Source organism: Streptomyces sp. NPDC048644, assembly GCF_043199105.1.
GTDB lineage: Bacteria > Actinomycetota > Actinomycetes > Streptomycetales > Streptomycetaceae > Streptomyces.
Genome location: NZ_JBICVO010000015.1, coordinates 1 through 57,671 on the forward strand (window position 1 = coordinate 1; position 57,671 = coordinate 57,671).

At 72.7% G+C, this 57,671-nt stretch carries 41 protein-coding genes; 28 read left to right on the forward strand and 13 right to left on the reverse strand.

Annotated elements, in window-relative coordinates; all coding sequences use genetic code 11:
* Positions 1 to 140: 140 nt before the first annotated feature.
* Together ACGFNI_RS27730 and ACGFNI_RS27735 are read right to left on the reverse strand one after the other, a co-directional pair.
* Complete coding sequence (locus ACGFNI_RS27730; RefSeq protein ID WP_393687396.1) at positions 141 to 587, reverse strand: DUF3017 domain-containing protein; 447 nt, start codon at positions 585 to 587, stop codon at positions 141 to 143.
* A gap of 1 nt (position 588) precedes the next feature.
* Positions 589 to 1,443 (reverse strand): bifunctional methylenetetrahydrofolate dehydrogenase/methenyltetrahydrofolate cyclohydrolase, encoded by an 855-nt coding sequence (locus ACGFNI_RS27735; RefSeq protein WP_393687397.1) that lies wholly within the window; start codon positions 1,441 to 1,443, stop codon positions 589 to 591.
* A gap of 245 nt (positions 1,444 to 1,688) precedes the next feature.
* Between ACGFNI_RS27735 and ACGFNI_RS27740 the strand changes: the two genes are divergently transcribed.
* The 5 genes from ACGFNI_RS27740 (at position 1,689) to ACGFNI_RS27760 (ending at position 6,367) form a co-directional block, all read left to right on the forward strand.
* A complete protein-coding gene (locus tag ACGFNI_RS27740; RefSeq protein ID WP_393687398.1) occupies positions 1,689 to 2,465 on the forward strand; it encodes an RDD family protein in 777 nt (258 codons plus the stop codon).
* Between the two features lie 156 nt (positions 2,466 to 2,621).
* Positions 2,622 to 3,182: a hypothetical protein gene (locus ACGFNI_RS27745; RefSeq protein WP_393687399.1), complete on the forward strand. Its 561-nt coding sequence runs from the start codon at positions 2,622 to 2,624 to the stop codon at positions 3,180 to 3,182.
* Positions 3,183 to 3,365: 183 nt separating this feature from the next.
* Positions 3,366 to 4,124 (forward strand): FHA domain-containing protein, encoded by a 759-nt coding sequence (locus ACGFNI_RS27750; RefSeq protein ID WP_393687400.1) that lies wholly within the window; start codon positions 3,366 to 3,368, stop codon positions 4,122 to 4,124.
* Positions 4,121 to 5,680 carry a protein kinase gene (locus ACGFNI_RS27755; RefSeq protein ID WP_393687401.1) on the forward strand — a complete coding sequence of 520 codons (1,560 nt, stop codon included), beginning with the start codon at positions 4,121 to 4,123 and terminating at the stop codon, positions 5,678 to 5,680. The genes ACGFNI_RS27750 and ACGFNI_RS27755 overlap by 4 nt, the downstream gene beginning before the upstream one ends.
* A 123-nt stretch (positions 5,681 to 5,803) precedes the next feature.
* On the forward strand, positions 5,804 to 6,367 hold the full coding sequence (locus ACGFNI_RS27760; protein ID WP_393687402.1) for a peptidase inhibitor family I36 protein: 564 nt from the start codon (positions 5,804 to 5,806) through the stop codon (positions 6,365 to 6,367).
* A 96-nt stretch (positions 6,368 to 6,463) separates the two neighbouring features.
* Here the strand turns inward: ACGFNI_RS27760 and purH are convergent, their stop codons facing one another.
* Both purH and purN read right to left on the reverse strand, forming a co-directional pair.
* A complete protein-coding gene (gene purH / locus ACGFNI_RS27765) occupies positions 6,464 to 8,035 on the reverse strand; it encodes a bifunctional phosphoribosylaminoimidazolecarboxamide formyltransferase/IMP cyclohydrolase (protein ID WP_393687403.1) in 1,572 nt (523 codons plus the stop codon).
* Positions 8,032 to 8,682 carry a phosphoribosylglycinamide formyltransferase gene (purN, locus tag ACGFNI_RS27770; RefSeq protein ID WP_393687404.1) on the reverse strand — a complete coding sequence of 217 codons (651 nt, stop codon included), beginning with the start codon at positions 8,680 to 8,682 and terminating at the stop codon, positions 8,032 to 8,034. The genes purH and purN overlap by 4 nt, the downstream gene beginning before the upstream one ends.
* Positions 8,683 to 9,017: 335 nt before the next feature.
* Between purN and ACGFNI_RS27775 the strand changes: the two genes are divergently transcribed.
* The gene (locus ACGFNI_RS27775) at positions 9,018 to 10,064 is read left to right on the forward strand and encodes a hypothetical protein (protein ID WP_393687405.1); all 1,047 of its coding nucleotides are present in this window, start codon (positions 9,018 to 9,020) and stop codon (positions 10,062 to 10,064) included.
* Positions 10,065 to 10,125: 61 nt separating this feature from the next.
* On the opposite strand, the gene ACGFNI_RS27780 is transcribed toward ACGFNI_RS27775, so the two are convergent.
* Positions 10,126 to 12,171: a DUF6350 family protein gene (locus ACGFNI_RS27780; protein WP_393687406.1), complete on the reverse strand. Its 2,046-nt coding sequence runs from the start codon at positions 12,169 to 12,171 to the stop codon at positions 10,126 to 10,128.
* A gap of 143 nt (positions 12,172 to 12,314) precedes the next feature.
* On the opposite strand from ACGFNI_RS27780, the gene ACGFNI_RS27785 reads away from it, so the two are divergent.
* A complete protein-coding gene (locus tag ACGFNI_RS27785; RefSeq protein ID WP_393687407.1) occupies positions 12,315 to 13,643 on the forward strand; it encodes an RNA polymerase sigma factor in 1,329 nt (442 codons plus the stop codon).
* Positions 13,644 to 13,799: 156 nt separating this feature from the next.
* Here ACGFNI_RS27785 and sucD read toward each other — a convergent pair whose 3' ends face one another.
* Positions 13,800 to 14,684, reverse strand: a complete 885-nt coding sequence (gene sucD, locus ACGFNI_RS27790) for a succinate--CoA ligase subunit alpha (protein ID WP_393687408.1) — start codon at positions 14,682 to 14,684, stop codon at positions 13,800 to 13,802.
* A gap of 20 nt (positions 14,685 to 14,704) precedes the next feature.
* Positions 14,705 to 15,883 (reverse strand): ADP-forming succinate--CoA ligase subunit beta, encoded by a 1,179-nt coding sequence (gene sucC / locus ACGFNI_RS27795; protein WP_393687409.1) that lies wholly within the window; start codon positions 15,881 to 15,883, stop codon positions 14,705 to 14,707.
* Between the two features lie 817 nt (positions 15,884 to 16,700).
* On the opposite strand from sucC, the gene ACGFNI_RS27800 reads away from it, so the two are divergent.
* From ACGFNI_RS27800 to ACGFNI_RS27895, 20 genes are all read left to right on the forward strand, one after another.
* Complete coding sequence (locus tag ACGFNI_RS27800; protein WP_393687410.1) at positions 16,701 to 18,605, forward strand: phage tail sheath family protein; 1,905 nt, start codon at positions 16,701 to 16,703, stop codon at positions 18,603 to 18,605.
* Between the two features lie 42 nt (positions 18,606 to 18,647).
* Entirely contained in the window at positions 18,648 to 19,172 is a 525-nt protein-coding gene (locus ACGFNI_RS27805) for a phage tail protein (protein ID WP_393687411.1), read from the forward strand.
* Between the two features lie 29 nt (positions 19,173 to 19,201).
* On the forward strand, positions 19,202 to 19,993 hold the full coding sequence (locus tag ACGFNI_RS27810; RefSeq protein ID WP_393687412.1) for a hypothetical protein: 792 nt from the start codon (positions 19,202 to 19,204) through the stop codon (positions 19,991 to 19,993).
* Complete coding sequence (locus tag ACGFNI_RS27815) at positions 19,986 to 20,744, forward strand: hypothetical protein (RefSeq protein ID WP_393687413.1); 759 nt, start codon at positions 19,986 to 19,988, stop codon at positions 20,742 to 20,744. Before ACGFNI_RS27810 ends, ACGFNI_RS27815 begins: the two co-directional genes overlap by 8 nt.
* 4 nt (positions 20,745 to 20,748) lie before the next feature.
* Positions 20,749 to 21,825, forward strand: coding sequence for a DUF4255 domain-containing protein (locus ACGFNI_RS27820; RefSeq protein ID WP_393687414.1), 1,077 nt, complete (start codon positions 20,749 to 20,751; stop codon positions 21,823 to 21,825).
* Between the two features lie 5 nt (positions 21,826 to 21,830).
* Positions 21,831 to 23,855, forward strand: a complete 2,025-nt coding sequence (locus ACGFNI_RS27825) for an ATP-binding protein (protein WP_393687415.1) — start codon at positions 21,831 to 21,833, stop codon at positions 23,853 to 23,855.
* On the forward strand, positions 23,855 to 24,232 hold the full coding sequence (locus ACGFNI_RS27830) for a hypothetical protein (RefSeq protein WP_393687416.1): 378 nt from the start codon (positions 23,855 to 23,857) through the stop codon (positions 24,230 to 24,232). The genes ACGFNI_RS27825 and ACGFNI_RS27830 overlap by 1 nt, the downstream gene beginning before the upstream one ends.
* Positions 24,229 to 30,846, forward strand: coding sequence for a DUF4157 domain-containing protein (locus tag ACGFNI_RS27835; protein WP_393687417.1), 6,618 nt, complete (start codon positions 24,229 to 24,231; stop codon positions 30,844 to 30,846). Before ACGFNI_RS27830 ends, ACGFNI_RS27835 begins: the two co-directional genes overlap by 4 nt.
* A gap of 13 nt (positions 30,847 to 30,859) precedes the next feature.
* Positions 30,860 to 31,618 carry a hypothetical protein gene (locus ACGFNI_RS27840; protein WP_393687418.1) on the forward strand — a complete coding sequence of 253 codons (759 nt, stop codon included), beginning with the start codon at positions 30,860 to 30,862 and terminating at the stop codon, positions 31,616 to 31,618.
* 71 nt (positions 31,619 to 31,689) lie between these two features.
* A complete protein-coding gene (locus ACGFNI_RS27845) occupies positions 31,690 to 32,376 on the forward strand; it encodes a hypothetical protein (protein ID WP_393687419.1) in 687 nt (228 codons plus the stop codon).
* A 5-nt stretch (positions 32,377 to 32,381) separates the two neighbouring features.
* On the forward strand, positions 32,382 to 32,759 hold the full coding sequence (locus ACGFNI_RS27850) for a hypothetical protein (protein ID WP_393687420.1): 378 nt from the start codon (positions 32,382 to 32,384) through the stop codon (positions 32,757 to 32,759).
* Positions 32,752 to 33,891, forward strand: a complete 1,140-nt coding sequence (locus ACGFNI_RS27855; protein WP_393687421.1) for a hypothetical protein — start codon at positions 32,752 to 32,754, stop codon at positions 33,889 to 33,891. The genes ACGFNI_RS27850 and ACGFNI_RS27855 overlap by 8 nt, the downstream gene beginning before the upstream one ends.
* A gap of 65 nt (positions 33,892 to 33,956) precedes the next feature.
* Complete coding sequence (locus ACGFNI_RS27860) at positions 33,957 to 34,490, forward strand: phage baseplate assembly protein V (protein ID WP_393687422.1); 534 nt, start codon at positions 33,957 to 33,959, stop codon at positions 34,488 to 34,490.
* Positions 34,491 to 34,573: 83 nt separating this feature from the next.
* Entirely contained in the window at positions 34,574 to 34,882 is a 309-nt protein-coding gene (locus ACGFNI_RS27865) for a hypothetical protein (protein WP_393687423.1), read from the forward strand.
* Positions 34,879 to 35,265, forward strand: coding sequence for a GPW/gp25 family protein (locus tag ACGFNI_RS27870; RefSeq protein ID WP_393687424.1), 387 nt, complete (start codon positions 34,879 to 34,881; stop codon positions 35,263 to 35,265). Before ACGFNI_RS27865 ends, ACGFNI_RS27870 begins: the two co-directional genes overlap by 4 nt.
* Complete coding sequence (locus ACGFNI_RS27875) at positions 35,262 to 38,474, forward strand: putative baseplate assembly protein (RefSeq protein WP_393687425.1); 3,213 nt, start codon at positions 35,262 to 35,264, stop codon at positions 38,472 to 38,474. The genes ACGFNI_RS27870 and ACGFNI_RS27875 overlap by 4 nt, the downstream gene beginning before the upstream one ends.
* Positions 38,471 to 42,328 (forward strand): putative baseplate assembly protein, encoded by a 3,858-nt coding sequence (locus tag ACGFNI_RS27880; protein WP_393687426.1) that lies wholly within the window; start codon positions 38,471 to 38,473, stop codon positions 42,326 to 42,328. The genes ACGFNI_RS27875 and ACGFNI_RS27880 overlap by 4 nt, the downstream gene beginning before the upstream one ends.
* Positions 42,325 to 44,517, forward strand: a complete 2,193-nt coding sequence (locus ACGFNI_RS27885) for a hypothetical protein (RefSeq protein WP_393687427.1) — start codon at positions 42,325 to 42,327, stop codon at positions 44,515 to 44,517. Before ACGFNI_RS27880 ends, ACGFNI_RS27885 begins: the two co-directional genes overlap by 4 nt.
* 88 nt (positions 44,518 to 44,605) lie before the next feature.
* Complete coding sequence (locus ACGFNI_RS27890) at positions 44,606 to 46,201, forward strand: DUF6519 domain-containing protein (protein WP_393687428.1); 1,596 nt, start codon at positions 44,606 to 44,608, stop codon at positions 46,199 to 46,201.
* Positions 46,201 to 47,115 (forward strand): peptidoglycan-binding protein, encoded by a 915-nt coding sequence (locus tag ACGFNI_RS27895; RefSeq protein ID WP_393687429.1) that lies wholly within the window; start codon positions 46,201 to 46,203, stop codon positions 47,113 to 47,115. Before ACGFNI_RS27890 ends, ACGFNI_RS27895 begins: the two co-directional genes overlap by 1 nt.
* A gap of 259 nt (positions 47,116 to 47,374) precedes the next feature.
* Here ACGFNI_RS27895 and ACGFNI_RS27900 read toward each other — a convergent pair whose 3' ends face one another.
* The 6 genes from ACGFNI_RS27900 to ACGFNI_RS27925 form a co-directional block, all read right to left on the reverse strand.
* Positions 47,375 to 48,547 (reverse strand): hypothetical protein, encoded by a 1,173-nt coding sequence (locus tag ACGFNI_RS27900; RefSeq protein ID WP_393687430.1) that lies wholly within the window; start codon positions 48,545 to 48,547, stop codon positions 47,375 to 47,377.
* Between the two features lie 93 nt (positions 48,548 to 48,640).
* A complete protein-coding gene (locus tag ACGFNI_RS27905) occupies positions 48,641 to 49,657 on the reverse strand; it encodes a hypothetical protein (RefSeq protein ID WP_393687431.1) in 1,017 nt (338 codons plus the stop codon).
* A gap of 456 nt (positions 49,658 to 50,113) precedes the next feature.
* Positions 50,114 to 50,632 carry a hypothetical protein gene (locus tag ACGFNI_RS27910; protein ID WP_393687432.1) on the reverse strand — a complete coding sequence of 173 codons (519 nt, stop codon included), beginning with the start codon at positions 50,630 to 50,632 and terminating at the stop codon, positions 50,114 to 50,116.
* Positions 50,633 to 51,088: 456 nt separating this feature from the next.
* Entirely contained in the window at positions 51,089 to 52,216 is a 1,128-nt protein-coding gene (locus tag ACGFNI_RS27915) for a VWA domain-containing protein (protein WP_393687561.1), read from the reverse strand.
* Between the two features lie 170 nt (positions 52,217 to 52,386).
* The gene (locus ACGFNI_RS27920) at positions 52,387 to 55,014 is read right to left on the reverse strand and encodes a DUF5682 family protein (RefSeq protein ID WP_393687433.1); all 2,628 of its coding nucleotides are present in this window, start codon (positions 55,012 to 55,014) and stop codon (positions 52,387 to 52,389) included.
* Positions 55,011 to 56,144 carry an AAA family ATPase gene (locus ACGFNI_RS27925; RefSeq protein ID WP_393687434.1) on the reverse strand — a complete coding sequence of 378 codons (1,134 nt, stop codon included), beginning with the start codon at positions 56,142 to 56,144 and terminating at the stop codon, positions 55,011 to 55,013. Before ACGFNI_RS27925 ends, ACGFNI_RS27920 begins: the two co-directional genes overlap by 4 nt.
* Positions 56,145 to 56,312: 168 nt before the next feature.
* On the opposite strand from ACGFNI_RS27925, the gene ACGFNI_RS27930 reads away from it, so the two are divergent.
* Entirely contained in the window at positions 56,313 to 57,662 is a 1,350-nt protein-coding gene (locus ACGFNI_RS27930; RefSeq protein ID WP_393687435.1) for an SWIM zinc finger family protein, read from the forward strand.
* The last annotated feature ends 9 nt before the right edge of the window (positions 57,663 to 57,671 follow it).

Genomic DNA, 57,671 nt, shown 5'->3' on the forward strand with positions numbered 1-57,671 from the left:
CCCCCCCCCCCCCCCCCCCCCCCCCCCCCCCCCCCCCCCCCCCCCCCCCCCCCCCCCCCCCCCCCCCCCCCCCCCCACCCCACCCCCACACACCAGCGAACCCACCGCGCCACCGGGCACCCGCCACCGGGCACCCCACTTCACGCCCCCGAAGAATCCCCCCGAACCGTGAAGTGCACCACATCCTCCAAAAACGGAACATGCACCCAGGGCTTCGGCTGCACCATCAACGCCAACAGCACAATCACCACCCCCAGCCCCCCATACGTCACCAAATCCGTGAACCGGGACCGCACCGCCAGCATCCCCACCGACGGCAACGCCCACCGCAACGCCGCCGCCCCCAACAGGGAAAGCCCGATCAGGATCGCCCCGATCCGGGTCACGTCGAACGCCACCAGCAGCAGCCCCACGGCCACCCCGCCCATGACGCTCAGCAGCGGCCACTGCCTGGCCGGCGCCGGAAACCCGCCCGGCGCCGCCCTGCCCCCGCCCTGCGGCCGAGCGGTGTCCCGCGTCAGCTGCGGAAAGCGGCGAGTGGCCCGCTGCGGCTCGGACGCTCCGTCGGCCTGCGCCTCGGCACCCACGTCAGCCGACCGACCGCTCGGCCGCCTCGACGACGTTGACCAGCAGCTGGGCGCGGGTCATCGGCCCGACACCGCCCGGGTTCGGGGCGACCCAGCCGGCGACATCGGCGACCCCGGGGTGCACGTCCCCGACGATCTTGCCGTTCTCGTCCCGGCTGACACCCACGTCGAGCACGGCGGCGCCCGGCTTCACGTCCTCGGGCTTGATGATGTGCGGCACACCCGCCGCGGCGACGATGATGTCCGCCTGCTTGAGCTGCGCGGACAGGTCACGGGTGCCGGTGTGGCACTGGGTGACCGTGGCGTTCTCCGACTTCCGGGTCAGCACCAGCGGCATCGGCCGGCCGATGGTGATCCCGCGGCCGACCACGACCACGTGCGCGCCGTTGATCTCGACGTCATGGCGGCGCAGCAGCTGCACGATGCCGTACGGGGTGCAGGGCAGCGGCCCGGTCTCGTTGAGCACGAGCTTGCCCAGGCTCATCGGGTGCAGGCCGTCGGCGTCCTTGTCCGGGTCCATGAGGGCGAGCACGCGGTTGGTGTCGATGCCCTTGGGGAGCGGGAGTTGGACGATGTAGCCGGTGCACTCGGGGTTGTCGTTCAGCTCCCGTACGACCGCCTCGATCTCCTCCTGCGTGGCGGTCTCCGGCAGTTCGCGCTGGAGGGAGGCGATGCCCACCTGGGCGCAGTCGCGGTGCTTGCCGTTGACGTACCAGCGGCTGCCGGGGTCGTCACCGACCAGTACGGTGCCGAGACCGGGCTGGACGCCCTTGGCCTTCAGCGCCTCCACGCGGACGGTCAGTTCGGACTTGATCGCGGCTGCGGTGGCCTTGCCATCGAGAATCTGGGCGCTCATACCCCCCATCTTCCCGGATGGGGGCGGTCGCGTTCCAATCCGGGCGCGGGCGGGCCCCGCATCACGGAATGGTTCATTGCACTTGCACAACACCTTCCCGCCCTGACTGGACAACGTTCACACGCAGCTAGAAGGATTGTCGCTCAGTGCCGCAGGCATCATCGGGGGCGGGCCAAGTGAAACTTGTATTCCTCCGAAGTCGCGCCCGCGTCGTCCCCCACTGACCCAACGGAGGAAATCACCACATGAGTTTCGGCGACCCCAACAACCCGTACGGCCAGCAGCCCCCGCAGGCCCCGCCGCAGGCGCCGTACGGCCAGCAGCCGCCGGTGCCCCCGCAGGGCGGCCAGCCCGGCTACGGCTACCCCCAGCAGGGCCCGCCGCAGGCTCCGCCGCAGCAGCCCTACGGCTACCCGCAGCAGCAGGCGCCCGGCGCCCCGCAGCAGCCGTACGGCTACCCGCAGCAGCAGATGCCCGGCTACCCGGGTCAGCCCGGCATGCCCGGCATGGGAATGCCGACCGGCTACGCGGGCTGGGGCTCCCGGGTGGGCGCCTTCCTCATCGACGGCCTGATCGTCGGCCTGATCCCGCTGGTGCTCTACATCGTCGCGTTCGCCGTCGCCGGCTCGTCGGGCCCGGTCACCCCGGACTACTCCGGCTGTGCGCTCGACGACACCCAGTGCCGCCTGGACGCGATCGACGCGGCGTCGTCCAGCACCTTCCCGGCGATCTCCTTCATCCTGATCGCGCTGGCCGGCCTGCTGGCCTTCGCCGCGGGCATCTTCATCCTGGTGAAGGAAGGCAGCACCGGCCAGACCCCGGGCAAGAAGGCCCTCAGCATCCGCACCGTGCGCGAGGCCACCGGTCAGCCGCTCGGCTTCGGCATGGCCTTCGTCCGCCGCCTGGCCCACTTCCTGGACAGCATCGCCTGCTACATCGGCTACCTGTGGCCGCTGTGGGACGACAAGGGCCAGACCTTCGCCGACAAGGCCGTCGGCTCGGTGGTCGTCAAGACCCAGTGACCCCGACCCGGGTCACATCGACCTGAACCGCCGGCGAAGGCCCCCTCGCACCTGCGCGATCGGGGGCCTTCGCGGCACCGTGCGGGATCCCGGCCGGCCTCCCGCACCGCATTTCCGCACCGCTCTTCCGCTCAAGACGCCCGAAGGACACTGCTCGTGAGTTATCCGAACCAGAATCCCTACGGTCCGCCTCCGGGCCAGCAGCCCGGTTACGGCTACCCGCAGCAGCAGCCGGCGCCCGCGCCGTACGGCCCCTACCCGGGTGGCGGCGGCATGCCGCCCGCCGGGCCGTACCTGAGCAGGATGCCGGGCGGGGTGAAGGCGGCGCGCGTGATGCTGTTCGTGCTCGCCGGTCTGAACCTGATCGGGCTCGTAGGGGCCGTCGCGGGTCTCGGCGGCGTCAGCAAGGCGGCGCGCAACGCGTCGCCGTACCAGAGCCACGACACGGCGACCGCGCTGAACGTCGGCAAGGGCCTGCTCATCGCGCTGATCGTGCTCATCGTGATCTTCACGGTGGTGGCGGTCACGCTGGCGCTCCAGTTCGGCAACGGCGGCGGCGGCGTCCGCATCGGCACCATCGTCTTCGGTGTCGCCAACACCCTGGCCAGTTTCCTGGTCTTCCCCCTCGGTCTGGTGCACACCGTGCTCGGCATCCTGGTCATAGCCTTCGCCTCGAAGGACGACGGCAACGCCTGGTTCAACAGGCCGCGTTACTGACCCCGGCGGCTCCGGCCCGCCACCCCCGCAAGGCCCTCTCGCCCGCACGGCGAGGGGGCCTTCGCCGTACGCGGGCCGTCCTCACGCCCCGTAACAGCCGTACCCCAATTTCCCGCTACGGGCTGATTTCGATCATTCTCCGCCGCTACCCTTCCCATGGTTTTCTCGGGGGAAGGAACGACCATGCACAGCATCATCGTGGTGCCCGCGCACTGCTCAGGACCCGTCGACCAGATCCGCCTGGGTCCGGGCGAATCCCTCACGTTCGGCCGCGGCCCCGGCGCCCGCCCGGCCGCGCCACACCCCCCGAGGCACCTGACCATCGCGCACGACGGCGTCTCCCGTACGGCGGGCGAGATCACCGCGACGGGGACGTACTGGACGCTGAGCAACCACAGCGCCCGGCAGACGTACGTGGTGGAGAACCCCGAAGGCGCGGGCGAGCACATCAAGATCGCTCCGGGCCGGGTCGACGCGCCGGTCCCCTTCGAGTTCTCCCGCGTGGTGCTCCCGGCATCCGGCGACCTGCTCAGCTTCGACATCTGGGCCCCGCGCCACGACTACGCACAGCCGGAGCAGGACGGCCCGCCCGGCGGCGAACTCACCGCGCCCGCCTTCCCGATGGACCGCACCAAGCGGTACTTCCTGGTGCTGGCCGCGCTCTGCGAACCGCGGCTGCGCGGCACCCCGCACGCACCGCTGCCGACCGTCGAGCAGGTCATCGCGCGGCTGCGCCCGGTGTGGCCGGCCGCGGCCCGCGCCGCCGTCCAGTGGAACATCGACTACCTCGCCGTCAAACTCCGCATCAAGCAGCCACCGGAGGCGGCCGACGGCGGCCCGCGGCTCAACGGCAAGAAGGAGAGCCTGGTCTCCCTCGCGCTCCGCTTCGACCTGGTCGGCGAGGACGACCTGGACGTACTGGACCGGCGGACGGCGGCATGACGGCCGGGGCCAGGCCCACCGTTCCGGTGCCGGCGGGCTACCGTATCGGCCGCTGGACGGTCGGCGAACCGCTCGCGTCCGGCGCGTTCGGCAGCGTCTACGCCGCGCACACCAGCGCCCCCGCCGACGGCCTGCCCGCGGACGCCGCCCTGAAGATCCTGCCCACCGGCACCCGCACCCCGCGCCAGCTGCGTCACCTCCAGGAGATGGCACGCCGCGAGCTGGACATCCACCGCAGGCTCCAACGCCCCCGCCTCATCCGGATGTTCGAGGCCCTGACCGTCGACGACCCCGGACGGCCCGCCCTCGACGGCGCCACCGTCCTCGTCCTGGAGCGCGCCGAAGGCTCCGTCGGCGACCTGCTCAGGCGCTCGCCGCCGGGACCTGTCGCCGCCGCGCCCGCCCTGCTCGCGCAGATCTGCGAGGGCCTCGCCCAGCTCCACCACGCCGGGTGGGTGCACGGCGACCTCACGCCGGGCAACGTGCTGCTGATGCCGCCCGGCAGCGCGGAAGGCAGACGCGGCGACGTGTCCGTACGCCTCGGCGACTTCAACCTCGCGGCCGAGATGAACGGCACCCACGCCTACGCGCCGGCCTTCGCCACCCCCGACTACACCCCGCCCGAACTCCTCTGGTCGGAGATCTCCGACCACGGCAGGCAGATCCGCCCCACCGCCGACATCTGGGCGTTCGGCGTCCTGGCCCACCTCCTGCTGACCGGCTCGCTGCCGCTGCCCGGCGGCAGCCCCGCCGCCCGCCGCGACAGCCTGCTGCGCTACGCGCGCGGCCAGGACGCGTTACGCCTGTCAGGACAACTCCCCGAAGCCTGGCGGCAGATCGTCACCGACTGCCTGGCCCGCACCCACGAGGAACGTGCCGCACACGACGCCACCGCACTCCTCGCGCGGGTCGAAGCGGCTGCGGGCACCGGCCGCTCACCGCGGCTCCCCCGCCTCCGGCCGCGCCGCATCCGCCGCCGGACCTGGGCGGCCACCGCCACCGCCGCGGCGCTCCTCGCGGCCGGCGGCACCTACGCCCTCCGCGAGCAGCCGCCCGACCCGGCCGCGTACGGCGCGAGCGAACTGCGGACGGACCGCGGCGTGCCGGTCGCCTACCGCAAGCTGATCGTGGACGCGGCGCACCACTGCGAGAGCCGGGACATCACCCCGGCGCTGATCGCCGCCCTCCTGAAGACCGAGTCGAACTTCGACCCTGACCTGTCCGACCCGGACAAGGACGAGTACGGCATCGCCCGTTGGACCCCGCACGTGCTCTATTACTGGATCCCGGGAGAGAAGCGTCCGGCGGGCGGCGAGCGGGCGATGCAGCCGCCCTTCCCGCCCCAGGAATCCATCCCCGCGGCCGGCCGCTATCTCTGCGACATCTCCCGCAGCCTGTCCCCCGACGTCAAGGGCGCCCGCCCGGCGGCCATCGCGGCCTCCTACCGCACCTCGGTCCAGAAGGTGAACCTCGCCCGCGGCATCCGTCCCCAACTCCGGCCCTACGTACAGCGGTTCACCGCGCACCTCAAGGAGTACACCCCACCGGCGGCCTGACGACCCTCAGAGGTACGAGGTTCCCGGGTGCGAACGGCGCCGGGATGGTGTGGGAGTGCCATCACGGGGGTGGCGCAACGGGATCGCACCGCCCATCCGTTCGGTGCGAAAGGGGAACACGTCATGCGCAAGATCCTCACAGCCGTGGCCGGCGCCGCACTCGCCGGCGGCATCGCCGTCACCGGAATCGCCCAGACCGCACAGGCCACGCCGGCCGCCTCGCACGGCGTGCTGGCCAGCTACCAGGGCCGCACCATCGACCTGTCCAAGGGCTGGCAGGGCGCCAAGGCGTGCGCGGTGTTCGCGGCCGACGACGTCCGCTGCTACCCGACCGCCGCAGCCGCCGACAAGGCCAGCGGGTACAAGGTGTCGACCGACGCGCTGCGGCGCGGCGCCAAGGCCGACACGACCGCCATCCCGGCCTGCGCGAACGGCTGGGTGTGCCTGTTCAAGAACAAGAACGGCGGCGGCCGGCGGCTGATCTTCAACGAGGGCCACTGGGACAACCTTGACAACTACGGTTTCGACAACGCGACGTCGTCCTGGCGCAACAACCAGAAGAAGGGTGACCTCGCCGGCCTGTCGCAGTTCGCGGGCGGCAAGGGCAAGGTGATCCACCTCAGCGCGCCCGGCTACGCGGCCGGTCTCGGTTCGTTCGACAACCGGGCCAGCGCCGTCGCGGGCTGAGTACCCGGCCCGGACGGAACGGGGCCCGGCCCGTGCCTCGCAGGAGGCACGGGCCGGGCCCGTCGTCGTGCACCGCCGCAGCGCGACGGCCGCGGCTCAGTGGAAGAAGTGCCGCGCCCCCGTGAAGTACATCGTCACGCCGGCCTTCTCGGCGGCCTCGACGACCAGCTCGTCACGGACCGAACCGCCGGGCTGGACAACGGCCTTGACGCCCGCTTCGGCGAGCACCTCGAAGCCGTCGGGGAACGGGAAGAACGCGTCGGACGAGGCGTAGGCGCCACGGGCCCGCTCCTCGCCCGCGCGCTGGACGGCGAGCTTGGCGGAGTCGACGCGGTTGACCTGGCCCATGCCGACGCCGACCGTGGCGCCGTCCTTGGCGAGCAGGATCGCGTTGGACTTCACCGCGCGGCCCGCACGCCACGCGAAGGCCAGCTCGGCCAGCTCGTCGGCGTTGAGCGCCGCGCCGGCCGCCAGCGTCCAGGCCGCCGGGTCGTCGCCATCGGCCTGGAGCCGGTCGGTGACCTGGAGCAGCGCGCCGCCGTCGATGGCCTTGACCTCGACGGGCGCGGACGGCGCCTCGGGGGCGCGCAGCACGCGGATGTTCTTCTTGCGGGAGAGGACCTCCAGCGCGCCGTCCTCGTAGCCGGGCGCCACGATGACCTCGGTGAAGATCTCGGCGACCTGCTCGGCCATCGCCACGGACACCGGGCGGTTGACGGCGATCACGCCGCCGTAGGCGGACAGCGAGTCGCAGGCGTGCGCCTTGCGGTGCGCCTCGGCGACGTCGTCGGCGACGGCGATGCCGCAGGGGTTGGCGTGCTTGATGATCGCGACGCACGGCTCGGCGTGGTCGTAGGCGGCGCGCCGGGCGGCGTCGGTGTCGGTGAAGTTGTTGTAGGACATCTCCTTGCCGTGCAGCTGCTCGGCGTCGGCGAGGCCGCCGCCCGCGGTGCCGGTGTACAGCGCGGCGCCCTGGTGCGGGTTCTCGCCGTAGCGCAGGACGTTCTTGCGCACGTAGGTGGAGCCGATGAACTCGGGGAAGCCGGAGTCGTCGGCGGCGGCGTAGCCGTCCGCGAACCAGGAGGCGACGGCGACGTCGTAGGCCGCGGTGTGCTGGAACGCCTCGGCGGCAAGCCGCTTGCGGGCGGTGAGGTCGAAACCGCCGCCGGACGCGGCCCGGAGCACGTCGTCGTAGCGGCCGGGGTTGACGACGACAGCCACGGACGGGTGGTTCTTGGCGGCGGCGCGGACCATCGACGGGCCGCCGATGTCGATCTGCTCCACGCACTCGTCGGGAGTGGCGCCGGACGCGACGGTCTCCTGGAACGGGTAGAGGTTCACGATCACCAGGTCGAACGGCTCGACGCCCAGGTCGGCGAGCTGCCGCTGGTGGTCGGTGAGCCGCAGGTCGGCGAGGATGCCGGCGTGCACCTTGGGGTGCAGGGTCTTGACCCGGCCGTCCAGGCACTCGGGGAAGCCGGTCAGCTCCTCGACCTTGGTGACCGGAACCCCGGCGGCGGCGATCTTCCCGGCCGTCGAGCCGGTCGAGACGAGCTGGACACCCGCCGCGTGCAGGCCCTTCGCCAGCTCTTCGAGACCGGTCTTGTCATAGACGCTGACCAGAGCGCGGCGGATGGGCCGCTTCGTACCTTCGGCGGTGGCGGTCACGAGATACGTACCTTTCGTCCCTCAATGCGGTAGCCGTGCCGGGCCAGACGCCCCACGACCTCGACGAGCAGAGTGCGCTCGACTTCCTTGATGCGCTCATGCAGCGCGGATTCGTCGTCCTCGTCCCGGATCTCCACCACGCCCTGCGCGATGATCGGCCCGGTGTCGACGCCTTCGTCGACGAAGTGGACGGTGCAGCCGGTGACCGTCACGCCGTACGCGAGCGCGTCGCGTACGCCGTGGGCACCGGGAAAACTGGGCAGCAGGGCCGGGTGTGTGTTGACGATCCGGCCACCGAAGCGGGCCAGGAAGTCCCGGCCGAGGATCTTCATGAAGCCGGCCGAGATCACCAGGTCGGGCGCGTACGCGGCGGTCGCTTCGGTGAGCGCGGCGTCCCACTGCGCGCGGTCGCCGTGGTCCTTGACCTTGCACACGAACGTCGGCAGGCCGGCCCGCTCGGCGCGGTCGAGCCCCGCGATGCCGTCGCGGTCGGCGCCCACCGCGACGATCTCGGCTCCGTAGGCGGCGGGCCCCGCTGCGGCGACGGCGTCCAGCAGCGCCTGGAGGTTGGTGCCCGATCCGGAGACGAGGACGACGAGCCGGGCGGGGGCGGCGTCCGGGCGGGACGGAGGGCGAAGGGGATCCACGATGGGGGTCTTTCTCGCGTGGGTGCTGCTGCGGTGCGGATGTCGTGCGGGGTGCGGTGGCGCCCCTGGTACCGGCCGGCACCCGCACGGCCCCCGGCAGCGCGCCCGACCGACATCTTTGTGCAGTCGTACGAAGCCATGGGTTGCGGAAATACGGGGAACCCTACGAAGGCGCCGACCGTCAGCAACGATACCGGCACACCGCGCGGCCCCCACGGGACGGGGGCGGGCACGGGAGGTAGCGTCGGGCCTGAGAACGCATGCAGTTCGTGGTAATCGTCCGCCCGGCCCACCAGCCGGAAGGGCGGCCGAGACAAGGGGAAGACACACTCCAGATGCCGGACCGACACCGCCGCGCGGCCCTCCTCATCCCGCTGCCCGCGACCATCCCCGGGGCGGTCCTGCTGCCGCGTGACGCCACGTCGTCCTCCCCCTCCCCCGACGCATCGGGCCCGTCACGCCTCACGGGCGCCCTGCGCTCGTCGGACACGGGTTCGTCCGGCGGCTCCGGTTCGTCCGGCACGGGCGACGGCTCCGGCTCGTCGGAATCCGCAGGACCGGAGGGCGACGGCGGCCCCGGCAAGGACCGGGGCTCCCCGGACCCGACGCCGGACGAGCCCGCCGCGCCCGACCGTGACAACCCCTTCGCCCCGCCGCCCGCCGACACACCCGACCAGGAGTGGCGCCCGCGGCACCAGCACGCGCACAGCCACCACGGCGACGACGGCCAGACGCCTGGCGACGAGCAGCCGCCGGCCTGGGGCAGCCAGTGGAGCAGCAAGCAGCCGGGACGGCAGGGCGGCGGCTTCGGCACCCGGCCGGGCCGCAGCGGTCAGCAGGGCGGCGGCCAGGGCGGTCCCGGCACACCCGGCGGCCTGCGCTGGGATCCCACCGACCCGGCCCAGCGGCGCGCACGCTACGCGCTGCTCGGCGGCATGTGGGCGTTCTTCTTCGTACTCTTCAACCTGCCGGAGGTCGCCCTCCTGCTGGGCGCGCTGGCCATCTACTGGGGCATCAGCTCGCTCCGCGCCAAGCCAGGATCCTCCGCGAAGGCGAAGGCCGCAGCGACGACGGCGGCCATGGAGGGCCTGCCTGCGCCTTCGGCCGACGGCGCCGATGCGGGCCGGGGCAGCCCGTACGGCGCTCCGGCGCCCGGCGGTCCCGCCGCACCGCAGTCCACCCGCCCGCAGACGACCGCCGCGATCAGCGGCCTGGTGGTGGCGGGTCTCGCCCTCATGATGGTGGCCGCGACCTTCGCCGTGCAGCTCGTCTACCGCGACTACTTCACCTGCGTCGACGACGCCCTGACGCAGTCGGCCGCCAAGTCCTGCGAAAAGCTGCTCCCCGAACAGCTCCGCCCGCTGCTGAGCGTGCAGGAGTAGGAGCAGGAGCAGCGGGAGTAACGGGGAACCCCTGGCCCTGCCGCACCGGGCCGGTGCCGGGTCAGCGGCCGTCTTCCGCCGCGGGCTCCGTCCCGGCCGGTGCGCCTTCGGGCTGCCTTCCGTGCGCGGGCTCGGCCCGTGAGGTCCCGGTCCGCGGGGTCTCGGTCCGGGGCGGCTCGGCCTCGTCGGGGAAGTCGGCCATCAAGTCGTGGGAGCGGACCCGCAGTTCCGCCCAGCGGGCCGCCCGGGTGTCCGCTTCGTGCCAGGGGTCGTAACGGTGCACGACGCGGTCGAGCCCGTACAGCTCGGCCGTCTCCCGATCGACACCCTCCGCACCGCCCTTCCGCCGTTTCGCGGCCTTCCGCGCCTTCCGCTCCTCCCGCCGCATCCGCCCCTTCCGCGCCGCACGCTCCCCGGTTCCCGCCCCGTCCGGGCCCGGCCTCCGGGTACGCGCACCACGAGACCACCGCGAGCCGCCGCCTTTCGCATCCGGCGCATCGGCCCTTTCGCTCTCCGCCACCGGAGCGGGCTGCGGGGCGACCGGCTCCGGCGCTTCCGGGGTATGCGGCCCCGACGCGCCCGCGGCGTGCGGTACCGGCGCTTCCGGCGCCTCCCCGGCCGGGATCAGCCCCTCCGGGTCGGCCACGCGCACGTCCGGCACCGGCACCGCGGCGCCCGGATCGGCGTCCGTCGGCTTGCCCCGGCGCCCGCCCAGGAAGCGGCGCAGACCCCGGCCGTCCTTCTGCTTCTCGGTGCGTCGGCGCCGCGCCGACCTCAGGCGGCAGGCGCGGAGCAGGAGGGCGCACGGGATGCCGGTCAGGGCCGTCCAGCCCGCGGCGGCGAGGCCGGTCAGCCACCAGGTGGGGCCGAAGACGGCGAGCCGTCCGGTGCCCAGTGCGCCGCCCGACAGGGCGGCGAGCCCGGCCATCGCCGCCCCGCAGGCCACGGCGGCGAGCCCGGCGACGGCCGCCGTCGTCCGGCGCCGCCAGGGACGGCCCGCACCGCCCGAGCCCGCCGCATGATGCGCCACGTACCGGGCGAGCAGGATCCCCGCCAGCACGGGACCGGCGGCGACCGCCCAGGTCAGCGGCGTGACGGGGGCCGGGTCCGGCAGCGCGCCGAGCAGCGGGAAGTGCGGCAGCGCGGGCGGGGCTGCCGTGCCCAGCGGTCCCGCCGTGCCGCCCACCCCGGCCGTGAAGCCGGGGCCGAGGCCGTACGCGGCGCCCCAGACGGCGGCGTTCGGGAGCAGGGCCAGGCAGAGCACCAGGACCGCGCCCCGGCCCGCCCAGTCCGACGCGAGCCCGAAGAGGTCACCCCTGGCCTCGCCCGCGTGCAGCCCGAGCCCGACGAGCGTCAGCACGGTGCCCGAGGCGAGCAGGGTGAGGACGGCCGCGGTCGCGGAGCGGCGTACCGCGGTGCGCCGCCGGCCGCCGACGAGGTACCGCACGCCGCCCGGCAGCACCGCGAGCAGCCGCCGCACCCATCCCGGAGCCAGCTCCGAGCCCGCTGCGCCACCGTGCCCGTCGGACTCGTCGGACTCGTCGGCCCCAAGGACCCGCCAGGCCGATACGGCGAGCGTGCCGACGGCCGCGACCGGCACGCACACCGCGGCGCTGAGCGGCACGGCCCGCAGCGGGCCCGTCGACGCGTACAGCACAGCACCGGCGGCGACCAGCAGGTACCCGGCGAGCAGCGCGCCCAGCCGGCTCCGCGCCGGGACCTCGGCCCAGGGGTCAGCGGGCTGGTCGTCGGCGTCCGCCAGGGCGTGCCGGGTGGCCCGGTGGAGCAGCCAGACGGGCAGGGCGGTCAGCAGCAGCGGGGTCAGGGCGATGGGTACGGGGGTTCCGGAGAGGGCTCCGTTGCGTACCAGGTCGACGCCGTGCGCGAGCAGCCAGAGGTCGGCGGCGAGGTGCAGGGCGCCGGTGGGGTCGCTGCCCGGGTACGGGGAGGCGACCCAGATCAGGAGTACGGCGACGGTGAGCACGCCCAGGCCCAGACCGGCTGCCGTCACGCCGCTGAAGAAGGCGCCGCTGATCGCGGAGGAGCGCTGCGCGGCGGTCCGGCCGTGCGGGGACAGTGTCGGGCCACGATCGGTCAGCTGGCTCACAGCGCCATGCTGCCAACAACACCTGATTCATCCGCGTAGTGAGCAAATGCCCGACGTGTCGCGCACCTTCCGCTTGTTCCGTTTTTCACACTGTCTTCTGGTGCGACTTTCATCGATCCGTCGGGGGCCGTGTGGAGGCAGGCATGAGGCAGCGCAGGAAGCAGCAGACGCGTCGGCGGTCGGGCGGACAGCCGGACCGGCCGGAGCGGAAGACGAGGGAACGGGGCGCCGGGAAGCGGCGGGACGAACGGGCCAGGGACCGGTCGTCGCCCGAGCCGGTGGCCGCTGAGGCCGCTGAGGCCGCTGAGGCCGCTGAGGCCACCGACGCGCTCGCCGCCGACGACACCGAGGAGCTGCCACTGGTGACCGCCCGGGAGGAGGCGCCGGACACCGGGCCCGCACCGCCCTTGCCGGGTGAGGGGGCCGTCGCCGCGTTCGACGCGCTCTACGACCGGCACGCGGCCGGGCTGATCCGGCAGGCGTATCTCCTCACCGGGCGGCCACGGCGCGCTCAGGAGGCGGTGGAGCGGGCGTTCCAGCTGGCCTGGCAGCGGTGGCCCGAGGTGGCGGTGGACCGGGATCCGGCCGGCTGGGTGCGGGCTGCCGCGTACGAGTACGCGCTGTCGCCGTGGCACCGGATGCGCCCCTGGAGGCGGGCGGCCGACAAGCCGTCACCGAAGGCACCCGCGCCGCCGCCCGCGGGGCCCGGTGACCGTGCGCTGCTGAGTGCGTTGCTTGAGCTGCCCGCCGCGTACCGGCGCACGCTGCTGCTGCACGACGGTGTCGGGCTCGGCCTCTGCGAGACCGCGGCCGAGATCGAGGCGAGCACTCCGGCCACCGCGGGGCGGCTGACCCACGCGCGCGAGACGGTGGCCGGCCGGCTGCCCGAACTCGGGCTTGAAGGGGCATCGGTGGCGCGGCAGGGCGAGATCCTGCACGGGCGGCTGGCGGTGCTGGCCGCCGCGCAGCCGGTGGCGCCTTCGGCCGCGGCTGCGGTCCGCGGCGGCAGCGAGCGCACCGCCCGGCGGATCACCAGGGGCGCGTTCGGGATGATCGCGCTGCTCGCGACGGCGACCGCGTTCGTGCTGCTCACCGCGCCGAACCGGGCCGTGCATCCGCCGGAGGTGATCGTGCCGACGGCGCCCGCCACGTCTGCCGCGCCCGGCACCCGGGCGGACGGCGGGCACGCGAAGCGACCGGAAAGCGGCGGCGAGCCGACGGGCGGCAGCGCGGCCGACGGCGGTGACGCAGGCCGTGACGCATACGAGCCGGGGGCGGACGGCTATGGGGAGGGCGGGGGTGACGAAGGGGAGGACGGCTATGGCGACGGCGCCGATGACGGCAAGCCGCGCGTGGGCCCCGGGCCGCGCCCCCGCCCCGGTCCCGCCGCCGGGCACGGGGCCGTGCCCCCGGCCGCGCCGCCGACCTGGCACCCGGCAGGTCAGGGAGCCGGGAGCGCCCCGCCGCGGTGACGTCCGCGGCAGGGCGTGACGTGCGGCAGGCGGCGCCCGTCGCGTACGGCTCGGTTCGGGGCATGCCGCGCAAACGGCCGCGGGCCCGCACCACTTGAGGGTGCGGGCCCGCGGCCGGGTGCGCCGGACGGGTCCGGTGCTGCCGTGCGGCTGCGGTCAGCCGTTGAGGATCTCGCGCGCCAGAACGGCGGTCTCCGACGGGGTCTTGCCGACCTTGACGCCGGCGGCCTCCAGGGCCTCCTTCTTCGCCTGGGCGGTGCCGGAGGAGCCGGAGACGATGGCGCCGGCGTGGCCCATGGTCTTGCCCTCGGGCGCGGTGAAGCCCGCGACGTAGCCGACGACCGGCTTGGTGACGTTGGCCTTGATGAAGTCGGCCGCACGCTCCTCGGCGTCGCCGCCGATCTCGCCGATCATCACGATCAGGTCGGTGTCGGCGTCCGCCTCGAACGCCTTGAGGGCGTCGATGTGGGTGGTGCCGATGACCGGGTCGCCACCGATGCCGACGGCCGACGAGAAGCCGATGTCGCGCAGCTCGTACATCATCTGGTAGGTCAGCGTGCCGGACTTGGACACGAGACCGATGCGGCCGGGCTTGGTGATGTCGCCCGGGATGATGCCGGCGTTGGACTGGCCGGGGGTGATCAGGCCGGGGCAGTTCGGGCCGATGATCCGGGTCTTGTTGCCCTTCGAGCCCGCGTACGCCCAGAAGGCGGCGGAGTCGTGGACGGCGATGCCCTCGGTGATGACGACCGCGAGGCCGATCTCCGCGTCGATCGCCTCGACGACGGCGGCCTTCGCGAACTTCGGCGGCACGAAGATGACGGAGACGTCGGCGCCGGTCTGCTCCATCGCCTCGGCGACGGTGCCGAAGACGGGCACCTCGGTGCCGTCGAAGTCGACCTTCTCGCCGGCCTTGCGGGGGTTCACGCCGCCGACGATGTTGGTGCCGTCACCCAGCATGAGCTTGGTGTGCTTCATGCCGGTGGCGCCGGTCATCCCCTGGACGATGACCTTGCTGTCCTTGGTGAGGAAGATAGCCATGGTGTTGGAGTCCCTCGTCCTTACTTCGCAGCCGCGAGCTCGGCGGCCTTGTCGGCCGCGCCGTCCATGGTGTCCACGCGCTGCACCAGCGGGTGGTTGGCGTCGGAAAGGATCTTGCGACCCAGCTCCGCGTTGTTGCCGTCGAGGCGCACGACCAGCGGCTTGGTGACGTCCTCGCCCTTGGACTTGAGCAGCTCCAGGGCCTGGACGATGCCGTTGGCGACCTCGTCACAGGCGGTGATGCCGCCGAAGACGTTGACGAACACGGACTTGACGTCCGAGTCGCCGAGGATGATCTCCAGGCCGTTCGCCATGACCTCGGCGGAGGCGCCGCCACCGATGTCGAGGAAGTTGGCGGGCTTCACGTTGCCGTGGTTCTCACCGGCGTACGCGACGACGTCCAGGGTCGACATGACCAGACCGGCACCGTTACCGATGATGCCGACCTCGCCGTCGAGCTTGACGTAGTTGAGGCCCTTGGCCTTGGCGGCGGCCTCCAGCGGGTTGGCCGCAGCCTTGTCCTCCAGGGCCTCGTGCTCCGGCTGGCGGAAGTCGGCGTTCTCGTCGAGCGAGACCTTGCCGTCCAGCGCCAGGATGCGGCCGTCCTTGGTCTTCACCAGCGGGTTGACCTCGACGAGGAGGGCGTCCTCGGCGACGAAGGTGTCCCACAGGGTCACCATGGCCTCGGCGACACCCTCGGCCACGTCGGCCGGGAACTTCGCCTGGGCCACGATCTCGCGAGCCTTGACGATGTCCACGCCGTCGACGGCGTTGACCGGGACCTTCGCGAGGGCCTCGGGGGTCTTCTCCGCGACCTCCTCGATGTCCATGCCGCCCTGCACCGAGGCCATGGCCAGGAAGGTGCGGTTGGTGCGGTCGAGGAGGTACGAGACGTAGTACTCCGCCTCGATCTCCGGGGACAGCTCGGCGATCATCACCTTGTGGACCGTGTGGCCCTTGATGTCCATGCCGAGAATGTCGGTCGCGCGGGCGACCGCCTCGTCGGCGTCGCCGGCCAGCTTGACGCCGCCGGCCTTGCCTCGGCCGCCGACCTTCACCTGGGCCTTGACGACAGACTTGCCGCCAAGACGCTCGGTCGCCTCGCGGGCTGCCTCAGGCGTGTCGATGACTTCACCGGCCAGCACCGGTACACCGTGCTTGGCGAAGAGGTCCCTCGCCTGGTACTCGAACAGGTCCACGCGCGTCCGTCCCTTGTCTTCTCAGAATCGCCGTAGTGATCGCGGGTCGTTCTCTGCGATGGGCGTGCCGCGAAGGGCAACGTGACGGCGCTGTCACAGGGGATGCGTACACGGTGACCGAATACGCGGCATGTCCGTCTCGCAGGTTATCGCCGTGGGACGTGCGGCCCTAAATCACAGATCACACTGTGGCGGTGATTACGGTCACAGATTCCATGGCCGAGGCGCCGTACACCGGCGGATTCGTACGCGCCGGCGCCCGTCGTTGTGGAACGGCTCACGTCGCGCCGCGGCCGGAATTCCTTCCCGTGGCCCAAGGCGGGGCGCGTTTCGGCGTCACCGCGCGTCACCCGGCATACGGCGGGCGGTCACCCGCCGTACCCGCTCCCCCGCGCCCCGCGCGGCGGCTTTCACCGGTACGCACCCGCGCGCCCCTTGTCGCGTGATTCCGCTTCGGAAGGCGGGGCACTTGTTGTGCGGAGGAGATGCGATGACCCGTCACATTTCCCGCGCACGCCCTGTCCTGAATGCTCTCTTGACCCTCAACTCCCCCTGGCGGACACTGCGTTGAGCACTTACGCATCAGGAGTCACAAGCTTCGGGCTTGGTCCCGTGCAGGCAGGTCGACAGACCGCTGGCACCGGGTGCAGACGGGGGAACTTGATGGGTGGTGGGGGGATGCGTGACCGCAGGCAACGACGTGGTCGCGGGCTCTCCCGCACCCCACCGCCCCTTCCCCCTTCCTCCCGCCACTCCTCCCGACTTTCTCGATTTCTTGGTGTCCTCACACTCGGTGCCTGAAGGGATTGGAGAGGGAATGCTGACCCAGCCGACACATACGACCTATCCCGGCGTCTATGTCGAAGAGCTTCCCAGCAGCATCCGCAGCATCACCACCGTCACCACGTCCGTGACCGCCTTCGTCGGCCACACCCGGCGCGGCCCGCACAACCACCCGGTACGGATCACCAGCTTCGCCGACTTCGAGCGCCGCTTCGGCGGGCTGACCTCGCAGAGCCCGGTCGGCTACGCCGTCCACCAGTTCTTCGGCAACGGCGGCACCGTCGCGGTGATCGTCCGGGTCGCCAAGGCGCACACCGGCAGGGAAGCCTGCGTCACCCTGGAGTCCACCGAGGGCCACAGCCAGTGCCCGGTCCTGGAGGTGCACGCCAAGGAGCCAGGCGTCTGGGGCTCCGGCCTGCGGGTCGCCGTCGACTACGACACGCCCACCCGTCGCCCGGCCACCGACCCTGCAGGAGGCGCTTCGCGCCGCCCCTCTGAAGACCACACCTTCAACCTCCAGGTGCTGGACGCGCACGGCACCGCCCGTGAGGCGTTCTCCGGGCTGTCCATGGATCCCGGCCACGGCCGGTACGCCGAGACCGTCGTCAACGCCGGGTCCGCACTGGTCCGCGTCGCGGTCGTCGGCGAGGGCCGCCCCGACCCATCCGGCACCGTCTCCAAGGCGTTCCATCACGAACTCCCGGATCTCAACGTCGAGTTGACGGTGAAGATCGGCGAGGTGGAGCGCGAGTTCACGCTCTACGACCCGGACTGCGACGGCCCGGCGCCGTGCACCGTCACCGAGCTGGCGCTGCTGCTCGAACACCAACTGCGCGCGCTGCCCGACGCTCCAGGCAAGCACGCGTTCGCCGGGGCCGAGGTCATCGCGTTCGGGCGCCGCATCCAGGTCGTGGCCGGTTCGACCGACCCGGACGACGTGGTCAGGTTCGTCGGCGAGTGCGCCAACGACCTGGGCCTCGAAGCGTCCGTCAACCCGCCGGTCTTCCCGCTGTGCGGCGGCGAGGACGGCGAACTGCCGGGCCCGCGCGACCTCATCGGCAGCGAGTCGCGCAAGACCGGAATCCAGGCGCTGCGCGACGTCCACGACGTCAATCTGCTGGCGCTGCCCGAGCTGGCGTCGTACGAGAGCACCGATGACATGGTCACGGTGCTGTCGGCGGCCGAGCGGCTCTGCAGGGAGCGGCGGATCTTCCTGCTGGTGGACGCGCCCGCCGCCTGGAGCAGCGTGGACGCGGCCCGCGCGGGCATCGCCGCCTTCACACCGGTCCGCGGCAACCACTCCGGCCTGTACTTCCCGCACCTCCAGCTCACCGACCCGCTGACCGGCAGGCTGCGGTCCTTCCCGCCGTCGGGCGCGGTCGCCGGCGTCATCGCGCGTACGGACAGCGAGCGCGGGGTGTGGAAGGCACCGGCAGGCACCGAGGCGCGGCTCACGGGGGTGCACTCGCTGACCGTCAAGCTCACCGACCGGGAGAACGGGCTGCTCAACCCGCTCGGCGTGAACGTGCTGCGCAGTTTCCCGATGGTCGGCCCGCTGATCTGGGGTGCCCGCACCCTGGAGGGCGCTGACGGTCTGGACAGCGAGTGGAAGTACGTCCCGGTGCGGCGGCTGGCGCTGCACGTCGAGGAGAGCCTGCTGCGCGGCCTGCAGTGGGTGGTCTTCGAGCCGAACAACGAGCAGCTGTGGCAGCAGATCCGGCTCAACGCCTCCGCCTATCTGCACTCGCTCTTCGAGAAGGGCGCCTTCAAGGGCGGCACTCCGCGGCAGGCGTACTTCGTCAAGTGCGACAAGGACACCACGACCGACGAGGACATCGAGCGCGGCATCGTCAATGTCGTGGTCGGCATCGCGCCGGTCAAGCCCGCGGAGTTCGTGATCGTCAAGATCCAGCAGATGGCCGGTCAGTTCGACGTCTGACGTCCGGTGGGAGACGCGAGGGAAAGGGACGTAAGGAATCCGATGGCTGAGTTTCAGATCAACGCCCATCGCTTCGACCCGTACAAGAACTTCAAGTTCCTGGTCCTGTGGGACGGGCGTACGGTCGCGGGTGTCAGCAAGATCAGTCCGCTGAAGCGCACCACCGAGGTCGTCAAGCACCGGCACGGCGGCGACCCCAGCTCTCCGCGCAAGTCTCCTGGCCGCTCGGAGTTCGAGGGGATCACCTTGGAGCGCGGGGTCACCCACGACCCGGAGTTCGACCGCTGGGCCAACAAGGTCTGGCAGGTCGGCGCCGGTCTCGGATCCGAGGTGTCGCTGGCCGACTTCCGCAAGGACATCGTCATCCAGGTGCTCAACGAAGCCGGGCAGGTCGCCGTCTCGCACAAGATCTACCGGTCCTGGCCGAGCGAGTACCAGGTCCTGGGCGAGATGGACGCCAACGCCAACGCCGTCGCCATCCAGAGCCTGAAGCTGGAGTGCGAGGGCTGGGAGCGCGACTACGAGGTGCCCGAGCCGCAGGAACCGTCGTTCACGCATCCCGCCTGACCGCGGGGGCTGCCGGACGGGGGTGAGGGATGGCGCTGACGGGGCCCGCTGAGCTGCTGGCCACCTGGGAGGCGGGGCTCGACCGGGACGCGGCAGGGCGCGCCCTGCTGCTGCACCGGGCGGCCCGCCCGGAGACCGGCACCGACGCGCTGCTCGCGGTGCCGGTCGGCCGGCGCGCCGCCGACCTCTTCGGGCTGCGCCGGGCGCTGTTCGGCGAGCGGATGCAGGTGCGGGTGGAGTGCGGCGGGTGTGCCGAGGCGATGGAGTTCGACCTCGACGCGGCGCAGTTCGCCGCTCCGGCGGCGGGCGCGGCGGCGGACGGCGGGGCGGCGGACGGCGGGGTGCTGCGGGTGGCCGACGGCGGCTGGGTGGTCGATTTCCGGCTGCCCACCGTCGCCGACCTCGCCGCGGTCTCCCGCGCGCTCGCCGGTCCGGGCGCCGCACCGGGCCCTCCCGACCCGCAGCAGCTGCTGCTGGCCCGCTGCACGGTCTCGGCGACCCGGGACGGCGCGCCGCTGCCCGCCGACGAGCTGCCGGGCGCGCTGCCCGACACGGTGCGGCGCCTGCTGGCCGAAGCGGCCGAACGCGCCGACCCGGCGGCCGAGATCACGCTCAGCATCGCCTGCCCCGAGTGCGGCGAGGCCACCCCCGCCGAGCTGGACATCGCCGACCACCTGTGGACCGAGCTGGACGCCTGGGCCCGTGACGTGCTCCTCGACGTCCATCTGCTCGCCACCGCCTACGGCTGGAGCGAGCCGGAGATCCTCGCGCTCAGCCCGCAACGCCGCCGCTACTACCTGGAGTTGTGCGCCGATGCCTGAGCTGCCCGACTACTTCGACCGGCTGCTGGCCCGGCACGCAGCCGCGCCCGCCGCCGGGCCGCCCGGCCTGCCGGCGGACGCTCCGGGCCGTCCCGCCCGCGTGCGCCCGCGGCTCCCCGGGCCGTTCGAGCGCATCGAGTCGCTGGGCGGCGGGCGTGCCGACGAGGGTCCTGCGCCCGGTCTGCTCGCGCCGCCCGCCGCCGCGCCGCCGACCGGCCACGCGTTCACCCGCGTCGAGCGGGAGGTGCGGACCACGGAGCGGGAGACCGTGGTCAGGCCGGGTCCGGTGCCGCAGGACGTACCGGACGACGGCGGGGAGCGCGTACGGCCCTCAGCCGCGCCCCTGTTGCGGCCCGCCGCGCCGGTCACCGGGCGGGCCCTGCCTGCCGCCGCCGAGCCGCAGCGGCCGGTGCGGCCTGCCGGGGACGACGGGGACGACGGCACCGCTGCCGGGCGGCCTTCGGTCCGCCCGGCCGTCCCCGCTCCGGCCGCCGCTCCGGTCCCGGCCGGTGCGGCGCGCCCGCGCGGCGACCTGGCGGCTGCGGTGCGCGGCGCCGCCGCCCGGCAGGGGGCGGGCCGCCGCAGCGGGCGCCCGGCGGAGCGCGTGGTGCATGTACAGATCGGCCGGCTCGAAGTCACCGCGGCGGGCGGCCAGCCACGCGGGGAGGCCGCAGCTCCGGCCCGTACGGCGCGGCGCGGGCCCGCGCTGAGCCTCACGGACTACCTCTCCCGCGACGAGAAGAGGAACTGACGCCATGAGCAACGCACTTGCCATCGCCACCGTCACCCAGGCCCTTGCGCTGCTGCTGGAGAACAATCTGCGGCCGGAGATCGACATGGCGGTCTCGGTCGAGACCCGCAGGCCGCCGGCCGATCCGCCCACCGAGCCGACGATCACGGTCTTCCTCTACCAGGTCACCCCGAACGTCTCGCTCCGCAACAGCGACCTGCCGACCCGCGCGTCGGACGGCACGCTGCTCAAGCGCCCCGCGGCGCCGCTCGACCTGCACTTCCTGATCAGCGCGTTCGGCGAGGAGACCGAGCTGGTCGGGCAGCGGCTGCTGGGCACCGTCATCCGCACCCTGCACGAAATACCCGTACTGCCACGGGAGTTGATCGAGGAGGCGGCGCGGCGGCCGTATCTCGCGGGCAGTGACCTCGCCGACGCGATCCAGAAGGTCCGCTTCACGCCGACCCAGATGGACATCGACGAGACCTCGAAGCTCTGGGGCATGCTCCACCAGACCCCGTACGTCCTCTCGGTCTGCTATCAGGCGGCCCTGGTGCTGGTCGACGGACGCGAGAAGCCGATTCCGGCGAAGCCGGTGGAGCGGCCGGATGTGCACGTCCATCCGTTCGGGTCGCCGGGGGCGCCGGAGCCCTCGGCCGTCGTGAGCGCGCCGGAGCGGGGCGCGCAGGTCGCTGGGGGCGCGGGGGCCGCGGATCCGGCGGAAGACACAGCCGGTGCGGCGACGGCGCGCGGTTCCGGGGGCGACGACGGCAAGGCGGCGGACCGCAAGGCCGGCGGCGCGGGCCGGGACGGCGGTCCGCAGGAAGGCGAGGCGGCGGGTGCGGCGCGCGGCCGGGCCGCAGGGGCGTCCACGCGGGCGGCGCGGAAGGCAGCCGCGGGAGTCGGCGGCACGGGCGGCCGGGCGGCGAAGAAGGCGTCGGCGGGCCGGGCGCAGCGCAAGGCCGCCAAGTCGGCTCCCGAGTCGCCGCGTTCGGGTGCGGGCGGCGCGGCGTCCTCCCCCGCCCAAGAGACCGACACCGGCTCCGAGACCGGCTCCGAGACCGGCTCCGGCTCCGGCTCCGGCTCCGGCAAGGAGGGCTGACGCGGATGACAGGTAAGGCCCGAGGAGACGGCGCGGACGGCGGCACGCCCACGGACGCCGCCGGGCCCGCGCACGCGCCCGGCGGGGACCGGGACACCAGGCCCACCGGCCTGGCCGCCTCCCTGGCCGCGGTCCTGGCCCGCCTCGACGCGCACGCCGCGCGGGCGAGCGCCGGAGCCGAAACGCGGACGGGTACCGGCGCCGCTCCCGCCACCCCGCCGCCTCCGCCCGCACTCGAAGCCCTCGTCTCCTGCTTCGGCCTCAGCCCGTTCGAGCGGGACGTCGTGCTGCTCACCGCGGCGGCTGAGCTGGAGCCCACCACCGGCTCGCGGTGCGCAGCGGCGAGCGGCGGCCAGGACCGCGCCCACCCCACCTTCGCGCTCGCCCTCGCGGCCCTCGCCGACCCGCACTGGAGCGCCCTGACGCCGGTGTCGCCGCTGCGCCGCTGGCGCCTCGTCGAGATCGAGGACGAGACCCGCCTCACCTCGTCCCGCCTCCGTCTCGACGAGCGGATCCTGCACTTCCTGGTCGACTCCCCGTACCTGGACACCCGGCTGCACGGCATGCTGCGGCGGGCGCCCGTACCGGATGGCCAGCCGCCTTCGTACCGGCGGGCCGCGGCGCAGGTCGCGGCCGGGTGGGCGGGCGGCGGGCCGGAAGCGCCGCTGCGCGTGGAGCTGATCGGCGGCGACCAGCGCTCCCGTGCCGACATCGCCGCGCTCGGTGCCCGCGAGGCCGGTCTCGGTCTGTACGCGATGAGCGCGGAGGACGTGCCGACGGACCCGGTCGAACGGGACCGGCTCTCCCGGCTGTGGCAGCGCGAGGCGATCCTGCTGCCCGCGGCGCTGCTGGTCGAGGTGGGCGATCTGGACCACGAACAGGCCGCGGCCACCGACGCGTTCATCGGCGCCGCCGCCGTTCCGCTGGTCGTCGCGGGCCCCGACCCGCGGCAGACCGGCCTGCCGCGCGGCCGTCGGGTGCTGGTGCCCAAGCTGGACGACGCGGAGCAGCTGGACATGTGGGCGCACGCGTTCGCCGGCATCCCGCAGGTGGAGCAGGACCAACTCCGGGCGATGGTGGCCCAGTTCCAGCTGCCGCCGCACGTCGTGCGCACCGCCGCCGCGTCCGTGCGCCGCGACCTGCCCGGCGGTCCGGGCGACGGCAGCGGCGACGCCACCGCGCTCGCCTGGCAGGCCGGTCTCACCGAGGCCAGGATCGGCCTGGACGAGCTGGGGCGCCGCATCGAGCCGCGGGCCGGGTGGGGCGATCTGGTGCTCGCCGAGCGGCAGTTGAAGATCCTCCAGGAGGTCGTGGCGCACGTACGGCAGCGCGGCACGGTCTACCAGGAGTGGGGCTTCGCGAAGGTGCTGCGCTACGGCCTCGGGGTGACCGCGCTCTTCGCGGGCGGCTCCGGCACCGGCAAGACCCTCGCGGCCGAGGTGATGGCCGGGGAGCTGGGCCTCGACCTCTTCATCATCGACCTCTCCCAGGTGGTCAGCAAATACATCGGCGAGACCGAGAAGAACCTGGGCCGGGTCTTCGACGCGGCCGAACGCGGCGGCGCGCTGCTCCTGTTCGACGAGGCGGACGCCCTGTTCGGCAAGCGCAGCGAGGTCAAGGACAGTCACGACAGGTACGCCAACCTGGAGGTCAGCTACCTGCTGATGCGGATGGAGGCGTACCGCGGCCTGGCCGTCCTCACCACCAACATGAAGAAGGCGCTGGACCAGGCATTCATGCGCCGCATCCGGTTCGTCGTGGACTTCCCGTTCCCCGGCGAGAAGGAACGCGCCGAGATCTGGCGCCGGGTGCTGCCCGCGCAGGCCCCCACCAAGGGCATCGACCCGGCGCAGCTGGCCCGGCTCACCGTGGCCGGCGGTTCGATCCGCAACATCGCGCTGTCCGGCGCCTTCCTCGCCGCCGAGGAGGGCGACTCCCTCCAGATGCGGCACATGCTGGCCGCCGCGCGCACCGAATACCTGAAGCTGGAACGCTCCTTGACGCCGTCGGAGGTCCACGGATGGGTCTGATGGGTCTGAACGAGGTCACCGGGCGGCGGGTGTCCGCCCCTGCGCCCGCCCCTGCGCCCGCCCCTGCGCCCGCTCCGCGCCCGGCCGCGCCGGAGGGGCCGCCGCCCGCCGCCGTCCGCATCGACATCGGCGAACTGGCCCTGACCGGCTTCGGCACCGGACTTGACCCGGACCGCGTCTCGGCGTCCTTCACCCGCGAGCTGACCCGGCTGGTGCGGGAGCGCGGCGTACCGCTGGCGGCGGACGGCACGGGCGTGACGCTGGACTCCCTGGCGGGCCTGCCGCCGCTGCCCGCCACCACCTCGCCGGCCCGCCTGGGCGAGGCCCTGGCCCGCGCCGTGCACGCGGGCCTCACCGGGCGGGGTGAGGCCGGGTGAGCACGTCCCAGGCGTCGGCGCAGGAGGACCGGGCGGCGCGCGAGGAGAAGCGCCGCAAGCGCAAGGAGCGCGCGGGCAGGTCCCGGGCGCCCGAGCCGAAGGACATCGTCAGCGGGGCGGGCGCGCCGCTCGACCCGTCCGTACGGCGGGAGTTGGAGGAGACGCTCGGCCACGACTTCGGCCGGGTGCGCCTGCACACCGACCGGGACGCCGGGGCGCTGACCGACATGCTGGGCGCCGACGCGGTCGCCGTCGGCCAGGACATCTTCTTCCGCGATGGCACCTACCGCCCCGGCACGGCGGACGGCCGACGCCTCCTCGCCCACGAACTCCTGCACACCGTCCAGAACCCGCACGGCCTCGGCGCTCTGCGGGCCGGCCGCGACCTGGGCGCGGTGAGCCTCCCGCAGGAGTCGATCGAACGGGAGGCGGAGTCGGCGGCGCAGGCGTCGGTGGCGGGCGCGCTCCGCGATTCCGTACGCGCCGATGCGCCCGCCGCGGAGATCGAGGAGGGGCAGGCCACGCCGGGGTGGCTGCGGTACGCGACGGTGGACGCGGACCGCATGCGCGCCGAGCAGAGCGACCCGGCCACCGTCGTCGACCGGCTGGCGAGCGGGGTGCTGCGGTCGCTGCGGGGCGACCCCGCCGACGCGTCGGGCCGGGTCCGTACCCAGCTCTCGCGGATGACACCCGACCTTCAGGAGTCCGTACTCGACCGGCTCGAAGTGCGGCTGCTGTCACCGGAGTTCGACCGCCTGCTGGATCTGACCGACGAGGCGGCGCAGCGCGCGCCGCTCACTCTGGGCCCTTCGGACGTGCCGGCGCCGGTACCGGACGCCATCGACCTGATCGAGGACGAGCGGCGGACCGCGGCCGGCCGTGGCGAGCGGGAGAAGCAGGCCGGGGAGGCGCGGGACGCGGACGCCGAGGAGGAGAAGAAGGACGCCAAGGGCCGCGACGGCGCCCGCGAGCAGGAACAGAGCCGGGCGCAGCAGGACGCCGCGGCGGAGGACAAGGAGGCCGGCGAACGCAAGGCCACCGAGGACAACCGCGCCGAGGAGCGGGCGGGCGCCGAGAAGGAACAGCAGCAGGACGAGGAGAAGCAGGCCGGGGAACGCAAGGAAGCGGACCGGGCCGACGAGGAGAAGGCCCAGCGGGGCCAGGACGGCGAGGAACGCGCCAAGGAGGAGCGCAAGGAGCAGCGCGAGCGCGAGGAGCAGGACCCGGATCAGGCCGACGCCCCGGGCGCCGACAAGCGCAAGCGCAAGGACGACGAGAAGAAGCCCGCCGACGGCTCGAAGCAGGAAGAGCTGGAAAAGAAGAAGAAGGAACAGCCGGGTCAGGTACGGCCGGAGAAGGTGGACGAGCGGGCCGAGCAGCGCGACAGCGCGCTGTCCGAGCACGGGCTGAACGAGAAGGACGAGGACGAGGGCGACCCGCGCGATGAGGAGCGGCCCATCGGCCTTGAGGCGGGAGCGGACCGGGAGGTCGACGGGGGCCAGGAGGAGCAGCGGGCCGGCGGCTTGGGCAAGGGCGAGGCGGAGCTGAAGCCCGAGGACTTCGTGCCGGAATCCGACCCCGACCTGTCGTCCGTGCCGACCGCCGACACGCTGCGGCCCGGCGCGGCTGCCCCCGCCCCGCCGTCCTTCCCCGCTCCCCCGCCGACCAAGGCGGAGCAGGTCCAGAAGGAACGGGAGAACGAGGCCGACGAGGAGGAGGACGAGGACGCGCCGGAGGCCGAGGCCAAGGCTCCGGGCGAGGAGCGGGGCCCGGTCGAGGGCGAGGCGCCGCAGCCCGAGCACGGTCCCGCGTCGGATGCCCCCGATCGCAGCGAGAAGGACCTCCAGCCGGAGAAGCCGGTGGAGCAGGAGGTCGGCCCCGATCCGGAAACCGATGAGCAGCGGGATCCGGAGCAGGAGGCCGAGCAGCAGCAGGACCACGACGAGGACGGCGCGAAGCAGGCCGGGCAGGACGCGGCCGACAAGGACGCGGAACGCGACGCGGACACGGGCGACGGCGGCGACGCGCCGGACGCCCAGGAGACCCAGGACGAGCAGCAGGACAAGAAGGACCAGGACGCGCAGGAGGAGAAGCGGGAGGCCAAGGGGCAGCCTGAGGGCGCGGCGGCGGACAAGCCGGCCGGCGCGGCGGGCCCTGGTGCGGCGGGCGGCGGCCCCGGTCCTTCGGCGCCTTCGCTGGCGCCGCCGGCCGGTGCGCACACGGAACGTACGGCGGTCGAGGACCGGCATCCATCGCCCGCGGCACGGCGCGGTGCGGCGCCGGCCCGTGGTGAGAACGAGGCGCCGGCGGCGAAGAGCGCGGTGCCGAAGGAAGCCGGTCCCGGTGCGGCGCCCAGTGGTCCCGTCGGCGCGGCGGAGCCCGGCAGTGCGCCGAAGGCGGCGGCCGGTCCCGGCGGGGCGCCGTCCGTCGCGCAGGCGGCGGTGAGCCCGGTGGGTGAACAGGCCGAGAACCCGGGGAAGATGGGCGCGCCCGCGCCGGAGGGCGCCAAGGCGCAGCCGGACGCGTCGCTGGAGAAGGACGGCGGCGGCTGCGCGCCGCCCGCTCCGGCGCCGGAGAAGGAGGAGGGCGGCGGCGCGTGCGGCGGGGGCGGCGGGCAGGCGCCCAAGGAGAAGAAGCAGGAGGAGCCGCCGGACGTCTCCGGTCAGGATCCCAAGGCCGCGCTCGGTACCGTCAGCAAGCTCTCGCCCGATCAGGCGCAGGCCGCGCTGCCGGGGGTCGACGGGGCGGCGGACCGGAAGGTCGGCGAGGAGCAGAAGCGTCTGGCGGCCAACCCGCCGAAGCGGGAGCGGCCTTCGGGTGCGCCGCAGACCCAGTCGGGGGCGCCGCAGGCGGAGGCGCCCGAGGCGCCGGTGACGGGAAAGCTGGAGAAGGTCGGCCCGCCGGAGCAGGGCAAGAAGCAGCAGGCCAAGGGCAGCGACAAGGCCGAGGGCGCCAAGCCGACCGACAACGTCCAGCAGCCGAAGGTCACTCCGGGCAAGGACGGCAAGCTGACCGAGAGCGACGCCAAGAGCGTCGAGGCGGCGGCGGACCAGGTGCCGACCACCGACCCGGAGCTGCGCAACAAGACGGTCGGCCCCGCACCCAAGATCAAGCTGGAGGGTGAGAGCGACCCGCAGCGTACGGACAAGCAGGCGGAGAAGCTCAAGGAGAAGCAGGGCACGATCCAGGACACCGGCCGGGCGGACGCGTCCAAGCCGATGGGCGAGGACAAGATCTTCCCGGACGCGCCCGAGGAGGAGCTGCGGGGGAAGGCGGCGGGGCGCGCGGGCGGCGGCGGGCAGCGGTCGGGCGGCGGCTCCGCGAAGCAGCACGAGGGGATCGTCGCCAAGCAGGAGCGCGGCGGTGAGATCCAGGGTGCGGCGGGCCAGTCGCAGACCGAACTGGCGGCCAAGGAGAAGCAGCACCAGCAGGGCGAGCAGAAGGCGCACCAGGAGAAGCAGCAGGAGATCGACGGCGAGGTCGCCCGCAACACCGAGCAGCAGACGGCGGAACGCGGCCGGGCGGCCGAGCAGGCGGGCAAGGAGCGCCAGAGCTGGCGCGACGAGCAGGACAAGAAGATCGAGCAGGCCGACAAGGACACCGAGAAGGAGCACAAGGGCGGCAACGAGAAGATCACCAAGGAGCGGGACGGCAAGGACAAGGAGGTCGAGGACCGCAAGGACACCGACAACAAGGACATCGACCACCAGGCCGATCAGGCGGAGAAGGACGCCAAGAAGAAGAAGGACGAGAAGAAGAACGAGTCGGGCGGCCTCTTCGGCAAGATCCTCGACGCGGTCGGCGACTTCTTCAAGGGCCTGCTGGACGCCGTCACGAAGATCTTCGACGCGGCCCGCAACGCGATCAACAGCCTGATCGACAAGTTCAAGGAGTTCGCGAACAAGGCGATCGACGCGGTGCGGGACTTCGCCATCAAGGCGATCAATGTCCTGGCCGACGCCCTCATCGCCATCGGTGACGTCCTGCTGGCGGCCTTCCCCGAACTGCGCGACAAGTTCCGCAAGGCCATCGAGGGCCTGCGCGACGCGGCCATCGCCACCGTCAACAAGCTCGCCGACGGCCTGAAGAAGGCCGTCAACACCCTCCTCGACGCGCTGGCCGCCGGCCTCAACAAACTCCTCGACGTCCTCGAAGCGGGCATCAAGGCCGCCATCAAGATCTACGCCGAGGCGATCAAGGCGGCGCTCAAGTTCGCGCAGGCGGCGATCGAGGCGCTGGGCAAGTTCGCGGCGCTGGTCGCCGACATCGCGCCGGACCCGGGCGGCTGGCTGATGAAGGCGGGCAGCGCCGCCAAGACCGGTATCCAGGAACACCTCTGGGGTGCCATCAAGTCGGCGGTCAAGCAGTGGTTCGACACCAAGGTCGAGGGCATCCTCGGCCTCGGCAAGGCCGTCATCAGCGTCCTCGTCAAGGGCTGCATGTCCTTGAAGCAGATCGGCAAGATGGCGTGGGACGCGATCGTCGCCTCGCTGCCGATGATGATCGCGTCGCTGGTCGTCGAGAAGGTCGTCTCGATGATCGTGCCCGCAGCGGGCGCCATCCTCACGATCATCCAGGGCCTGATGGCCGCCTGGGACACCGTCAGCTCCATCCTGACGGCCTTCGGCAAGTTCTTCGCCTTCCTCAAGGCGGTCAAGGCGGGCCCCGCCGCCTGCCTCTTCGCCGAAGCGGTCGCCGCGGGAGTCGTGGCCCTGCTCGACTTCATCACCAACTTCCTCCTCCAGCGCCTGGGCCGCGCCACCAAGGGCGTCGGCAAACGCCTCAAGGCCATGGCCCAGAAGATCACCGCCGGCCTCAAGAAGACCGGCAAGGGCGCCCGCAAGGCCGCGGGCAAGGCCGTCAACGCCGCCAAGGGCGCCGCCCGCAAGGCCACCCAGGCCCTTCGCAAACCCGCCCGCCCCACCAAGCCCAAGGGCCCCCGCGTCCCCTCCCGCCCTGGCACCACCACCGACCGCACCCCAGGCTCCGCCCACCCCAAACACCAGCCGAAGACCGAGCCCCCGTCCCGCCCGACGAGCAAGACGCCGGACCCGTCCAAGAAGAAGCACGAGGACGAGGCGGACGCCAAGAAGACGCGCGACGAGGCGAGTTCACCGAACAAGCACCCGGATCGGGACGGGGCGGACCCCAAGAAGGGCCAGGACCGCACCAAGGACAAGGACGGGCCGGACGCCAAGAAGGACAAGAAGCCCGACAAGCCGTCCAAGAAGAAGGAAACCGAGGCCCCCAAGCGCACCAAGCCCCGCAAGCCGAAGTCTCCACTGGGCCGGGCCCTGAAGAAGGTCAAGGGAAAGGTCAAGTCCGCCCTCAAGAAGGTCCGCAACGCCGGCAAGGCCCTCGGCAAGAAGCTCCGCAAGTCCAAGGTCGGCAAGGCCCTCAAGAACACCGCGAAGAAGACCCGCGACTTCTTCAAGAAGAAGCGGGACCACTTCCGCGACAACAAGAAGCGCAAGCAGGAACAGAAGAAGCAGCAGAGGGACGGCAGGAAGAAGAAGGAAGACTCACGGGACTCCAAGGAGTTGCGACTCCAGAAGATTGTTTCCCGTATCCAGCCAAAGCTCGACGGCCTTCTGCAACGTGGCGTCCCACGACCGGTTCTTCAAGCGCTACTGAGCGCGATGCGTACGTGGTACCGGCTGACAGGGCTGCAAACCGTCGGCTCATCTCTCTTCGACATCATCGCCGCCCTGAACCCGAGCAAGAAATCGAACTCGGGAAAGTGGAAGGAGGAGTACGGAGGCGAAGGGCGGCGCAAGCAGATCGACCCCAAGACGAACAACGAGGGAGACAGGTACGGCGCGGAACAACTGGCGCCGGTCACGTACGAGAGACTGCCGGCCGAAGTCCAGGCTTCCCTCAAGGACTACACGCACTCCTCATGGCCGTACAACCAGATCGCCCGGGGAACTCCGGCAGAGGAAATGCTGCAAGGTGTCGCACAGCCTCTCCAGGGACTCTTCGGTGGGCGCGACCCGAACCTATACGAAACCTACAACGTGTCCCGTGCCGACCTGAACTACGATCAGCAGGAATTGATCGACGCCATCCACAATGACCCTTACCCGCAGAAGAAACTGATCGAGATCCTCAAAGGTGGCCACAGGGCTGAAGGTTATCGAAACCTTGAGGCAAGATTCGGCGGAAAATTCCCCACAGCTGACGACATCCGCGAGCGCATGCGGCAGATCGACCAAGGAACGGGCAGCCACCGGCTCCCTCACGGGGTGACAGTCCACCGGTCGCTGCAGGACATCAGCTTCCTGCCCGGATTCCGAGGCACCCCGCAAAGCTTGCGTGGCACCACGCAAGTGGAGAGGGGATACATGTCCGGCTCGTTGGGGAAAGAGCCCGCGTACCCCGACACCGAGCACATGACAGAGGACCAGGTACGGGAGATGTACCGCTACCGGCTGCACCTCGACGTACCGGCCGGTTCCAGGGCCGTATGGATGGGAGTGAAGAGCGATTTCCCGAAACAGCGAGAACTGATCCAGCCACGCAATACTAAATACCGCATTATGCGAGTAAAAGGCCCCGACAGGCCGGGCCCTTCCGGAGTGTGGGATATTTACGCCAAGGTGATTCTCCAATGACAGAAGGCCAGAAATGAGCACAAGTTATCTTCCAGTGACATTGAATGGCGAGGCCATTGGATGCCTGTCGCTGACACAAGGGGACAGTGAAGCCTATTTCCTGCGACGCATGGCGTCCGATCAGGACACTCTGCTGGCAGCGGCGCGTTGGGCCATGAGGATGGAACGAGCCCGAGTCGAGGGGAAAACGCCGATCCAGGCGATGAGGCAGTGGATCGGCTCTCCAGAAGACCCCGAGGCTGGAGGGATTCCGGAAGGCTCCGACCTGCTTTCGGTGGATAGCGAAGACGCTCTACAGGAGATCGTGAATCCCGATTACATCAAGCCTGCTTCCGACGCCAAGCGACCGGAAAACGAAAGGGACCAGGAAACGCTTTCTCCGCTCACTCTGGAGAATACCGGATACTCATTCCTCACGGAATCGACGGTTCGGTATCTCCCGGTAACTCTGGACGGAGTGATTCTGGGGTACCTCTGGGCATCCGAAGCAGATGATGCTGCGGACTACGAGCCATGTGCCGCAGCCGCACCCGCCGGACTCGACGCAGGGCTCGTGTGGGGGCCACGCCTCATGCAGGCATGGCAGGAAGGGCTGACCCCGTTGCAGGCGCTCCGCCGCTGGAAGGGCGAAGCGGAACACCCGGAAGCCGGCGGCATCACAGCCGATGCGGAAGAGCGTGTGGCGCCCACTGCCGAAGCCCTGGAAGAACTCGCCCGCCAGCCGAATGAGGAGTCGCAGAACGCGGCTCACCCGACTGAGCACCCGAAGTAACACGTCATCCTGCCCGAACGGAAAAAGGGGCGGCTCGTGACATCAGCGGCATCGAATTGAGGGAGTGAGAAATGACCACCTACGCCGACATCCCCAAACCCATCCGCTCCGGCATAGTCATCGTCGACCCCGAGCGCGGCACCCCCCAGCGCATCATCGTGTTGCAGTTCAACCCCGACACCCTGGAGCGGTCGATAGCGCCGCAGTCGGCCGGGGGTGAAGGGGACGGCGGCGGAGGGGGAAGTGGAGGTGGGGACCGGAACGAGGCGCTGAGGCTTAAAGGGCCTGCGGAGGAGAGTTGGAAGTTCACTGCGGAGATTGATTCGACCGATCAACTTGACGTGGCCGCGCCCGATGGGATTCATCCGCAGCTCGCCACCCTGGAAATGCTGGTGCAGCCGACCGTCGCGCAGCTGCGGGCCGCCTCGCATCTCAGTAAGAAGGGGGCCATCGAGATCAGTCCGATCGAGATGCCGTTGACGTTGTTCACGTGGGGTAGTAAGCGGGTCATGCCCGTGCGGCTGACCGAGCTTTCCGTCAATGAGTCGGCGTTTGACGTGAATCTGAATCCTATGCGGGCTTCGCTCAGTATCGGGATGAAGGTGTTGACCGTGAGCGATCTGCCGGCCGGGCACAAGGGTGCCGAGTTGTATCTCGCGCATCTGGCGCAGAAGGAGCGGCTTGCAGGGATGGCGCGGGGCGGGAGTCTGGGGCAGTTGGGGTTGCGCGGGAGTGATATCGGGATGGGGAGTGTGTAGCCGGTATGGGTGGGATAGAGCCGTATGAGAGTGCGTTGGATGCCATTCCGGGGGCGCATCCGTATCCGCGGAGCAGTCGGTATCACGATGCGGAGGTCGGGGTGTATCGGGGGGATGACGGTGTTGAAGTGCGTTATGTGAAGCGGCGGTTGCTGCCGGCGTTGCCTCGGGAGGACGGGGGGCAGGGCGAGGGGGATGTCGCGCCGCATGTGGTGCGTAGTGGTGAGCGGGCCGATCAGCTCGGGCAGCGGTATTTCGGGGATCCGGGGCAGTGGTGGCGGATCGCCGACGCCAATCCGGTGATGGATCCGCGGGAGTTGACGGAGGAGCCGGGGCGGGAGATCGGGATTCCGTTGCCGGGTGGTGGGTTCGGGCATGGCTGATGAGGCGGTGGGGCGGGGGCCGATTCATCTCACGCTGTACATGGGGCCGAAGCTGGCCAGGCCGGTGCCTGCGGGGGTGACCGAGGCGCTGTTGTCGGCGCAGATTACGAGTACGGCGGGTGAACGGAGCGGGTTTCAGATCGCGTTCGATCTGACGAAGCGGGGTGTGATCACGGAGCGGCTGCTGCCCGAGGGGTTCTTCGATCCGAAGACCAGGGTGGTGGTGACGGCCAGTGTGAAGGGCACGCCGATCGTGCTGCTGGACGGGCTGATCGTGCGGCAGGAGGTGGGTGCCAGTAATCAGCCGGGGCAGACGACGTTGACGTTGACGGGGGAGGATCTGTCGTTGTTGATGGATTTGGAGGAGCGGACCGACAGATATCCGAACCTTGCGCCTTCGCAGCGGGTGGAGCGGATTCTCGGGAAGTACGCGGATTACGGGATCGACACCAGGATCATCCGGGAGCAGATTCATCAGCCGCCGCGCGAGCAGTGGCGGGTGGATTACCAGACGGGGACGGATCTGCAGTATCTGAACGAGCTTGCGGCGGCGAATGGTTACACGTTCTATCTGGATCCGGGGCCCGTTCCTGGGCGGTCGACCGCGTTCTGGGGGCCTGAGCAGCGGCTGGGGCAGCGGCAGCATGCGCTGAATGTGAATATGGACGTCAACTCGACGGTGGACCAGTTGACTTTCGCGTACGACGGTACGGCGCGCGAGGAGCCGCAGGCGCGGGTGCAGGATCCGCGGACGCGTGACGCGCGGTTGCTCTCGCAGCCCGATATCAGCCCGCTGCGACCGCCGTTGGGCCGCCGCGCCTCGCCCGCGCTGAAGCGTAAGACGTTGTCGGGCACGGCGAAGAAGGATCTCGGGCAGGCCGAGGCGGAGGCGCTGGGGCGGGCGGCGACGTCCGCCGATGCGATTTCCGGGTCCGGGCAGCTGGATGTGAACCGGCACGGATATCTGCTGCGGCCACGGGAGTTGGTGGGGGTGCGGGGTGCAGGGGTGACATATGACGGTGACTATTACGTGAAGAGCGTGACGCACAACCTCAGGCCGGGCTCGTATCAGCAGAACTTCACGCTGTCGAGGGAGGGGCTGGTGGCGCGGAGCGGCACCGTGCGCCCGTAGCAGACCGGAAGCCCGAACCGATCCACCGAAAAGCCCCAACTGCCGTACGACCAGGAGCGTTTCGCATGGCCGCAGCATCGAACAACCGCTTCCTCGGCAAGTTCCGGGGCCGCGTGACGGCGAACGACGATCCGATGGGGATCGGCCGTCTGATGGTCCAGGTCCCGGATGTGCTGGGTGATACGCCCTCGACCTGGGCCATGCCCTGCTTTCCTTTCACCGGGGAGCAGCAGTTTCCCGCCGGGCAGTATGTCGTGCCGTCGGTGGGTGCGGGTGTCTGGGTGGAGTTCGAGCAGGGGGATCCCAGTTTCCCTGTCTGGACGGGGTGTTGGTACGGCTCGCGGGCCGAGCTGCCGGAGGACGCGCGGACCGATCCGGCGACCTCACACCCGGTGGTGATCCAGACGCCGAAGAAACACAAAATCGTGATGAGCGACGTGCCGGCGAACGGCATTCTGCTGGAGGCGCCCGGCGGGGCGTACGTGAAGATCGATGCGACGGGTGTGCACATCAACAACGGGCACGGTGCCTCGATTTCGCTGGTCGGCGATCAAGTCGACATCAATGAGGGCCGGTTGACCATTCCGAAGAAGCGCTGAGGGCTCCGGTGCAGCCGGTGTTCGCGAGAGAAGCGGAGTACGACGTGTTGTCCATGTCCGGGGGCCTCGTGCACACAGGCGCCGTGATCAGTTGTCCGCACGGTGGCGTGGCCGCCGCCCTGTCGGGTTCCGCAGGCCACGCCGTCCTGATGGGCGGGCTGCCGGTACGGACGGCGGGTGAGGTGCTCACGGTCGTCGGCTGCCGGCACACCGTCGACGGCGTACCGGCGCCCTGCGCCTCGGTGCGCTGGACGGCGGACGGCGACAGCGTGCTGATCAACGGGGTGCCGGTGGTGACGGACAGCACGGCCGGGATGTGCTTCACGGCCGGTCTTGTGCCGCAGGGGCCGCCGGTCGTGGCGGTCGTGCGAGGGGGAGTGATGTGCGGATGAAGGCCAGGGCCGTACGGGCCGATATCGCGTTTCCGTACCGGACGGACCGCCGTGGGCGGACCGGGCACGCCGGGTACGACGCGCATGTGCGGGATCTGATCGAGCAGTTGCTGTTCACCAGTCCCGGTGAGCGGGTGATGCGTCCCGACTTCGGCTGCGGGCTGCTGGACCTGGTGTTCACGCCGAACAGCCCGGAGCTGGCCGCCGCACTCGAACTGTCCGTGCAGGCGTCGCTCCAGCGCTGGCTGGGCGAGCTGATCGAGGTGGAGTCGCTGGACGTGGTGAGCGAGGAGAACGTCGTGCGGGTGTATCTCCGGTACGTGGTGCGCTCCACCGCGAGCCGGCGCGATGAGGTCTTCGAGGGCCGGGGGGCCGAGGCATGAGCGGGGCGGACAGCGGGACGGGCGGAGCGGGGGCCGCGCTGTCCTGCCGGACGGACGGCAGGCGCGGGCGGATCCGGGATGCCGGGCGCAACGGCGTGGACGCGGTCGAGGTGAGCGACGACGGGCGGACGCTGACGGTCACCTTCCTCGGCAAGGCGCCGCACGGGCTGTGCCCGGAGAACATCCGGATCGACGGCGGGCGGCGGATCACGGGCCTTGCGGCGGAGGAGATAGCCGTCGAGCGGGAGGACGACCCCGAGCTGGACGACCGGCTGTTCGTGACGCTGGACCGGGCGGGCGACGGCTCCGCGTACCGCCTTTCGGTGGTCGAGACCGACCCGTACGGGCGGCCCGGCACCGAGCCATTCCCCGGTTTCGACCAGCGGTACTTCTCGGCCGGTTTCTCGTTCCTGCCGAACTGTCCCGCGCCCTTCGACTGCGCGGACGATCCGGCGGACCGCCCTGACACCTTCCGTCCCGCGCCGGTCATCGACTACACGGCGCGCGACTACGACACGCTGCGCCAAGTCGTCCTGGACCGGCTGCGGTTGACGACGCCGGAGTGGGTGGAGCGCAACGCCGCGGACCTCGGCTCGACCCTCGTCGATCTGCTGGCGTACACGGCCGACCAGATCAGCTACCAGCAGGACGCGGTGGCGACCGAGGCGTATCTGGACACCGCGCGGCGCCGGGTCTCGGTGCGGCGGCACGTCCGGCTGATCGACTACTTGATGCACGACGGCTGCAACGCGCGGGCGTTCGTCGCCGTGGAGACGGTAAGGACGCTGACCCTGCTGCCCGGCACCTTCCGCTTCGCCTCCGTCGACTTCCGTACGTTCGGGCCGCGCGACCGGCCGGAGATCGGGTCGGTGATCGACGACCGGGATCTGGCGGTGCTCGGCGAGCGCGGCTCGCTCGAAGTGTTCGAGCCGGTCGCCGACGGGCCGCTGGCGCTGCACCCCGCGCACAACACGATCCGGCTGTGGACCTGGGGCGACGAGGTCTGCGCGCTGCCGAAGGGCGCGACGGCGGCGACGCTGCGCGACGGGTGGGCCGACGAGGCGTGCCAGGAACGGGAGTTGCTACTCGGCCCCGGAGATCTGCTGCTGTTCGAGGAGGTCCGCGGGGCCAGGACCGGCACGCCTGGTGACGCCGATCCGGCGCACCGGCAGGCGGTGCGGCTGACGTCGGTGACCCCGTCCGTCGATCAACTCGCCGGTCAGCCGGTGCTTGAGGTCACCTGGGCGGCCGAGGACGCGCTGGCCTTCCCGCTGTGCCTGTCCACCCTCGGCGGGCGGGACTGCGCGCCGGTCGGCGACGTCAGCGTGGCGCGCGGCAATGTCGTCCTGGTGGATCACGGCAGGTCGCTGACGTACGGGGCGGACGGTGAGGGGGACGCGGGCGACGGGCTGCCGGAGATCTACACCGTGCCGCCGGTGCCTGCCGTGCTCGGCTCCTGTGACCCGCCGGCATTCGGCTGCGGGGACCGCGACGCGGCCGACAACGCGGTGGCCGCGCTCATCAACGCCCTGGTGGAGCAGGCCGAATGCGGCAGACCGCTGCGGGCGGACGACGTCAGGCAGCTGTTCAGCGTCGTCGGCGAGCCGCAGACGGTGCGGGCCGGGATCGGTCTGGAGTCGGCCGGGCTGCGTGCCGAGAAGGTGGTGCCCGGCACGGCGTACGCGCAGGCCGAGGCGTTGCGGACGCTGCTCGCGCAGTCCGTGTACCCGGGCATCGCGCCGCGTCTGCGGCCGGTGCTGCACCGCTCCCCCGTGGTGCAGGCGGTGCCGTTCCCGCGCCCGCTGCAGGTGGCGGCGGGGCAGGCCGAGCGGCTCGCGGAGATTCCGGAGCGGGTGCGCGGGCGGCTGGTGGAGCTGTGGCGCAGCGCCCGTGATCACGACGGTCTCGGGGATGCGGAGGTCGCCGAGCTGGCCGTGCTGTTCGGGCTGCGGCTGCTGGAGGCGCTGGAGCTGCGGCGTCATCCGGTGCGGGCGCTGCGGGAGTTGCTGCACCGCAGTCCGCGACTGCTGGCGGCGAAGCGGCGGCGCCTGGAGGTGCTGGGGGCACGCGCGCGGGCCGGGACGGTGCTGGACGGGCGTACGGCGTGGGAGATCGCGCACACCTGGGGTCCGGCGTACGCGGCGGGGCTGCACCCGGACGAGCCGGTGCTGCACGGCCCGGCAGCCGCTCTCCTCCAGGACCCGCGCGAGGCGCTGCCCGCGCTGCGCCTGACCGACGCGGACCGGCCGGATCAGGAGCCGTGGACACCTCGCCGGGATCTGCTGGCCAGTACGCATCGTGACCGGCACGTGGTCGGGGAGCTGGACGACGACGGGCGGCTGGCGCTGCGCTTCGGAGACGGCAGGTACGGCGCCCGCCCGGAGCCCGGCAGCCGGCTGCGGCTGCACTACCGTCTTGGCGGCGGCACGGCGGGCAACGTCGGCGCCGAGGCCATCGGCCATCTGGTGCTGCGGCGCGACCCGGAGGATTCGGATGCGGCCGAACCACTGCCCGTCGCCGGGGTGCGCAATCCGCTGCCCGCGGTCGGCGGGACGGAACCCGAACCGGTCGAGCAGGTGCGGCAGTTGGCGCCGCTGGATCTGCGGCGTACCCGGTTGCGGGCCGTGACGGCCGACGACTACGCGGCGCTGGCGTCCGGGCTTCCGGGGGTGCAGCGGGCGGCGGCGGAGATCCGGTGGACGGGCAGCGTGCAGGAGGCGCATGTCGCCGTGGACGCACTCGGGTACGAGGAACCGCCCGCCGCGCTGCTCGATTCGGTGGCCTGCGCGTTGGAGAGCTACCGCAGGATCGGGCACGACCTGGTCGTCGGTCCTGCGCGGACGGTGCCGCTGGACGTCGTCCTGTCGGTGTGCGCGGCGCCCGGCCATCAGCACGGGCAGATCCTCGCCGAGCTGTACCGCGTGCTGGGCCGCCGCCCGCTGCCCGGTGGCCGGCGGGGCTTCTTCCATCCGGACGCGCTGACGTTCGGCGAGCCGGTGCGGCTGAGCCGTCTGGTGGCGGTGGCGGCCGGGGTGCCCGGTGTGGTGAGCGTGCGGGTGACCAGGCTGCGGCGGCTGTTCCACACGGACGACGGAGAACTGGAGGCGGGTGTGCTGCGGCTCGGACCGCTGGAGGTCGCACGCTGCGACAACGACCCGGACCGGCCCGAGAACGGGCAGCTGGTCATCGAGCTGGAGGGCGGGCGATGAACGGGATTCCGGCAGGAAGCGCCGACGACTGCGGCTGCGGTTGCCAAGGCGGCGGGCACGACGAACGGCGGGCGCCGGACGCGCTGTACAACCCGCCGGGCCGGGCCGCCCTGGACTACCGGGTCGGCACCTACGGTTCGTTCCTCGACGCGATGCTGGACCGGCTCGCCTCGCCCGCGTATCCGGCGCTGCGCGGGCTGACCGTGCGCACCCCCGACGACCCGTCCATCGGGCTGCTCGACTCCTGGGCCGTCCTGGGTGATCTGCTGACCTTCCACTCCGAGCGGATCGCGGACGAGGGCTATCTGCGGACCGCGAACGAGCACCGTTCGCTGGCGCTGCTCGGCCGCTTGGTGGGGCACAGGCCGCGGCCCGGTGTCGCCGCCGACACGCATCTCGCGTACACGCTCGACCGTGATCCGCGCGCCGGTGACCTGCCGGTGGTGATCCCGCGCGGGGCGCGCAGTCACAGCGTGCCTGCCGGTTCGGACGAGGGGTCGCAGACCTTCGAGACCGAGGAGGAGCTGACCGCGCGCGCGGTGTGGAACGAGCTGCCGGTGCGGCGCCGCCGCCCTGCGCTGCTGACCGCCGACGATCTGCGGACCAGGCCGGAGCTGCTGATCGCGGGCACCCACACGGCGCTGGCCGTCGGCGACCGGCTGCTGTGCGACTTCGGTTCCGAGCGCACGCTGCTGTCCGTCGCCTCGGTGCGGCGGGACCGCGAGGAGGACGTGACGGGCATCGGTCTCCCGCAGTCCGCGCCGCGGTCGCTGAAGGAGCTGGTGGCCGAGGCACGGGAGTGGATCACCGAGCCGCCGGACGCGGGCGATCCGGATGATCCGGACGAGCCGGGTCCGCCCACTCCCGAGACGCCCAATCCGCGCCCGGTCAGCCGGTTCATCGCGGATTTCGACGCGCAGGTGCTGGCACCGCTGCGCAAGGACCTGGACGGCATCGCCACCCCGGCGCAGTTCATCGCGCGGCTGGCCGGGCCGCACGCCAGGCTGGCGGAGGCGCAGGCGCTGTCCGCCGCGTACGAGGACGTGGCCGCGTGGTTCGAGGAACTGGAGGCGGTGCTCGGCGAACTGGCGGAGCGGGCAGCCGAGTTGTCCGGCGAGCCGGCCGATGCCGGGGGCGGCAGCGGTGACGGCGGGGAGGTTCCTCAAATCCCCGCCGCTGCCCGCCTGTTGGGTGACCTGCTGCCCGCCCTGCGCACGCAGGTCGTCCGCCCGCCATCCGGCGCCCGTGCGCTCGCCCGCGATCCCGGCAGGCTGTTCGCGGCCGGTTCCGACCTGGGTGCGCAGTTGCTGGCGGCGCTGGATCCGCGGGTGTCCGACGGGCTGTACCCGGCGTGGCGCCTGGCCTCGGCCCGCGCGTCGGGCGGGAAGGCGGCGCCGGAACTTCCGGTTCTCCGGGCCCTGTTGGCGATGCGGGTGACGGCGGCGCCGTTCGGTGCGACGGCCCCGCTCAAGCCCGTGCAGGACGATCGCGGCCGGGTCATCAGGACCGCGGACTGGCCGCTGACGGGTGCCGCGCTGACCAGCATGCGGGTGGTGTTCGACACGGCGGGCAAGGTGCCGGTGCGCGCGGAGTTCCAGCACATCGAGACCGGCAGCTCGCAGCAGGTCAGCGAGAACCTTCCGGCCGACACGACGCTGGCACTCGGCCCCGGCAGGATCGAGCTGTCCACCCGCAGTGGCCAGGACCACGACCTGAGCTGGCTGGGGCGCCGCCCGGTGGACTCGCAGACCCCGGGGGTCACCGCGCGGCTGCTGCCGGGGCTGCCGGAGCGCACCCTGTTCGTGTCCAGGCCGGGCGAGAACGGCAAGTTCCACGTGTCGGTGGACAACGGCACGCCGCAGAGCTGGGAGTTGGGGCCAGGCGAGCACCGGCAGATCACCCACGGCGAGTACGAGATCTCGGTGCGGGTGGCGTCCGGCGGCGAGCCGCCCGCCGTGGAGATCGGCATCGCGACGGTCCCGGAGCCCGCCGACCGCCACGAGCTGGCCCTGGACGCGGTGCACGACGCGGTCACCGTCGGCAGCTGGGTGGCGATCGAGCGCCCGCGCAAGGGCAAGGAGGGGCCCGACGGCATCCCGGGTGACAAGAAGCTCGCGTTCGTCACCACCAAGGTCACCGCCGTAAGGACCGTCGTGCACACCCAGTACGGCATCACCGGGCGCGGCACCCTGCTGACCCTCGCCGACCCGTGGCTGGACGAGCACGACGTGGTGCTGTCCGCGATCCGGGACACGACGGTGCACGCGGCGGGCGAGGCGCTGCGGCAGGCGGACGAGCCGCTGGGCGAGGACGTGCACGGCGACCGGATCGAACTCGGAGGGCTGTACGACGGGTTGACGCCGGGGCGGCAGCTGATCGTCTCGGGCGAGCGGACCGACATTCCCGGTGCGTCCGGAGTCGGCGGCACCGAACTGGCGGTGATCGCGGGGGTCGCGCAGACCCTCGATCCCGAGCTGCCGGGCGACCGGGTGCACACCACGCTCACCCTCACTTCCGGTCTGACCCATCGCTATCTGCGCGACACGGTCCGCATCCAGGGCAACGTGGTGGCCGCCACCCACGGCGAGAGCCGGGACGAGCCGATCGGCAGCGGCGACGCGGCGCGCGCGAACCAGACGTTCGCGCTGTGGCAGTCGCCGCTGACCTGGCTGCCCGACGACAATCCCCTCGGCGCCACCCCGCAGTTGGATGTGCGGGTCGACGGGCTGCTGTGGCACCCGGTGGACAGCCTGGCAGGGCGCGGTCCGCACGAGCGGGTGTATGTGACGGGCACGGCGGACGGGGGCGCGTCCCCCGCGTCCGGGGGTGCGGGCGGGCGGACGACGGTGACGTTCGGCGACGGGGTACACGGCGCCCGCCTGCCGTCCGGGCACGACAACGTACGGGCCCGCTACCGCTTCGGCACCGGCCGCGCGGCGAACGTCGCGGCGCACCGCATCACCCAGGCGGTCACCCGCCCCTTGGGGGTCACCGCGGTCACCAACCCGCAGCCGGCGACCGGCGGCGCCGACGCCGACGGACCCGGCCTCACCCGGCGGACCGTGCCGCTGTCCGTTTCCGCCCTGGACCGGCTGGTCTCGGTCGCCGACTACGAGGACTTCGCCCGCTCGCGCGCCGGTATCGGCCGGGCGTCGGCGCGGGAGCTGTTCGACGGGCGGCGGCGGGTCCTGCACGTCACCGTCGCCGGGGTGGACGACATCCCGATCGCGCCGGACGCCGAGGTGCTGCGGTCGCTGCGGGCCGCGCTCGCCGAGTACGGCGATGCCAGGCTGCCGGTGCGGGTGGCCGTGCGCGAGACGGTCCTGCTGGTGGCGGCGGCGAAGGTGAAGGTGGCGCCGGACTTCTCCTGGCAGCTGGTCGAGCCGCGCATCCGGCAGGCGCTGCTGGCCGGGCTCGGCTACGAGGGGCGGAAGTTGGGGCAGCCCGCGTACCTCTCGGAGCTGCTGGCCGCGGCGCAGGCGGTGCCGGGGGTCGACTACGTGGACGCGGACGTCTTCACCGGCGTCCCCGCGTCCGTCACCCCGGCCGGGCTCGCGGGCCTCGCCGGCCGGTTCGCCGAGCCGCCCGCGGCCTCGGTGCCGTCCCGTACGGCGGTGTACGACGAGCAGATCCACGAGGTCACCGACGAGGGCGGCGAGACGCTGTCGTCGGTGGCCGCGCGGTACGGCATCCCGCTGGCCGAGCTGCTGCGCCTGAACCCCGACATCACCGACACCCGGCCGCTGGAGCGGGGACGTGCCGTCTTCGTCTTCCGCGGCATCAGGCCCGCCCAACTGGCGCTGTTCTCACCGCAGGTCGCGGACACGCTGATCCTCACGGAGGTTGCCCGATGAGTTCGACGAGGGAGCCGGACGGGCTCGCCGAACTGCTGCCGCAGTGGCACCGGCTGCGGGACGCGGAGGGCGGCGAGCCGCTGCGGGCGCTGCTCGCGGTGATCGCGGAACAGGCCGACCGGGTGCGGGACGGTGTCGCCCAGCAGTACGACGACTGGTTCGTGGAGAGCGCAGCCGAGTGGGTGCTGCCCTACATCGGCGATCTGGTGGGCTACCGCCCGCTGCCCGGCTACGAACGGGTCCTGGCGACGGGGCTGCGGGACGGCGGACTGCCGGACGCCTCACGGCGGCGGCTCGCCGAGGCGCTGGCGCCGCGCCGCGATGTGGCGGCGACCGTCGGCAACCGGCGGCGCAAGGGCACCCTCGCCCTGCTGGAGGAGCTGTCCGACGGGGTGGCCGGCTGGCCCGCGCGGGCCGTGGAGTTCTCCCGGCTGGTGGCGCACCAGCAGCCGGTGAAGCTGTACGGGTCGGGCACCGCCGTCGCCGACGAGCGGCGGCGCGGCCGTGGTCGCCTGGTGGACGTGCGGGACGGCGCGGCCCTCGACCTGGCGGGCGGCCCGTTCGGCGCGGTCGCCAGGTCGGTGGACGTCCGCCGGGCCGACTCCCGGTACCGGCAAGGGGGTTACACCCCGGCCGGTGTGGGCCTGTTCGTGTGGCGGCTGCGGCCGTATGCGGTGACGCACGCCCCCGCGTACTGCATCGACCGCGCCCGCAGCCTCTACACCTTCTCGATCCTGGGCAACGACACCCCGCTGGTGACCCGCCCGGAGCCGGAGCCTTCGGCGACGCACCTCGCGACGGTCGACAACGTACCGGCCGCGATCCGCCGCAGGCAGCTGCACGACCGGCTCGCCGACTACTACGGGCCCGGCAAGAGCTTCACCATCCGCCGGGACGGCCACGACACCCCGGTGCCGCTCGCCGACCTCGTCGTCGCGGACCTCTCCGAGTGGCGCTACCGCCCCAAGCGCGGCCAGATCGCGGTCGACCCGGAGCTGGGCCGCATCGCGTTCGGCTCCCGTTCGGCGCCCCGGCAGGGCGTCTGGGTGGACTACCACTACGGGTTCGGGGACGACCTGGGCGGCGGCGAGTACCCGCGCGACGACCGGGCGGACGCGGGGCGCGCGCTGCCGCCCGACGTCGCGGTCTACCGGGTCGGGCCAGGCCAGGACTTCCGGCGGATCATGGACGCGTACGGCGCCTGGCAGCACGACCGCAGGGCCGGGCGCTGCGGGCCCGACGGCGTCATCGAGATCACGCACAGCGGCGCCTACCAGGAACAGCTGGACTTCGACCTGGATCCGGGCGACCGGCTCGAACTGCGCGCCGCCGATGGCACCCGCCCGGTGATCCGGCTGCTCGACTGGTACAGCAACCGGCCCGACGCCCTCAACATCCGCGCCCGGGACGAGGACTGCGCGCCGGGCGAGCGGCCCCGGATGGTCCTGGACGGGCTGCTGGTCACCGGCCGCGGGCTGAACGTCAGCGGGCCGATGGGCCAACTGGCACTGCGGCACTGCACGTTGGTGCCCGGCTGGTCCCTGGAGCCGGAGTGCGACCCGCACTCGCCTGACGAGCCGAGCCTGGTCCTGGACCGGACCACCGCCTGCGTGGAGATCGACCGCTGCATCCTCGGCACGATCGAGGTGATCGGCGACGAGGTCTCCACCGACCCGCTCCCCGTCCACCTGCGCGACAGCATCCTGGACGCCACAGGACACGACCGCGAGGCACTGTCGGCGCCGGACTGCCGCCACGCGCACGCGGTCCTGTACGCGCACCGCAGCACGGTCATCGGCGGGGTGCACACGCACGCCGTGCAGCTCGCCGAGAACAGCATCTTCACCGGCCGTCTGCACGTCGCCCGGCGCGGCACCGGCTGCCTGCGGTTCTGCTACGTGCCGCCCGGCTCCCGCACCCCGCGCCGCTACCGCTGCCAACCCGACCTGGCGGGTCCTGGTGATGCCACGCGGGTGCGTCCGGTGCTGCGCGACGAGCGGTACGGGACACCGCACTACGCGCAGCTGTCCGCCGTCTGCGCCGACGAGATCAGGCGCGGCGCTGAGGACGGCGCGGAGCTGGGCGCGTACCACGATCTGTACCAGCCGCAGCGGGAGGACAGCCTGCGGGCCAGGCTCGCCGATTACACCCCGGCGGGCACCGACTCCGGCCTGTTCTTCGTGACGTGAGCGCGCCGCGCCCGCCCGACCGGGGGCCGGACACCGGCTCTCACCCCGACCTTCCGAGCACCATCCCGTCCGAGGGGGACCTTCTTCCATGCACGCAGACCTCTCCCGCATCACCCACCGGCCGGAGCGTCACTACTCTGCGGTGGTCGCCCAGCAGGGCCGCGTCCAGCTGGACGCCGACGCCAACGAGCAGACCGCGATCCAGCTGTTCCAGGCGCGCACCCTCGCGGCCGACCTGATCGGGCAGCACGGCGGCCCGCGCGGCGCCACCGGCTTCCACATCGAACTGCGGGGCGGCGCCCGCGAGCTGGACGACCTGATCATCAGCGGCGGCCGGTACTACGTCGACGGGATCCTGTGCGACGCGACCCGTCCCGCGCCCGGTGTCCCGGTACCCGCCGACGGCGGCGACGGCGACCGGGGCGGCAAGGACGGCGAGGGCGAGCCGGCCGCGCCGCCCGCCACCTGGACGTACTGGGACCAGCCCGACGGCTTCCGCGACCCGGAGCGCCCCGGCGACCGGCTGCCGACGCGGTTCCCCTACCTGGCCTATCTGAAGGTGTGGGAGCGGACCGTCACGGCGGCCGAGGACCCGGCGCTGCGCGAGGTGGCGCTGGGCTCGGCGATGCCGGACACCGCGGCCCGCGCCAAGGTCGTCTGGCAGGTGCTGCCGCTGCCCGGCTCGGAGCTGGGCCTGGAGTCCGACAACCCGCCGATCGACGACATCCGCGCGGCGTTCACCCGCTGGGCCCAGAAGGCCGCGGCCCCGTCCTCCCGGCTCGCGGCGCGCAGCGAACGCCCGGCGCACGGGGACGACGACCCGTGCCTGGTCGCGCCGGACGCCCGCTACCGGGGGCCGGAGAACCAGCTCTACCGGGTGGAGGTGCACGACGGCGGCGGCGCGCAGGACGCCACCTTCAAATGGTCGAGGGAGAACGGATCCGTCACCTTCCCTGTCGACGAACTCGACGGCACCTGGGTGGAGTTGGCGACCCTCGGCAGCGACGACAAGCTGGACCTCAACGTCGGCGACCTCGTCGAGTTCGTCGACACCGCCTACACCAGCAGGGGCGAGGCCGAGCCGCTGCTGCGGGTGGAGGAACTCGACCTGCCGGGACGCCGGGTACGGCTCTCGGACGAACCGGCACCCGGCGTCGGCAGGCGGCCCGAACTCCACCCGTTCCTGCGCCGCTGGGACCACCGCGAGAGCGGCAGGCAGGCCCGGCGCGGCGCGAAGTCCGGCGGGCTTCGGCACGGCGCGCTGCGGGTGGATGAGGGCGGCTGGCTGCCGCTTGAGGACGGCGTCGAGGTGTACTTCGCGGCCGGCGGCAGCTACCGCACCGGCGACTTCTGGCTGATCCCGGCCCGTACCGCCACCGGCGGCGTCGAATGGCCGGCCGACGCGGCGCGCCGCCCGCTCCTCCAGGAACCGGCCGGCATCGCGGTGCACTACGCGCCGCTGGCGTGGGTACAAGGCGAGGGCACCGCGCCGGACCTGCGGCTGGCCTTCCGGCCCCTGTCGGCGGGCATCCCGGCGGCCGACGAGGCGGCGCTGGACGCCGAGGCGAGGGCACGGGCCGAGGAGTCCGGCGGGGCGGAAACGGCGGGCGCAGGTCCCGTACCGAGCCGGTCACAGACAACCGCGGCTGCCGAAGCCGCCGTCGACGAGGGGAGTGACAGCTGATGGCGACGCCACTGACCGCGTCCAAGCTGCTGAAGGCGCTGCGCGACGAGGGCCTGGTGGTCCACGAGGTCCGCGAATGGCGCACCCACAACCGCAACGCGAAGGGCCCGTGGGGCCCGCTGAACGGCGTGCTGATCCACCACACCGCCACCGAGGGCACCGGCAGTTCCGTGGACCTCTGCTACGAGGGCCGGTCCGACCTGCCGGGCCCGCTCTGCCACGGCGTGATCGACAAGAGAGGCGAGATCCACCTCGTCGGCAACGGCCGCGCCAACCACGCGGGTCTCGGCGACGGCGACGTACTGCGCGCCGTGGTCAACGAGACGGACCTGCCGCCTGACAACGAGGCCGACACGGACGGCAACCGGCACTTCTACGGCTTCGAGTGCATCAACCTCGGCGACGGCCAGGACCCGTGGCCCGAGGAGCAGCAGACCGCCATCGAGAAGGTGTCGGCGGCCATCTGCCGCGCGCACGGCTGGAGCGAGAAGTCGGTGATCGGCCACAAGGAGTGGCAGCCCGGCAAGGTCGACCCGCGGGGCTTCACGATGGACGCGATGCGGACCCGGATAAAGAAGCGGCTGGCCGACCCCGCGGCGGGCCCCAAGGACTCCGGGGACGGCGGCGGCACCGAACGCCCGGTGCCGCCCAAGCCGCAGCACCCGCCGTACGAGCCGTTCCCCGGCCGGGACTTCTTCCGCGCCGACGCCTACAGCGCGGTGATCACGGCGATGGGCGAACGGCTGGTCGCCGAGGGCTGTGGCCGCTACCAGGAAGGACCCGGTCCGGCGTGGACCGACGCCGACCGCACGTCGTACGCGGCGTGGCAGCGCAAGCTGGGTTTCTCCGGCAAGGACGCGGACGGCATACCGGGGAAGGTGAGCTGGGAGCGGCTGCACGTGCCCAATGTGTAGCCGAAGCGGGTGAGTTGACGGCACGCACGGCGAGGGCCGGCGCCCGGTATCCATCGGACGCCGGCCCTCGCCGTGCGTGCGCGACCCCGAAAACACCAAGGCCGGGAGGCCCTCCCCCACAGAGGACCACCCGGCTGTTCATGGGGCGGCGGCAGGCCCCGCCGTCCGATCGCTCGACCGGCGGGGCGGCGCCGCTACGGTGCTTCCGCCGTCACCGTAGCGAGGTTTCCTGTGACACCGCGGGGCGCAGCGGCAGGACTCAGACGCCCTGGGCGCCCGGCAGCGCGGGGGTGGAGGGGACGGAGGGAACGGAGGGGACGGTCGGCAGGCTCGGCTGCGCCGGGACGGAGGGGACGGAGGGGACGGAGGGAACGGAGGGGACCGAGGGCACGCCCGGCAGGACCGGCAGGGCCGGGACGGTGGCGGCGTCGGTCAGGCCGGACAGGTCGGACAGGCCGCTCAGGCCAGTCGCGCCGGTCGCGTCGGCCGGAACGCCGGGGACGGTCCGCGTCGGCGCGAGGCTCTGCACACCGGCGACGGTCCGGGTGACGGCGCCCTGGCCGTCGGCGGCCGACACCGCGTTCTGGGCGACCGGCACGACCTTGACCACAATGCCGGTGGCCGTGGTCCGCACACCGCCGACGGCCTGCTCGGCGGCCGGGCGGACGGTGGCCAGGTCACCCTGGGCCAGGGCGGTCAGCTGCTCGGGGCGCACACCGGCACTGGTGAGAGCGGCCACCAGGTTGGTGACGGAGCCGGGGGCCTGGGGCAGCGCGGGGGCCTTGGGCAGGCCCTTCGGCTGGCCGCCGGGCAGTTCGGCACCGGGCAGCGCCGGGGTGCCCGGCAGCGAGGGAGTGCCGGGCAGCTCGGGCGTGTTCGGCAGCGTCGGGGCGCCGTCGGCGGCGCGCTGCACGCTCTGGACGGCACGGCCGACGCGGCCCACGTGGTCGCCCTTGGCGATGCCGGTGACCTTCCCGGCGTCCTGGAGACCGGAACCGTCGGCCGTGGTGTGGACACCGCCGAGCGCGTTGGTCACGGGGCCGAGCCCATCGGTGGGCAGACCGTCGGTGGCAGGCAGGCTGTCGGCGGGCAGGCCCTTGCCGACGGTGCCGGCCGCCTGGCCGGCGGCCCCGCGCACGGTCTTCTTCGCCGTGCCGACGGCGTCACCCGCGGGCAGCTGCTTCGCGGTCTCGGCGACCTCACCGGCCGGCAGCTGCTTCGCCGCCTTGGTGACGTCACCCGCGGGCAGCTGCTTCGCGGTGCCGGCCACGTCCCCGACCGGCAGCTGCTTCGCCGCGTCGGTCACGGAGCCGGCGGCGGGCAGGTCCGAAGTGGCGGGCAGTTCGGCGGCGTTGGCGGCGACGGTGCCCAGGGCCCACAGGCCGGTGGCGGTGGCGGCGACGGCGATGGAACGGCGGATGGCGATACGCATGAGAGGAAAGTCCTTCGAATTCAGGGGGTGTTGACGGGCAGACCTGTCCCGCCCCCGCGCGGCAGGTCGGATTCAGACGCGGAACGGTCTGCCCTAGCCGGGGAATTCGAGGATGTCTTCGGCACGGTGACGCGTCGGCACGCCATCGGCCGTGCGCACGCCACCGGGCAGCAGCCCGACGAGCGTGATGTCAGCGGGAAGCACGGCGTGCTGGTCACCGCGCGGACCGTGGCCCGCGCCCGCGCTCTGCGAAGCGGGCGCCACCGGCGCCTCGGGGAGCGGACCCGGCAGGCCGTCACGGCCCGGCGTGCCCTGCTCGTGCACGGCGCTACGGGCCTGCTCGGCGGCCGGCGCACGCGTCCCGGCGGCACCGGAGCGCGCCGTACCCGCCGCGTCGGACCCGGCGGCGTGGTGCGCACCGGCCGGTGCGCCACCGTGCGGGGCGCTGCCGTCCTGCGGTCGCCCGCCGTCGCCCGGCTCTCCCGGGTGCGTGCCCGGCGGGCACGGCAGCGGCAGCACGGCACCCGCCGCGCCCCCGACCTCCCGTACGGCGCCGGTCAGCGGCTCGGTGACCCGCGCGGCCTGCTCTGCGGCGGGCCGTACGGCGTCGGCGATTTCGCCCGCGGCGGCCTGTCCTGCCGCCGCGCCCTGCCGCTCAAGTGCGGCCCCGGAACGGCTGTGCCGCACCGGCGCTCCGGCCCGGGTGGCGGCCCGGACCGGTGCCGTCGCCTCGGCCGGAGCCTCGACGGTCGGCGCCGACGCCCGGTGCGCGGGCGTGGCCCGGCCCTTCGGCGACGGCTTGTCGGGGGACGCTGCACCCTCGGCGGACGCTACGTCCTCGGCTGATGCTGCGTCATCGGCTGACTCCGTGAGCGAAGACGCCTCGTCGGATGCGCCCGCCCGGTGGGTGACCTGCGGCGCCGCCACGGCCTTCGCCGGGGTGATCGCCCCGGTCAGGTCCTGCGTACGGTCGTCCGCGCGGGCGCCGGAGCCGAAGGCGAAGCCGATGGCCACGAAGCCGATCAGGAAGAGCCCCGCGAGCAGCGCACGCCGCGCGGCCACGGTGCGCGGAAGGCGCACGGCGGCAGGCACGACGGACACAGCAGACAAGGGGAGACCTTCCCAGAGGGACGGGGACACCCGGGCACACGGCCTCGGCGTCACTCGCGTCACGGGTGATCAAGCGATGCCCCGATCCTTGCACGAGTGGCCAGGTGGCCCGCAAGTCCCCCCGGCCCTCCTGTCACCGTTCCTCCGCCATGTCCGGTATGGGCTGCGGAGACGTTTCGATTCGGGCCGCCAACCTCACCTGAAAAGACGGGAAATGGCCGCAATGAAACGGGTACGTCGGTACGCCGATACGCCGGAACTCCCCCGGAAAACGCCGAGGCCGGGTGACCCTCCCCCACAGAGGGCCACCCGGCTGTCCATAGGACCACCCGGCTGTCCGGGACGGCGGTACTCAGCCGCCCCGGTGGGACGGAGGGCGCGGCGTCCCCTGCGGAACTCATCCCGCGTCGGCGCCGGCACCGGCGCCCTCCGTCACCGTCACGATGTTGATCCTCCTCAGACGCCCTGACCGTGCACGGTCGGGACGTTCGGAACACCCGGCACGGAGGGCACGCTCGGAACACCGGGCACCGTCCGCACACCAGGAACACCGGGCACCGTCCGCACCCCAGGAATTCCGGGAAGGGTCGGAACCCGCGGGATGGTGCCGTCGTCCGCGGCGGACCGCGGCACCGCCGTACCCCGGAGGGCCGGGACGTTGGTGAGGTCGGCCGGCTCGTCCGTGAGGTCCGCCGGCTCGTTGGTGAGATCGGCCGGCACGTTGGCGTCGTCGCGGGTGACCGCGGCGGCACGGGTGACCGCGGCAGCACGGGAGACCGGCGGCTCGACGGGAACTCGGCCGGTTTCGCCGCCGGAAACCGGCGGATCGACAACACGGCCGCTGTCATCGCCGGTGGCCGCTACGGTGCGGTGGGATACGGGGTGGTCGGCGGCGTGGGCGACGGTGCCGCCGAGGGCCAGCAGGCCGGTGGCAGCGGCGGCCACCGCTATGGAACGACGCATGGTGTGACGCATGAGGGTGAGAATCCTTCGCATCGAGGGTTGGGCGGACCTGTCCCGCCCCCGCAGCGGCAGGTCCTGACGCGAGCGCTTAACGCGCCGCCTCAGAAGGGGAGTTGACGACGGCCACCGGCGCACCATCCGGCGTGCGTACCGCCATCGGCGACCCGTCTGCACAGACCACGGACGGCCACCCAGCACCCGACCACGTCAACTCTGCTACGGAACAAGGGTGTTGACAGATCAGCAGCAAAAGGCCCCACGAGCGGCGCACGCCGTCCCCGTACCCCGCGCGCCGGGCACACGGTGGCAGGCATGACGAACACAGCGAGCACGGCGGGTGACCTTCCCAGCAGGACGGGGACACCTGCGGCACACGACCGCAATGTCGCTCACGTCACGGGTGATCGGGCGATGAGCCGATACTTGCACACCAGGTCAGGTGGCCCGCAAGACCTCTCGGCATTCCCGTCACCGTTGCTCCGCCATGTCCGGTATGGAGAGGGGGCGCTTTTCGATTGCGGCTGCCATCACGTCGGGAAACAGGTCGGGGGTGCAGGCGAACGCCGGTGCTCCCAGGGCCGCGAGGGCCGCTGCGTGCTCGCGGTCGTAGGCCGGTGCGCCCTCGTCGGAGAGCGCGAGCAGCGACACGAACTGCACACCGGACGCCTTCATCGCGGCGACCCGTTTAAGCATCTCGGCACGGATGCCGCCCTCGTAGAGGTCGCTGATGAGGACGACGACGGTTTCGGTGGGCCGGGTGATCCGGGACTGGCAGTAGGCGAGCGCGCGGTTGATGTCCGTGCCGCCGCCCAGTTGGGTACCGAAGAGCACATCGACCGGGTCATCGATGCGGTCGGTCAGGTCGACCACCGCGGTATCGAAGACGACCAGGCGGGTGTCGATGGCCCGCATCGAGGCCAGTACCGCGCCGAACACCGAGGCGTGGACGACGGATGCGGCCATCGACCCCGACTGGTCGATGCACAGCACCACTTCCTTCTTCACCGACTGCGCGGCCCTGCCGTAGCCGATCAGCCGCTCGGGCACGACCGTGCGGTATTCGGGAAGGTAGTTCTTGAGGTTCGCCCGGATCGTGCGGTCCCAGTCGATGTCACGGTGGCGCGGCCTGCTGATCCGGGCGGAACGGTCCAGCGCCCCGGTGAGGGTGGCGCGGGCCCGGCTCGCCAGCCGCTTCTCCAGTTGTTCCACGACCTTGCGGACGACGGCCCGCGCGGTCTCCTTGGTCGTCTCCGGCATCACCTTGTTGAGGGAGAGCAGGGTGCCGACCAGATGCACGTCCGCCTCCACCGCCTCCAGCATCTCCGGCTCCAGCAACAGCGTGTTCAGACCGAGCCTGTCGATGGCGTCACGCTGCATGACCTGCACGACGGACGCGGGGAAGTACGTACGGATGTCGCCGAGCCAGCGGGCGACATGGGGCGCCGACGCCCCCAGACCCGCCGTGCGGCGACCGCCGCCGTCCGCCCGCCGCCCGCCGTCCTGCCCGTAGAGCGCGGCGAGTGCACCGTCCATCGCCGCGTCCTGGCCCTGCAACGCGCACCCGGTGCCGTCGGCTCCGGCCCCGCCGAGCACCATCCGCCAGCGCCGCAACCGCTCCGCCCCGTTCACGGCGGCGGCCCCTCCGTCCGCGCCCTCCCCGCCGTCCGCGCCGTCGGCTCGGTCCGCTCCGTCCGCGGCACCAGCCGCCTGGGCACGCGTCGTCATCCCGGCTGTCCCCGTCATTCCCGCCATCCCCGTCGTTGCCGTCATCTCCCCGCCCCCACAGGTTCGTTGCTCCGTCGTCCGGCGTCCGCGTTCTCCGCCCCGCCCGCCTCGTCACCGCCGCGCTCCGGCCCCTCGCCCCGGTCCTCGCCCCGGCGCTCCTCCCGCTCACGTCCCCGCTCACGTCCCTGGTCCTGCCCTCGGCCGGGTCCGTCCCGGCCCGTTCCGAGCAGCAGGTGCACGGTGGGCAGCACCGCGGCGGCACGGTCGCGGTCCAGGCCGGGGCCGAAGCCGGGTATCGGCACCTCGTCATCGGGCCCGCCCCCCACCGGTCGTGGCCCGTCCGCCACGGGGCCGCGGCGGACGAGTTCGCCGAGCGTGCGGCGCACCCCTTCGTCGTAGTCGGCGAACGTCCGCCGCAGCAGCGGCAGTACGTCCGTGAAGGCGGCGTCGGGAACCCTGGTCAGCCAGCCGTCGACCAGTGCGAGCAGCCGCTCGTCGTGCACCAGCAGGATGCCGCCGCCGTCCCCGCCGCCGGCGAAACCCTCGATCCAGCCCGCCGCTACGGCGGGCTGGACACCCTGCGACAGCGCGAGCCCCATCAGCCGTTCGGCCCCGCCCTCCCCCAGCCGGCCGTCGTCCAGCAGCAGCCGCGCCGCCCTGCCCCGCAGCAGCCCCGGCAGGCTGTCCCGCTCCGCCACCGCCCGCAGCACCCGGGACCACCGGTCCCGCAGGCCGTCCCCCGGGGCGGCACCGTCACCGGGGCCGGTCTCCGCGGCATCCCCCGGCTGCCCCAGGAGCGCCACGGCCTGCTGGGTGGCGTCGAGATGACGTCGCATCGCCGCGGCGCCGTCCGCGTCGAGGCCCGCACAGGCCGGCGGCAGCCCGACGAAGATCCGCTCGGCGAGGCCCGTCGCCACCTCGCGGAGCGCCGCGCCGTCCGTGCCGCGCACATCGCCGTAGCGGACGGACCGTACGAGGGCGGGCAGCGCCTGGGCCAGCCGGCCGACGTCCGCGTCCAGCGCGGCACGGTCCGCCAGGGCGCGCATCACCTCGGGCAGCGCCTCCGGGAGGCCGGCGAGCAGGCAGTTCTCGGCGAGTACGGTCACGTCGGCGAGCGCGGTGGCGGCGCCGGCGTCGGACACCGCCTTCGCGGTGGCGGCGGAGAGCACGGTCGTGCCCCAGATACCGGCCTCGGCGACGCGTACGGAGAGTTCCGGTTCCCAGCACAGCCGCCAGGTCTCCCGGAACGTCCCCGTGCTGCCGCGGGCGTGCACCGGCTCGCCCCAGGGGACGCCCAGCAGCCGCAGCCGGTGCAGCAGCCGGCTGCGCCCGGCGTCCGTCTCCTTGCGCAGGTCCAGCTCCACCTCTTTCTCCAGCGCTTCCGGTGCGAGCCGCAGCGTGCGCCGCACCCGGTCGATGTCGCGCTGGAGCGGGACCGCGGGTGCCTCGTCGGGCACCTCGCCCAGGGCGTCCCCCACGACCAGCCGGTCGTGGATCAGCGCGGACGGCGCGTCGGATCCGTCGCCCATCACGGCCCGGATCGCGTCCGTGGTCTCGGCGAGCCCGGCCAGCGGGCGTCCGCGCACCGTGGCGAGCCCTTCCGCGAGGCGTACCACCTCGATGACGTGCGCCGGGGAGACCGCGTAGTCCTCGGCCCGCAGCAGCCCGGCGGCCCTGGTCATCCAGCGTTCCACAGGCCGGTCGGGGGCGCCGAAGAGGTGGCCGTACCAGCCGGGTGAGGCGATGCCGGCGCCGTATCCGCTGCTCCGGGAGAGCCGTCGGTGCGTCCACGGCACCCAGGTCAGATCGGCCTTCACCTTGGGCAGGCCCTTCAGCAGCTGCCGGTCCGCCGTCACCGTGGTCCTGCGGGCCAGCGCCGGAACGTGCCAGGCGCCGCACACCACGGCGATGCCGTCCCCGAACTCCCGCCTGGCCGCCCGCAGTCGGATGCGCATATGGGCCTCGCGCACCGGATCCCGGTCGTGCCCGCCGTCGCCGTACGTCTCGCGCAACGCGCCCATCGCCTCGACCAGCGCGGCGAACGGCGCCAGCGCGTCCGCAGCGGCCTGGCCGTCCGCGGCGCGATGCTCGACGACGTCCTCCCACCAGCGCTCGGCGTCGTCGTAGCCCGCCGCTTCGGCCAGCACACCGATCGGGTCGATGCGCAGCCCGGAGGGGTCAGGGCCCCCGGGCGCGGCACCGCCTGCCGGGCCGGCTGCGGGGTCCACATCCGTTACGGCCTCCGGCCCGGTGACGAGGCCGGGTTCCTGCACCGGGCCGGGTTCCTGCGCCGGGCCGTGCTCCCGCGCCTCATCGGGTTCCCGCACCGGTTCCGGCTCGGCCCAGGCCAGGGAGTGGGCCGCCGGCAGGTCGATGAAGCGGACCGGGACGTCGTGCTCCAGGGCCCAGCGCAGCGCCACCCACTCCGGGGAGAACTCGGCGAGCGGCCAGAAGGCGGCGCGGCCCGGATCGTCCCGCACATGGGCCAGCAGGGCGACCGGTGGCCGCATGTCCGGCCGGCCGGCCAGCGGTACCAGCTCGTCGGCCTCCGGCGGGCCCTCGATCAGCACCGCGTCGGGCGTGCACTGCTCCAGGGCGGCCCGCACCGCCCGAGCGGACCCGGGTCCGTGATGGCGCACCCCGAGCAGCACCGGCTCCGTCCCGTTCATGCGCTCACCTCACGGCAGGCGCGGTAGAAGTCCTTCCAGCCGTCACGCTCGCGGACGACCGTCTCCACGTACTCCTGCCAGACCACGCGGTCGGCGGCCGGATCGCGGACCACGGCACCCAGGATTCCGGCCGCCACGTCACCCGGGCGCAGCACGCCGTCCCCGAAGTGCGTGGCCAGCGCCAGGCCGTTGGTCACCACCGAGATGGCCTCGGCCGTGGAGAGCGTCCCGGACGGCGACTTGACCTTCGTCCTTCCGTCGGCGGTGACGCCGCCGCGCAGCTCGCGGAAGACCGTGACGACCCGGCGGATCTCGTCCAGCCCCTCGGGCACCGCGGGCAGGCCGAGTGACCTGCCGAGCTGCTCGACCCTGCGGGAGACGATGTCCACCTCGGCCTCCGGGGTCTGCGGCAGGGGCAGGACGACGGTGTTGAAGCGGCGGCGCAGCGCGCTGGAGAGTTCGTTGACGCCCCGGTCGCGGTTGTTGGCCGTGGCGATCAGGTTGAAGCCGCGCACCGCCTGCACCTCCTGCCCCAACTCCGGTATGGGCAGGGTCTTTTCCGACAGGACGGTGATGAGCGTGTCCTGGACGTCGGCCGGGATACGGGTCAGCTCCTCGACCCGCGCGGTCATGCCCTGCGCCATCGCCCGCATGACCGGGCTTGGCACCAGCGCCTCCCGGCTGGGCCCGTTCGCCAGCAGCTGCGCGTAGTTCCAGCCGTACCGGATCGCCTCCTCCGGGGTGCCCGCTGTGCCCTGCACGAGCAGGGTGGAGTCACCGCTGACCGCGGCGGCCAGATGCTCGGACACCCAGGTCTTGGCCGTGCCTGGCACGCCGAGCAGCAGCAGCGCACGGTCCGTCGCGAGGGTCGTCACCGCGACCTCGACGATCCGGCGCGGGCCGACGTACTTGGGTGTGATGACCGTGCCGTCCGCGAGGGTGCCGCCCAGCAGATACGTCGCCACCGCCCACGGCGAGAGCCGCCAGCGCTCCGGCCTCGGCCGGTCGTCGGCCGCCGCGAGGGCCGCCAGCTCCGCCGCGAACGTCTCCTCCGCGTGCGGTCGCAGCGGCTCGGCGCCGACCGTCTCACGCGCCTCGCCGTCCGCCGTCCGCACCGTGATTTCCGACATGGCTCCCCCTCATCGCAAGGTGTGCGTACGGCGCCTCGCATTCCGCCGTTCGCTTGCGGTTCCCACCCTGCACCACACCACTGACAACGCCCCCAAAAACCGGCCCTGACCTGCGAGTTCAATGATCGCGCGGGGTGGTTGTCAGTGGTCGGCCTTAGCGTCGTGAGCATGAATTCGCAGGGGGAACGCTGGACGACGGATCAGGTGCTCGCGCTCGCACCTGACGAGACCTCACGCAAGGCCGGAGGCAAGCTCGCCGGGCCGGGACCGTGGTCGGAAGCGGGCGCGGGCGACGGCGCGGTGTGGGGACGGTGCAAGGGCAGCGGGAAGACGCCGTATCAAGCGGTGATCGACACCAAAGGCCCGGCCTTCAGCTGTAGTTGCCCCAGCCGGAAATTCCCGTGCAAGCACGCGCTGGGGCTGCTGCTTCTCTGGGCGGGCGGCGGGGACGCGGTGGCGCCGGGTGGGCCCCCGCAGTGGGCGGCGGAGTGGCTGGCCGCCCGGCGGCAGCGGGCCGACCGGGAGGCGGGCGGCGCCGCGCCATCGCGGGTGCCCGCCGACCCGGAGGCCGCCGCCCGCCGCACCGAACGGCGGACGCAGCGGATCCGCGCCGGAGCCACGGAACTGGAACAGCGCCTGGAGGATCTGCTCCACTCCGGGCTCGCCTCCGCGGACGGCGCCGGGCAGGACTCCTGGGAGGAATCCGCCGCCCGCATGGTGGACGCCCAGGCACCCGGACTGGCCGCCCGGGTCCGCGAGTTGGGCTCCATCGCCGCGTCCGGACCCGGCTGGCCCGCCAGGCTCCTGGAGGAGTGCGCCCTGCTGCACCTCCTCGACCAGGGCTTCCTCGGCATCGATCACCTTCCGGCGCCGCTCGCCGCCACGGTGCGTACCCGCGTCGGCCTGACGACCGAGGCCGCCGATGTCCTGACCGGGCTGGACGCCACTCCGGTACGGGACCGCTGGCTGGTGCTGGCCCAACACGACAGCGACGACGGCAGGTTGACCACCCGCCGGATCTACCTGCGGGGCGACAGGACCGGAAGGATGGCCCTGCACCTCTCCTACGGCGGCACCCACCGCCCCCTGGAGCCTGCCCTGCCGCCCGGCCTGGTGCTCGACGCCGAGCTGGCCTACTACCCGGGCGCACGCCCCCTGCGCGCCGCCCTGGGCAAGCGGCACGCCCCGGCGGCCCCCGGCCCGGTACCGCCCGGCTGCGGCATCGACGCCGCCCTGGCCGCCTACGGGGACGCGCTGCGTCACGACCCCTGGCTCGACTCCTGGCCCGTGGTCCTGGCGGACGTCACTCCGATCCCCGGCCTGGACGGCGCGGGCTGGCAACTGGCCGACGCGGACGGCGAGTCGGCGCTGCCCCTCGACCCGCGGTGCCTCGACCGTCCGGGCCGGTGGCAGCTGGCCGCGATATCGGGCGGCGCCCCCGTGACGGTCTTCGGCGAATGCGGCCACCGCGGCTTCCTCCCGCTGACCGTCTGGGATCCGGCCCCGGTGTCGCTGTAACACCACGGC

What these genes read in the sequence shown, in the direction of transcription:
- ACGFNI_RS27925 (WP_393687434.1), bottom strand. Translation starts at nt 56,144, where the DNA reads ATGTCGGAAATCACGGTGCGGACGGCGGACGGCGAGGCGCGTGAGACG.
- ACGFNI_RS27885 (WP_393687427.1), top strand. Translation starts at nt 42,325, where the DNA reads ATGAGTTCGACGAGGGAGCCGGACGGGCTCGCCGAACTGCTGCCGCAG.
- ACGFNI_RS27735 (WP_393687397.1), bottom strand. Translation starts at nt 1,443, where the DNA reads ATGAGCGCCCAGATTCTCGATGGCAAGGCCACCGCAGCCGCGATCAAG.
- ACGFNI_RS27895 (WP_393687429.1), top strand. Translation starts at nt 46,201, where the DNA reads ATGGCGACGCCACTGACCGCGTCCAAGCTGCTGAAGGCGCTGCGCGAC.
- ACGFNI_RS27850 (WP_393687420.1), top strand. Translation starts at nt 32,382, where the DNA reads ATGGGTGGGATAGAGCCGTATGAGAGTGCGTTGGATGCCATTCCGGGG.
- ACGFNI_RS27810 (WP_393687412.1), top strand. Translation starts at nt 19,202, where the DNA reads ATGGCGCTGACGGGGCCCGCTGAGCTGCTGGCCACCTGGGAGGCGGGG.
- ACGFNI_RS27880 (WP_393687426.1), top strand. Translation starts at nt 38,471, where the DNA reads ATGAACGGGATTCCGGCAGGAAGCGCCGACGACTGCGGCTGCGGTTGC.
- ACGFNI_RS27860 (WP_393687422.1), top strand. Translation starts at nt 33,957, where the DNA reads ATGGCCGCAGCATCGAACAACCGCTTCCTCGGCAAGTTCCGGGGCCGC.
- ACGFNI_RS27750 (WP_393687400.1), top strand. Translation starts at nt 3,366, where the DNA reads ATGCACAGCATCATCGTGGTGCCCGCGCACTGCTCAGGACCCGTCGAC.
- ACGFNI_RS27740 (WP_393687398.1), top strand. Translation starts at nt 1,689, where the DNA reads ATGAGTTTCGGCGACCCCAACAACCCGTACGGCCAGCAGCCCCCGCAG.
- ACGFNI_RS27845 (WP_393687419.1), top strand. Translation starts at nt 31,690, where the DNA reads ATGACCACCTACGCCGACATCCCCAAACCCATCCGCTCCGGCATAGTC.
- ACGFNI_RS27830 (WP_393687416.1), top strand. Translation starts at nt 23,855, where the DNA reads ATGGGTCTGAACGAGGTCACCGGGCGGCGGGTGTCCGCCCCTGCGCCC.
- ACGFNI_RS27890 (WP_393687428.1), top strand. Translation starts at nt 44,606, where the DNA reads ATGCACGCAGACCTCTCCCGCATCACCCACCGGCCGGAGCGTCACTAC.
- ACGFNI_RS27805 (WP_393687411.1), top strand. Translation starts at nt 18,648, where the DNA reads ATGGCTGAGTTTCAGATCAACGCCCATCGCTTCGACCCGTACAAGAAC.
- ACGFNI_RS27910 (WP_393687432.1), bottom strand. Translation starts at nt 50,632, where the DNA reads ATGCGTCACACCATGCGTCGTTCCATAGCGGTGGCCGCCGCTGCCACC.
- ACGFNI_RS27785 (WP_393687407.1), top strand. Translation starts at nt 12,315, where the DNA reads ATGAGGCAGCGCAGGAAGCAGCAGACGCGTCGGCGGTCGGGCGGACAG.
- ACGFNI_RS27930 (WP_393687435.1), top strand. Translation starts at nt 56,313, where the DNA reads ATGAATTCGCAGGGGGAACGCTGGACGACGGATCAGGTGCTCGCGCTC.
- ACGFNI_RS27920 (WP_393687433.1), bottom strand. Translation starts at nt 55,014, where the DNA reads ATGAACGGGACGGAGCCGGTGCTGCTCGGGGTGCGCCATCACGGACCC.
- sucD (WP_393687408.1), bottom strand. Translation starts at nt 14,684, where the DNA reads ATGGCTATCTTCCTCACCAAGGACAGCAAGGTCATCGTCCAGGGGATG.
- ACGFNI_RS27900 (WP_393687430.1), bottom strand. Translation starts at nt 48,547, where the DNA reads ATGCGTATCGCCATCCGCCGTTCCATCGCCGTCGCCGCCACCGCCACC.
- ACGFNI_RS27915 (WP_393687561.1), bottom strand. Translation starts at nt 52,216, where the DNA reads ATGGTGCTCGGCGGGGCCGGAGCCGACGGCACCGGGTGCGCGTTGCAG.
- ACGFNI_RS27870 (WP_393687424.1), top strand. Translation starts at nt 34,879, where the DNA reads ATGAAGGCCAGGGCCGTACGGGCCGATATCGCGTTTCCGTACCGGACG.
- ACGFNI_RS27760 (WP_393687402.1), top strand. Translation starts at nt 5,804, where the DNA reads ATGCGCAAGATCCTCACAGCCGTGGCCGGCGCCGCACTCGCCGGCGGC.
- ACGFNI_RS27775 (WP_393687405.1), top strand. Translation starts at nt 9,018, where the DNA reads ATGCCGGACCGACACCGCCGCGCGGCCCTCCTCATCCCGCTGCCCGCG.
- ACGFNI_RS27820 (WP_393687414.1), top strand. Translation starts at nt 20,749, where the DNA reads ATGAGCAACGCACTTGCCATCGCCACCGTCACCCAGGCCCTTGCGCTG.
- ACGFNI_RS27840 (WP_393687418.1), top strand. Translation starts at nt 30,860, where the DNA reads ATGAGCACAAGTTATCTTCCAGTGACATTGAATGGCGAGGCCATTGGA.
- ACGFNI_RS27875 (WP_393687425.1), top strand. Translation starts at nt 35,262, where the DNA reads ATGAGCGGGGCGGACAGCGGGACGGGCGGAGCGGGGGCCGCGCTGTCC.
- ACGFNI_RS27815 (WP_393687413.1), top strand. Translation starts at nt 19,986, where the DNA reads ATGCCTGAGCTGCCCGACTACTTCGACCGGCTGCTGGCCCGGCACGCA.
- ACGFNI_RS27855 (WP_393687421.1), top strand. Translation starts at nt 32,752, where the DNA reads ATGGCTGATGAGGCGGTGGGGCGGGGGCCGATTCATCTCACGCTGTAC.
- ACGFNI_RS27800 (WP_393687410.1), top strand. Translation starts at nt 16,701, where the DNA reads ATGCTGACCCAGCCGACACATACGACCTATCCCGGCGTCTATGTCGAA.
- ACGFNI_RS27755 (WP_393687401.1), top strand. Translation starts at nt 4,121, where the DNA reads ATGACGGCCGGGGCCAGGCCCACCGTTCCGGTGCCGGCGGGCTACCGT.
- ACGFNI_RS27825 (WP_393687415.1), top strand. Translation starts at nt 21,831, where the DNA reads ATGACAGGTAAGGCCCGAGGAGACGGCGCGGACGGCGGCACGCCCACG.